The following is a 55,067-nucleotide window of genomic DNA, read 5'->3' on the forward strand; positions in this document are numbered from 1 at the left end:
GCACCTCGACCGACGCTCGCTTGCCCTCGCCGGTCGCCCTGCGGACCGCAAGACCCGCGGCAGGTCCGTCCGCAGGCGTCATTGTCCACAGTGGACGAACTTTGCGCCCTTAGCGGGATTCCGCTGCTCCGAACGACTTCACCACCCTTGCGGCGTCGCGGGCCTTTGGTAGCGTCACCGAAGGCGTCCTGCGAACCAGTGACGTCGGGGGAGAGGGGAAGGATGGCTGACGAGCCGGAGGGGGCAAGACTCGACGGGCACCACGCGATGCACCTCGCAACGGGGGTCGCGCTGATCAACGCCCTGACCGGGCAGCACGTCCACGGCAGGCTGAAGCCCGTGCTCGGCGGCCATGAACTGGTCCGCGCGGCCGCCGAGGCGCTCGGACCGGTGGACGGTCAGGTGGATCTCCCGGTGGCGGAAAGGCTCCGAACCGTGGCGTCGCGGCTGCGGGAGATCATCGAGTCGCTGTCCCGTCGGGAGCACGACAAGGCGGCCGGGTTGCTCAACCGGATGCTCGTCGACAGCAAGGCCCGTCCGTACCTGCACCGGCACGGAGAACAGTCGTGGCACTTGCATTTCCACAGTCCCGACGCCGATTTCGTGCAGCAGTGGGCGGCCGGGCTGGCGGTGTCGGTGGCCGCGGCGCTCGGTGATCACATCCCGCATCGCGTCGGGTTGTGCGCGGCGCCGCGCTGCGACCAGGTGTATCTCGACGCGAGCCAGGCGCAGATCAAGCGATTCTGTGGTCTGGCTTGCCAAAACCGCGTGAAGGCCGCCGCGTACCGGGCCCGCCGGTCAGGTTCGTGAGCCGCGCGGTGTCGCGTCGATGAACCACTCGCGGTTGAACACGAGACCGAAGAGAGGTGCGGGGAGCCTGGTCACGACGCGCATCAGTGGCGCGAGCCTGCCGTTTCCCTTCACCTGAGAGGAATGAGCGGCGATCGCGGCCTGCTTCTGGCGTGCGAAACGCCGGATGTCGAAGGCGTGGGTGATCTCGGCGCGGGCACTGTAGGCGCGGAGGAGCGCGTCGACGTCGTAGCGGAACGGGATCCGCGCGAGGCGCACGAGCCGCACCAGCCGCGCGACGGCGTCACGGGGGATGGTGGCTTCCAGCAGCCGGACGTCGCCGGCGAGTTCGGCCGCTCGCTTGCCGACTTCGTGCACTTTGACGTGGTCGCGGTGGCCGTACCCGCCGTTGCGGTCGTAGCTCAGCAGAACCGACGCCCGCTCCTCGCGCAGGATCGCGACGAGGCGCGCGGCCGCTTCGTCGGTGCTCGCGCGGACGAAGCGGACCCAGCCCGGCGGGTCCGGATAGAGGATCGCGCCGTGACCGCTGCCGGCGTATCCGAGGTGGACGACCCGCTCGACGCCCAGCACCTTCGCGCTCGCCTCCAGTTCGGCACAGCGCGACGGGTCCACGCCCTTCATGCCGATCGTGGCGGTCACCAGGACGACACGGTGCCCGTCCGCCGCGGCGCGGGCGAGGGTCCCGCCGGTGAGCAGCGCTTCGTCGTCGGGGTGCGCGTGGAAGGCCACGATCGTCGTCACGCCCCGAGCATGCACGAGGTGGCTGAAACAGTCGGTGGTCAAGTCTTGACCGTCCGTCGATCCCGTGGGTAATCTCTCCTTTACTTTCCAATAGTAAGGAAAGTTTCCTATTTAATCCCGCCGCCCTGACCGTCGGCGCGCCAACGCCGGTGCCGCCGACGCGAGAGGAGAAGCCGAATGCGTTGGGACAAGATCCGTCTCCGGGTGACGGCCGCACTGGCCGCCGGACTGCTGGCCCCGGTCGCCGCCGCGAGCACCTCGACGGCCGCCGAGACCGCGGCAGAACCCGCAACGCAGGCAGCCGCCGCGCTGCCGCCGGGCAGTCCGGCGGCGGTCAACGGACAGCTGAAGGTCTGCGGGCTCCAGCTCTGCAACTCCGCGGGCAAACCGATCCAGCTCCGTGGCATGAGCACCCACGGAATCCAGTGGTACAGCCAATGCGTGAAGACCGCTTCGCTCGACGCGCTGGCCAACGACTGGAAGGCCGATGTCCTCCGGATCTCGATGTACATCCAGGAAGGGGGCTACGAGACCAACCCGCGCAAGTTCACCGACATGGTGCACGGGTACATCGAGGAAGCCACCAAACGCGGGATGTACGCGCTGGTCGACTGGCACCAGCTGACCCCGGGCGACCCGAACGCGAACCTCAGCCGCGCCAAGACGTTCTTCACCGAGATCGCCCAGCGGCACAAGGACAAGACCAACATCATCTACGACATCGCCAACGAGCCCAACAACGTCAGCTGGGACCGCGTCCGCAGCTACGCGGAGCAGATGATCCCGGTCATCCGCGCCCAGGACTCCGACGGCGTCGTGCTCGTCGGCACCCACGGCTGGGGCTCGCTCGGCATCTCCGACGGCCGCAACGAGACCGACATCATCAACAACCCGGTGCGTGCCACCAACTTCATGTACACGTTCCACTTCTACGCGGCGTCGCACAAAACCGAGTACTTCAACGCGCTGACCCGGGCCGCGAGCAAGATCCCGCTGTTCGTGACCGAGTTCGGCACCCAGACCGCCAGCGGTGACGGCGGAAACGACTTCACCAACTCCCAGAAGTACCTGGACTTCTTGGCGTCGAAGAAGATCAGCTGGACCAACTGGAACTTCTCCGACGACAACCGTTCGGGTGCGGTGTTCAAGCCGGGCACCTGCGCGGGCAGTTCGTTCACCGGTACAGGGCCGCTGAAGCCCGCCGGTGTCTGGATCCGGGACCGCATCCGCACCGCGGACAACTTCCCGACCTCCTGATCCCGGCAGCGCGCATGTCATGAAAGGGCCTTTCAGGACGAAAAACGTCCTGAAAGGCCCTTTCATGACACTTCAGCCGAGGGCTTCGAAATCGAGAGCGGCGAGCCGGTCCGGGTCCGCCAGGATCTCGATGGCGGCGATCTTCCCGTCCACCACGGTGAAGGCGAAGACCGTCGTCGGGACGCCGTCGTGGGTGACGACCATCCCCGCCGCGCCGTTGACCAGCGCGGGACGCGGCACCCCGCCGGTACCCGCCGACCGGAACATGAGCGCCTGGCTCGCGACAGCGGCCGCTCCGCGCACGAAGCGCGAAGTCCCGGCCGGAGCCACGCCGCCCTCGGAGCGGAGGATGACGTCCGGATCGAGCACCGAGACCAGCGCGTCGAAGTCGCCGTCCCTCGCGGCGGCGAAGAACGCGTCGACGACCTCTCGCTGACGGCTCAGGTCCGCGTCCGGGACGGTCGGCGAGCCCTGCAGACGACGGCGGGCGCGGCTGGCGAGCTGCCGGGTCGCCGCGGAGGACCGGCCCACGATCGGCGCGATCTCGTCGAACGGCAGGGCGAACATGTCGTGCAGCACGAACGCGAGCCGCTCGGCGGGGTCCAGCGTGTCGAGCACGACCAGGAGCGCCAGTCCGACCGAATCCGCGAGCAGCGCCTGGTGCTCCGGGTCGATTCCGTCCTCGCGGCCGATGATCGGGTCGGGGAGCTGCGCGCCGACCGGATCCTCTCGCCTCGACTTGCGCGAGCGCAGCATGTCGAGGCAGATCCGGCCGACGACGGTGGTCAGCCAGCCGCCGAGATTGTCCACGTCGTCGGCGTCCGACCGGCTCAGCCGCAGCCAAGTCTCCTGCACGGCGTCGTCCGCCTCGCTGAGCGAACCGAGCATCCGGTACGCCACCGCCCTCAGGTGCGTCCGGTGCCCTTCGAAGCGCCGCGCCAGCCAGTCGTGTTCGTCCACGGTCCCCATCCTTCATCGATCAGTCGTATCCCTGACGTGTGGGGGAGCGAAGATGTGACAGGCCTTCAGCCGCGGGTGCCCGCTTGGATGGCCGGGGTGCGCAGGGCCTTCGCCGCCGCGCCCAGATGTGAACCGAGGGTCAGCGCCACCGCGACGCCAACGACGGCGAGGTGGAACCCGAGCGCCTGCTCCGGCACGATCTCGCCGGTCCTGGCGACGCTGTAGGGGATGACGGTGACGGCCGCCGCGAGCGAGCCGAACACGACGCCGACCGCCACCAGGACGGTGCCTTCGGTGCCGACCAGCCGCAAGACCTGCGAGGGTGTCGCCCCGACGAGTCGCTGCTGGCCGAATTCCCGGCGGCGTTCGACGATCGCGGCCACGACGGTGTTGACCAGCATCACCGCGGCGAACAACGCGATCATCCCGACGACGACGTAATTGAGCGTTTCGAGGCTGCTCGCGATCTCCGCCGGCGCGGTACCGGCCGCGTTCTCGATGGCCTGCATGGACAGCGTGCCGGTCGCGATCCCGGTGAAGAGGATGACCGGCACGAGCACGCCGGCGAGCTGACGGCTCCGGACGCGAAGGTGCGCCGCGGTGAGGTGGCCGCTGACGCCCGCTCGTCGCAGCGGGGCGGCCAGCACGGCGGCGATCGGGCCGAGCGATACGGGGGAGAGGAGCGCGAAACCGATCGCGGCGAGGATCGCGCCCTGTCCGCCGATCGCCATCAGCGCGGGCTCGGTCCCGGTGAACACGGTCATCGTCACCACGCCGCAGCCGAGGCCGGACGCCAGCACGATCACCGCGCCGATCACCCGGATCCGGCCGGTCGGCGTGGTGTCCACACTCGCCTCGCGTATCGCCTCCACCACCCCGCGCCTGGTCACCCGGCGTGCGGCGACGGCCGCGGCGATCACCGCCGCCAGCAGCGTGATGCCGGTGCCCAGCGAGACCGCGATCGGGCCGAACCGCGCTTCCAACCCGGCCGGAACGCGCCCCGTGTCGCCGAGCAGCCCGACGAGCCACCGGCCGGCGAAGACCGACGGCGCGACAGCAGCCGCCGAGGCGACGACGGCTACAGCCGTCGCCTCGCCGACGATCATCCGGCCGATCTGCGACGGCGTCGCGCCGGCACTCTTGAGCAGTGCCAGTTCCGGAGCGCGCTGCCGGATCAGCAGGGACAGCGTCGAAAGTGTCGCGAACAGGACGATCACCAGACCCCAGCCGCCGACGACGCACGCCATGATCAGCAGGGTCTTCGCGGCTTCCGGCCCCGCGCCCGCGCGGGTGTCCAAAAGGGACGCGAACGTCATCAGGATGGTGGCACCGAAGAACAACGCCACGAAACTCGCGATGAACCCTGTCGTACGACGGCGAAGCGACGAGAACACCAGCTTGGTCGCGATCATGCGGACGGCCCTCCCCAGGGGTTTGCCGCCAGGTTAGGGAGATGGGGAGGCGCTCCGACATGGGACAGGCCCCCGGGCTCACGGTAGGGCTGCCCCTACCGCTTCGGGTACCCGCCGTCGACCTCCTTCACCGGCTTGTGGGGAAACCGGCGTTCGGCGTAGGCCTTCGCCGCCGAACCTGGCCGCACGTACAGGGTCTCCACCTTGTCCTGCAACGGTTTCACCACGTTCCCGAGAAAGCCTCGACGGTCGTCGAGGTAGGGCCCGAGCACGTCTTCGCCCGCCGGGCAGACGGCCATGCAGTACGCGGCCTTGTAGTTCGGCTTGAACGCGAGGCTCTGCCACATCGACACGTTCTCCGAATCGGTCACCCTGGACCGGAAGTCCGCGGCGTCCTCGCTGTCGGCCACGGTCTGCGCCCAGTCGGTGAAGCCGCTCATGAACTCGCGGTAGTTGTGCGTCGAGCAGGCGAGGAAGTCGAATTCGCCGGTCTTCGAGATCGCCCCGATCGGACAGGCCGCGACGCACAACTTGCACTCCAGGCATGGGTTGTAGTCGAGGGCTTCGCCGTGTTCGGACACCTCCGCGTCGACCAGCAACGTCGCCAAGAGCACGAAGTTGCCGAACTTCGGGTGGATCACGTTGCGGTGCAGTCCCATGGCACCGAGCCCGGCGGCGACGGCGACCGTCTTGTGCGCGACCACCCAGATCCGGCCGGGGTAGTGCTCCATCTCCATCGGGAACGTCGCCGACGGGTTGATCGCGCGATAGCCGGCGTCCTGCAGGGCACGGACGATCGTGTGGCCCGCCTCGTTGATGATCTCGCCGCTACGGTGGAACTCCTGGTTGGCCACGCTGCGGGCGGGGGAGCGGACGTCGTCGCGGTTCATCCGCACCACGAGCGAGACCAGGGTCTTGGTGCCGGGCAGCGCGCGCAGGACGTGCTCACGTTCGCCTGCCAGATCCGGATGGTCGAGCGACACGGCGGCCGCGTCGTCGGCGCCCGCGGCGAGGCAGATCTCCTTGAGCCAGGTCGCGTCGATCACCGGCGACGGTTTGTCACGCGGGTTGGCGAGCACCGCCTGAACCGACGGATGGCCCGCGAGCTTCTTGGGGAGCCGGTCGGTCACAACGCCTCCAGGATGGTCGCGTTGGCCTGGCCGCCGCCTTCGCACATCGCCTGGAGGCCGTACCGGGCGCCGTGGTGGTGCAACGCGTTGACCAGGGTGCCCATCAGCCGGGTTCCGCTCGCGCCGAGCGGATGGCCGAGCGCGATCGCGCCGCCGTGGACGTTGATCTTCGCCGGATCGGCGCCCGTCTCCTGCTGCCATGCCAGCACGACGCTGGCGAACGCCTCGTTGATCTCGAACAGGTCGATGTCCGACAGGCGCAGGCCCGCGCGTCGCAGCACCTTCTCCGTCGCCGGGATGACGCCGGTGAGCATGAGGAGCGGGTCGGAGCCGGTGACGGCGAAACTGTGCAGGCGGGCGCGAGGACGGAGGCCCAGCCGGGCCGCGGTCTCGCTGGAAGTGATCAGCACGGCCGAAGCGCCGTCGTTGATCGGGCTGCTGTTGCCCGCGGTCACCGACCAGTCGATGTGCGGGAACCGCGCGGAGATCGCGGGATCCTGGAACGCCGGACGCAGTTTCGCCAGTGTCTCCAGGTTTGTACCCGGGCGAACGGACTCGTCGGTGGACACCAGGCCCGAGGGCGTCTCGATCGGCACGATCTGGCTCGCGAACCGGCCGAGTTCGTGCGCTCGCGCCGCCTTCCGGTGCGAGGAGACGGCGAACTCGTCCATCGCCTCGCGGCCGAGTGACCACTTCGCGGCGATGAGCTCGGCGCTGATCCCTTGCGGCACCAGGCCTTCCGGATAGCGCTCCGCGACGCCGGGGCCGAGGGGATCGGTACCGGGCAGCACGTTGGACCACATCGGGACGCGGCTCATCGACTCGACGCCGCAGGCGATGACGACGTCGTACGCGCCCGCCATCACGCCCTGCGCGGCGAAGTGGACGGCCTGCTGACTGCTCCCGCACTGCCGGTCGACGGTGGTGGCGGGCACGGTTTCCGGCAGCCCGGCCGCGAGCGCCGCCCATCGCGTGACGTTCTGGGCCTGGTCGCCGACCTGGTCGACCGCGCCGCCGATGACGTCGTCGATCAGGGCCGGGTCGAGTCCGTTGCGCTGGACGAGCGCCCGCAACGTGTGGGCGAGTAGCTGGACCGGGTGGACCTCGTGCAGGGCTCCGCCGGGCTTGCCCTTCCCGATTGGGGTACGGACGGCGTCGACGATGACCGCGTCGTGCACGGCTGCCTCCAGTGGTGAGTTGGGATTTCCAACTCACTGTGTCAGCCGAGTGGGTTGGAAATCAAGACTCACTGGGTTTACGCTGGTCGCATGACCGAAGGGCCGAGGGACTGCTCGATCGCCAACGCGATGGAGGTGATCGGGGAGCGCTGGAGCCTGCTCGCGCTGCGCGAGGTGTTCTTCGGGGCGCGGCGGTTCGACCAGATCGTCCGCAACACCGGGGCGAGCCGCGACATCCTGACCGCGCGGCTGCGCAAGCTCGTCGAAACGGGAATCCTCGAAAAACGGCTCTATGAGGAGCATCCGCCGCGCTACGAGTACGTGCTCACCGAGGCCGGACGCGCGCTCAACCACGTGCTGCTGAACCTCATGGCGTGGGGCGACCGGTACGTCACGGAGGGGGCGCCGCCGACCGTGTGGCGCCACGCGTGCGGCGAGGAACTCGCGCCGGAGACGGTATGCGCGCACTGTCGCGAATCGGTGCGGGAGAAGGACATGACGCTGGTGCGGAGCAGTCGGCGCGCTCGCGGCTCGTGAGTGGTTAAGGACGGGTCTGGCGACCGGAATCTTCCTCGCTCGGCCGCGCCGGCGTCCAGCACATGCTCCACCCCAGCGAGGGAACTCGACCTTCATGTCCTGCCAAGTACATGAAGGCCCCCTTCCTTGCGCCTATCTCAAGGAAGGGGGCCTTGATGTACAGCGAGACAGGCGCCCAGCGCTCCGCTTTCTCGTGAGTGGCGAGGACGGTTAGAGCGGACTTGCATTTACCTAGCCACGCCTGACCTGCGCGAGGGTCGCCCGGTCTCGGACCTTGATCAACGGAGGATCGGGGACACTCAACGTCCCCGATCCTCCGTTGATCAAGGCCGTACCGGTCGTGACCGGTGGCAGACGAGATGACAGGGGAAGATTCCGGACGTTCAACGTCCCCAATCCTCCACACTCGACCGCCAGCCACACCAGTGGGTAGGTAAATACGAGTCCGTTAGAACCAGCCTCACCACTCACGAAGGCTTCAGCTGGTCTTCCACTCCCGCGCGATCATCCGCATGAGTGCGGGGTAGACGAACAAGTACCGGAACGGCTTGATGAAGCCCATGTATGCCCGGCCGAACACGCCGTTGGGTTTGACCAGTACCGCCATCTGACCGCGATACCGGCCTGGCTCGTCTTCGATCCACGCGATGTGCATGACGCCGTGCATGGTCCGGTTCGCCATCTCGGCGGCGAACTCGTCGTCGAGCCGGTAAAGCGGCGTGAACGGGAGCCAGTCCTCGTTCGGGCCCGTCGGGGTGTCGCGCAGGTCTTCGGGCAGCCGGTTCCGCAGCGACCCGACCCGGGAATCGAGACCGGAGTCGCGGTCGTCCAGCCGGAACAGCGCGCCGAGTTTCCAGCGCAGCGCCCACAGGGCGCGGACGATCACCGGTGCCCCGTCCGGAAAGGCGCCCGACGAGAACTGCTTCACCAGCTTGGCGAAATCGTCAGGTCCCCCGGGTGTGTCCAAGGCCCAGACGTCTTCGAGGTCGAAATCCCCGGCGATTTCGTGGATCCGCCAGGAACGCGCGGTGTGGGCCGTGTTCGCGAGTTTCATGCCGACACCAGCTGGACGATCTCGCGCGGGCGGACCTCGCGGTCGTCGAAGGCGACGTCGATGTCCGCGGAGCCCAGGGCCTGCATCGAAGCCGCCTGAGCCGCCGCGGATTCCCAGCGCACGATCGACACGACGGCGTCCCCGGCGGCCGTCACCCAGCATTCGGCGGCGAGACAGCCCGGAGTGGAGCGCAGGACGCCGGCGACCCGCCGGACCCGCTCGACGAACGCATCGTGATGGTCGGTGTGCGGGTAGTGCGTGGCCACGAATCCGACAGTCATGTCGTTGTTCCTCCCAGTGAACTCCGCCATCTATACGGTAGCGTATATATCGACGTCGTGGTGCGGGAGTGACGGGAGATACGGTGATCACATGGCCGCCGAAACCCGCACCCCGCCGAGCGCCTGGATCGACGCGGGGCTGCTCGCCCTCGCCGCCGGAGGCCCCGGCGCGGTCCGTGTCGAGGCGCTCGCGAAAGCGCTGGGTGTCACCAAAGGCAGCTTCTACGGCCATTTCCCCGATCGGAACGCATTGCTGGAGGAAATGCTCTCCGCCTGGGAGCGGCGGAGTACCGATCTGCTTTTCGAGACCGTCGACCGCGAAGGCGGCGACGCCAGGGCGAAGATCCGGCGCGCGGGTCTGCTCAGCAGTGAGCGCCTGCTGCCGATCGACCTCGCGATCCGGGACTGGGCCCGGCGCGAGCCGGCGGTGGCCGAAAGGCTCCGGCGGGTCGACAACCAGCGGATGGACTACCTGCGTTCGCTCATGCGCGAGATCTTCGCCGACGAGGACGAGGTCGAAGCCCGCTGCCTGCTCGCGTTCTCGCTCCTGATCGGCAAGCACTTCATGGCCGCCGACCACGGCGGACGCAGCCGGGACGAAGTCACCGAACTGGCCGGGAGCCTGATCCTTGGTGGGATGCCTGGTCATGACAGCTGACGCGGGCCACGGTCTCCTTGCCTTCCTGCGCGAGCTTCAGGAGACCACCACGTGGAAGGTGGAGGTCGCTGGGCCGAGATGGCAGCTGAGCGGATCGATCTGGCTGGCCGTCGTGGGCGTCGAACCGCGGCGCCGGCTCGGTTTGGCTTTCGAGGCGCTGGATCCCGTGACCGGCAAACGCGCCACCTACGACATCGACACCGATCTGTACGACCTGTCGCAGGACGAGCAGCGTGAGTTCGCGGAGGAGATCGAACGCGACATCATCGAATTCCTCGACAATCTGAGGAAGGGAGCCATGCTGCGCGGGAACGACAAGGCGAAGTTCGTGCTCGTCTTTCCCCTGGATGGTTCCTACGTGCGGGTCGTCCAGGGACGCTTCATGGGTAGCGCGTCCATGCACCCGGGTCTGGCCGCGGCCCGGACCGGCGACGACTTCGTCCCGGTGGGATGACGGGCTAGTCCTCGTCCTCTTCGGGCGTCGTCGGGACCTGTTTGCGCGCGACGTAGATGAGCAGCCCGATGATCACCACGGGACCGACGAAGATGAGGATCTCGTCCCAGCCACCCTGGTGCATCATCATCACCCGCGCCGCGATGGTCATGAGCCGGAGACCAGCGCGATCCCGAGCGCGGTGTAGCCGATCATCAGCGCCAGCATGGGGTACTGACCCACCTTGACGTAGTTCGCGCGCAGCACGCCGACGGACCGATCATGTGCCGAGGTTACGGCCAGCACGTGCCCTGCGACGATCCCGGCGATCTGTACCAGCGCGATCATGCCGGTCGAGACCACCGTGTAGTCGATCGTGCGGCCGAAGCCCTGCTGTCCGGAGAACACGGCGAACGAGAAGTAATGCGCGACGGTGTAGCCGACCATGATCGGGATCAGCGACGGCGCGAACGCGGGATACGGGTCGAACCCGCGTCGCAGATACGGCCTGGTCAGGCTGATGGCGCCCGCGTAGGCGCCGTACGTGAGCGCGATACAGGCCGCGAGCCCCGCGGTGCCGCCGAGGACACCGGCGTCCAGTGACGTCCAGAAGGGGAGCCGGGTGAGGCCGTCGAACGCCGTCGAGCCGAGCACCACCAGGACCAGCGCGGTCAGCCACGGCGCGGGGGAGATGGTGAGCAGCCCGTCCAGCGGATTCCGGACCACGAGACGCCCGTCGTCGCGCCTGCCGAAGGGGGAGAGGGCAGCGACCAAGCGTGCGTAGACCTCGAAAGCGTCACCGCGGTCGAACCAGCGCGGACCGAAGGCCGCGCCAAATGCAATGTGTATAACGGCATATACGGTGCAGAACGAAGCGATCGCTCGCGGCGAGTCCGAATGCGGGAACACCAGTTCCAGCCACAGAAACGCCAGGAGGCCGGCGATCGCGGGCAGATAGCCCAGCCGGTCCGGGAGTTCGCGGTGCCGGGAGGGGATCAAGGACGCGACCGTCCTCAGTGGATTCAGCCGTCGCCAGACCGGGCCGAACAGGAGCGAAAGCGGCACCAGGCCGACCCAGAACCAGACGTAGAACCACGCCGGAGCCGGGTTGTCGGCCGAACTGCCGGGGCCGGCCCAGGCCATCGCGAGGAAGCCCACGAACAGCGCCACGCCGACCACGTGCGACGCGACCTGAGAGAACGTGCTGTCGACGAACCGTTGCAGGCCCAAGGGAAGCGCGCGGCCGGCGGCGGCGCCACGGAGTCTTGGCTTCTTCCAGAACACGGTGAGTGCGAAGAAGGACACCACGACGGCCGCCGCTCCGGCGTAGAGCGCGAGCCACAGCGGGACCGGCAGATCGGACCGGCCGCCGAGACCGTGCGCCAGGATCATCCGCTCACCCGGAGCTTGGTCACCGCCGCGCCACTCTTGTGCAGTTCCACCTCGAAGATCCCGTCGATGTTCGCGGTGAAGGAGACCGTTCCCGGAACGCCGGGAGCCAGCTGGGCGGCCTTGTCGTAGCCGTGGACGTGCAGTTCGTCCGCCTGGTCGGAGGTGACCTCGAGCGCGACGTTCTCGCCGGTCCGCACCGCGACCTCTTCCGGGCCCGCCGTGCGCTTGCCCTCGGTGATCGAGAACTTCACGGTCTTGGTGCCGGTGGTCGGCGCGGGCTCGGACCCGCTCGATCCCGAACAGCCGGTCACAGCCAGCAGTGCGGCCACGGTGATCCCGCAGATCCCGCTGATCCTCCGCATCGAGGTCCTCCAAGTCGTACGCCCCGGCTTGCCTGTCCGGGACCGTGCCCCTATCGTGTTACCCAAAGGTAACAGTTACTTAGGTTAGCAGGAAGGCGAACAACGGTGTTCTTGGCTCAGGAGAGCCCGCCTGCCGGCGGTGCGCAATTCGGGCAGATCGTCATCGCGGGTCTGATGTTCACCGCGGTCTTCCTGCCCTTGGCCGTCTTCGTCCTCCGCGAGCGCGCGGGGAAGCGGACCGTCTTCGGTCGCGTCGCCGACTGGATGGGCGACTTCAGCGGTCTCCCGCGCTGGGCGGCGCTGCCGATGTTCGTCGCCTTCCTGTCCGGGATGTCGGCGCTGATCGGCGTCTACTGGGACGTGCCGATCCACATGGAGCTCGGCCGCGACGAAGGCCCGCTCGCGAACCCGTCGCACTACCCGATCTACTTCGGACTGATGGGCATCTTCGCCAGTGGCGTGCTCAGCGCGACCCTCGCGACGAAGGACCTTCCCCGGCGCACGTTCAAGATCGGCCCGCACTGGAAGGCGCCGATGGGCTCCATCCAGATGATGGCGACCGGCCTGGTCGGCATAGCCGGGTTCCCGCTCGACGACGTCTGGCACCGGCTGTTCGGCCAGGACGTCACCGAATGGGGGCCGACCCACGTCCTGATGATCGGTGGCGGCGTCTGTGTCGTGCTCGGGCTCCAGTTGCTGCTCGGCGAGGCTCGCCAGGTCGGCGCGACCGGACCGGTCGTGCGCCTGCTCGGCCCGGTGCTCGCCGGTGCCTGGATGATGGGCGCTTCGGCGTTCCTGATGGAGTTCGACCTCGGCGTCCCGCAGTTCCCGATGCTGTCCCAGGTCGTGCTCGTGGGCCTGATCGGCGCCTGGACGCTCACCTATGGACGGCTGTCCTGGGGTCCGGGCGGTGCGCTGATCGTCGTCGCGGTCTTCCTCGCCGCCCGCGCGTCTTTCACCGTCATCCCGCTGTTCGCCGACCTGCACGTGGCGTCGCTGCTTCCGTACATCGCCGAAGCGGTGATCATCGAGGTCGTCGCCTTCGCGATGCGCAACCGGCAGGGCTACACCTTCGCCGCCGTCGCGGGCCTGCTCGTGGGGACGGCCGGGATGCTCGCCGAGGCGGCGTTCACTCAGTGGCTGATGCCGAATCCCTGGCCGACGGCCCATCTGCCGTTGTTCGTCCTGTTCGGGACCGGCGCGGCCCTCGCGGGCGCGTTCATCGGCGTCTGGCAGTACCAGCGAGTGGAGGAGACGGCGACCCTGGTGCCCGCGACCGGTCCCCGGCACGTGGTCGGGCTCGTCGGTGCGCTGGGCGCGGTCGTCCTGATGTCTGCCGTCGCCGTCCCGGCGGATCCCGACGCGGACTTCACCGCCGACGTCCGGCTGACGGAGGCGGCGGCCGGGCAGCCGATCTCGAACCCGCACGGCGGCGGCACGCCCCGGTGGGTCGACGCGACCGTCACGATCTCGCGGCCCGATCTGGCCGACGACGCCGTCTGGCTGAACGGTTTCGCCTGGCAGGGCGGCGACTTCTTCACCGCTCCGCTGGAGAAGATCGGCGACGGCGTGTACCGCACTGTCGAGCCGTTGCCGGTGTTCGGTCAGTGGAAGACCGGGATCCGCGTGCACGTCCCGAACCGGATGATGGGGCTCGCCCCGATCTACGCGCCCGCCGACCCCGCCGCGAACGCCCCGGCGATCGACGCGTCGTCCGGTTCGCGCCCGTTCATGTCCGAGATCGAGTTCCTGCAGCGGGAACGGAAGTCGGAGACACCCGCGGTGCTGTGGACGGTCGCGTACGTCACCGTCGGGCTGATCTTCGCCGGCATGTGGGCGCTCTTCGCGTGGCTCTACGCGGGCGCCGCCACCGCGCGACGGCGTGAGGTCTCCGTCGGCTGACGTCCCGCGTTTCGTCCTCTGGATGCGGTAGTTGCGCGTGCAAGTACCGCATCCAGAGGACGAAACGCTTTGCTCGCACTTCGTCGCACGTATCGATTGAGCATCATCGCGCGCAAGCCTTTTGCAAGCACGCTTCCCTTGAATGCCCAGGACACTGCACGTGTTCCCACCTCACGCGCCGAAACGGTGACTCACCGCTACCTCACTGGAACGTAAAGTAGCTGTCGACCACGCGAAGACATCCGCCGTGCACGATCGGTATTGGCGAGTCATTGCGCGGTTACCGCGACATGTGGTTACTTTTCCGCTTCGGGGGTTGGGACACAGCGAATTTCGATGGGGTGGTCTTCGTGCGCACAGAGCGTTTTCCCAGGCGACGACGTGGTCTTCACGTGGTCGCCGTCCTCGCCGCTTCGGCGGTCGCGACGGTGCCTTTCGTGCCCGCCGCGGCGGCGCAGCAACAGGGCAAGGTCCTCCGGGTGGCGCTCACGACCGGGATCGACCACCTGAACCCGTTCACCGCCCAGCTGTCGGCGGCGACGCAGGTGGGCCGGTTCAACTACGAGTTCCTGACCCTGCCCTCGGCCGAGGACACGCAGCCCACGGGCGGCGTCGCCGAGTCGTGGAAGACGTCCGACGACAAGCTCACCTGGACCTTCACCATCCGCCAGGGGATGAAGTGGTCCGACGGCAAGCCGGTCACCGCGCAGGACCCCGCGTACACCTTCCAGCGGATGCTCGACGACGAGAACGCCCGCACCGCGAACGGCAGCTACGTCAGCAACTTCGCGTCGGTGTCGGCGCCGGACGACAAGACGCTCGTCATCAAGACCAAGGCCCCGCAGGCGAGCATGACCTCGCTCGACGTCCCGATCGTGCCCAAGCACATCTGGGAGCCGATCAAGGACCTCAACGCCCCCTCGACCGACGAGATGGCCGTCGTCGGCGTCGGCAGCGGGCCGTACCTGCTGACCGAGTACAAGAAGAACGAGTTCGTGAAGTTCAAGGCGAACAAGGACTACTGGCGCGGCGCGCCCAAGGTGGACGAACTGCAGCTGCTGCAGTTCAAAGACGCCGAGGCGGCGGTGAACGCCCTGAAGCAGGGCGAGGTCGACGTCATCAACCGGCTCACGCCGACGCAGTTCGACGCGCTCAAGGGCGAGCAGAACATCACCACGAACAAGGCACCCGGCCGCCGGTACAACGAGCTCATCATCAACTTCGGCGTCAAGAACGTGGTCGACCAGCCGATCGGTGACGGCAACCCGATCCTGAAGGACGTGCGCGTCCGCAAGGCGATCGCGCAGGCCATCGACACCAAGTCCATCGTCGAGAAGGTGATGAACGGCTACGGCCAGCCCGGGACCGGCGTCGTCCCCGCGATCTACAAGTCCTACACCTGGACCCCGTCCGACGCGGAGAAGACCAAGTTCGACATCGCGGCCGCGAACGCCACCCTCGACCAGGCGGGCTACGCCAAGGGAGCGGACGGCATCCGCGTCGCCCCCGGCGGCGCGAAGCTGGAGTTCCGTCTCGCCGGCCACGCGAACCGGCCGTTCGACCAGCGCACCGCCCAGTTCGTCGGCGGCTGGCTCAAGGACGTCGGCATCGGCGTCAAGCAGGAACTCGTCTCCGACGACGAACTCGACGACCGCACCACCGCGGGCAACTACGACCTCGCGATCTCCGGCTACGGCACCTCGCCCGACCCGGACTACGCGCTGAGCCTGAACACCTGCGCCGGCCGTCCGAACGCCCAGGGCAACGGCGGCAGCTCCGCGACGTTCTTCTGCGACCCGCGCTACGAAGACCTGTACAAGAAGCAGCTGACCGAGTTCGACCCGGCCAAGCGCGCCGAGATCGTCAAGCAGGCGCAGGCCATCCTGGCGGGCGAGTACGTCGACGTCGTCCTGGACTACGACAACGTGCTCGAGGCCTACCGCTCGGACAAGTTCTCCTCGTTCACCAAGCAGCCGCAGCCCGACGGCGCGATCCTCGAGCAGTCCGGCTACTGGGGCGTCTACGGCGCCACCCCGGCCGACGCGGCCGCGGCGGGCTCGGAGGACGGTGGAAGCAACACCGGACTGTGGATCGGCATCGGCGCGGTCGTGCTCGTGGTGCTCGTCGGCGGCGGCGTGCTGCTCGGGCGGCGCGGCAAGTCGGCCGACGACCGGGAGTAAAGGACAGCGTTGACCGAAGCACTCAGTTCCCTCGATCAGCCCCCGGCGCTCGTCGATCCCGACGAGCGCCGGGGCGGGACCGGCACCGCCCGGTTCGTCCTCACCAAGATCGGTGAGGCGTTTGCCAGCCTCGTCCTGGTCGTCGTCCTCGGCTTCTTCCTGTTCCGGATGCTGCCCGGCGACCCGGTCCGGACGATGGTCCGCGACCGGCCGACCGACGCGAAGATGATGGCGGAGCTGCGCGAGCAGATGGGCGTCGACAAGCCCCTGCTGCAGCAGTTCTGGGACTACGTCACCGGTTTGCTGACCGGTGACATGGGCCAGTCCTACATCCTGCGGCAGCCGGTCGCCGCGCTGATCGGTGAACGCCTGTGGCCGACCGTCCTTCTCGTCGGCAGCGCCACCGTGCTCGCCATCGCGCTCGGGCTCTGGCTCGGCATCCGCGCGGCTTGGCGTCGCAACAGCTCCTTCGACCGCGTCCAGACCGGGATCGCGCTCACGCTGTGGTCGGTCCCGCAGTTCTGGCTGGGGCTCATCCTGCTGGTCGCCACGAACGGGCTCTTCCCCAGCCGCGGCATGCATTCCGCGGACGTCGAGCCCGGATTCTTCTCCGAAGGCCTCGACGTCCTGCACCACCTGGTGCTGCCCTGCCTCACGCTGCTCGTGGTCTTCTACGCCCAGTACATGCTCGTGATGCGGTCGTCCCTCATCGGGGAGATGAACTCCGACTACCTCACCACCGCGCGGGCGAAGGGCTTGCGGGACGACTTGGTGCGGCGCAAGCACGCGGTGCCCAACGCCCTCCTGCCGACCGTCACGCTCATCTTCATCCAGTTCGGCATGGTCGTGTCGGGTGCGGTCTCCGTGGAAGCCGTGTTCAGCTGGCCCGGCCTCGGCCAGCTGCTCTACACGTCCCTCCAGGGGCCTGATCTCCCTCTCCTGCAAGGAGTGTTCGTGGTTCTGGCCGGTGCGGTCGTGGTGATGAACCTGTTCGCGGAACTGCTCTACCGCGTACTCGACCCGAGGGTGCGGACGGCATGACGACCACGGAGAAACCGGGCACGATCGCCTGGCGCCGTCGCCGGGCGGCGGTGGCGAAACACTGGCGCGAGTTCGCGACCAACAAGGCCGGACTGACCGGGTTGATCTTCCTCGGTGTCATCACCGTGCTGGCGATCCTGGCGCCGGTCCTGACCGACGAGTCGGGGCTCGACGTCACCAAGGTCACCGGTGGCCCGCTGGAGTCCCCGAGCGGGGAGTTCTGGCTCGGTACCGACATCGACGGCCGGTCCGTCCTCCTGATGACCTACTGGGGCGCGAGGATCTCCCTGCTCGTGGGGTTCTCCGCCGCGTTCCTCTCGGTGCTGATCGGCACCATCATCGGGATCGCGGCCGCGCATTTCGGTGGCTGGCTTTCGAGCCTGCTGCTGCGGTTCACCGACTTCTTCCTGGTGCTGCCGTCGCTGGTGCTGGCCGTGGTCCTGGCCGCCGTCCTCGACCGGAACACGGCGACCGTCATCATCGCCATCGGCGTCACCGCCTGGCCGAGTACCGCGCGGCTGGTCCGGGCGCAGACCCTGACCATCGAGAGCAGGCCGTACATCGAGCGCTCGAAGGCACTCGGCGGCGGCCACCTGCACATCGTCGGCAAACACGTGCTGCCCGGTGTGATGCCGCTCGTGCTCGCCAACACCACGCTCGTCGTCGGCAACGCCGTCATCGCCGACGCCACCCTCGCCTTCCTGGGTGTCGGCGACCCGAACGCCGTTTCCTGGGGCGCGATGTTGCAGACCGCCCTGAACAACGGAGCCATCACCCGGGGCGCCTGGTGGAATCTGCTGCCGCCGGGCATCGCGATCGTCGTGATCGTCCTCGCCTTCACCCTCGTCGGACGCGCGCTGGAGACCGTGCTGAACCCGCGCCTGAAGGGACAGCACTCATGAGCCCCTTGCTGGAACTGAAGAACCTCGGCGTCACCTACGCCACCGGGAGCGGTGAGGTCGCCGCCGTCCGGGGCGTCGACCTGGTGCTCGAACCCGGCGACACGCTCGGCGTGGCGGGGGAGTCGGGGTCGGGGAAGTCGACCGTCGCGATGAGCGTGCTGCGGCTGCTCCCGCGTTCGGCCAAGGTCAGCGGGGAGATCCTGCTGGACGGCGAAGACGTCACGGACATGAAGTGGGGCAGGCTGCGCGCGGTGCGCTGGGCCGAGGCCTCGGTCGTGTTCCAGGGCGCGATGCACGCGCTCAACCCGGTCCGCAAGATCGGCGAGCAGGTCGCCGAACCGATCCGCCTGCACCCGCCCGGTGGCAAGGCGCTGTCGGAGGGTGAGGTCAAGGCCAAGGTCTCGGAGCTGCTCGAACAGGTCGACCTGCCGCCGGGCCGCGCCGGGGCGTACCCGCACGAGCTGTCCGGTGGGCAGAAGCAGCGGGTCATGATCGCGATGGCGCTGGCCTGCTCGCCGCGGCTGATCATCGCGGACGAGCCGACCACCGCGCTCGACGTCGTCGTCCAGGCCCAGGTGCTCGATCTGCTGGGCAGGCTGGTCGCCGAGCAGGGGATCGGGCTGATCATGATCAGCCATGACCTGTCGGTGCTCGCCGCGACCTGCCGCCGGATCGCGGTGATGTACGACGGCGAGATCGTCGAGGAACGGCCGAGCGCGGAGCTGATGAGCGCGCCGTGCCACGAGCACAGCAAGGCGCTGGCGGCCGCGTTCCCGACCGTCGGCGATCCGGTGTCCCGGTTCGCACCCGCCACCAGCACACCGCTGCCGCCGGAACCGGAACGCGACGGTGACCGGCCCGCGCTGCTGGAGGCCGAGGACCTGCGGGTCAGCTTCCGGGACCGCACCGGCAAGCGCATCGACGCGGTCGCTGGGGTGAGCCTCCAGGTACGGAAGGACGAGATCGTCGCGCTCGTCGGCCAGTCCGGCTCGGGTAAGACGACGCTGGCCCGAACGCTGCTCGGCCTGCAGAAACCCGACTCCGGCGCGGTCCGGTACGACGGTAAGCCGGTCCCGCTCCGCGGCGCCGGGCTCAAGGCGTACCGGCGGCAGGTCCAGCTGGTCCTGCAGGATCCGACCAGCGCGCTGAACCCGAACCACACGGTGTACGAGGCCGTCGCGGAAGGCCCCCGCATCCACGGGATGGGCGCCACCGAGCACGAGATCGTCACCAAGGCCCTCGAAGCGGCCGAACTGCGGCCCGCGGAGAAGTTCCTCGACCGGCTTCCGCACGAGCTGTCCGGCGGGCAGCGGCAACGGGTGGTCATCGCGGGCGCGCTCGCGCTGGACCCCGGTGTTCTCGTGGCCGACGAGCCGGTGGCGTCGCTCGACGCGTCGGTACGAGGGGAGATCCTGGCGCTGCTGCTGCGCCTGCGGCGTGAGCTGGGTCTCGCCGGGCTCGTGATCACCCACGACCTCGGACTGGCCTGGAACATCGCCGACCGGGTCGCCGTGATGTACCGCGGTGAGCTGATGGAGGTCGGCACCGTCGAAGAAGTCCTGCTGGACCCGAAGCACGATTACACGAAGTCGCTGCTCGCCGCGTTGCCCGGTGGTACCGCTCAGCGAGAGACGGCCGACCGCTGAGCGAGGGGATTCCCGTGTCCGACGCGGGAAACACCCATTGCCGCGCACTCGCACAGGCGCGGTGTGTAACCTCCAATCTCGAAATGGCGACCACGACAGACTCCCCGCAGACGCCCTCGTCCGGCTCGCTCGGCGATCGGCTCCGGGTGCCTTCCCGGTTCCCGTACCGCACGATCGCGATGGGGACGATAGGCAGCACGCTGCTGATGCTGGCGGCGCTCGGCGCCGGCGGCATCCTGATCCGTGACCCGATCCTGGGGCACGGACCGTTGTCGTGGATCCGCTACGGCCACGGTCGCATCCTGGCCAACACGATGCTGTACACAGGCTTCGCGCTGATCATCTGGGCCTGGGTCCGGCTCGGCCGGTACGCGCTGGCCGGGCGGATCGGCAGCCGTCCGATCGTGATCGCGGCCGCGTGCTGGATGGCGCCGCTGCTGGTCTCGCCGCCGCTGTTCACCCGCGACGTCTTCTCCTACCTCGCGCAGGGCGCTCAGCTGCTCAACGGCCTCGACCCGTACGCCAACGGCCCGGCCGAGCTGGTCGTGCTGCCGGACGTCGTGCAGAACGTCCACCCGCTGTGGCAGACGACGCCCGCGCCGTACGGTCCGCTGTTCCTGCTGGTCGCGAAGTGGATCGTCGGGATCACCGGCAACGACATGATCGCCGGCGTCATCGCGACCCGCCTGGTGCTGATGATCGGCCTGGTCGGGATGCTGTGGTCCCTGCCGCGGCTGGTCAAGCACCTCGGCGGCAAGCTGCCCATCACCCTGTGGCTCGCCATCGCCAGCCCGATGACGGTGATCCACCTCGTCGGCGGTCCGCACAACGACCTGCTGATGCTGGGCTTCCTCACCATCGGCGTCCTCGCCGCGCTGGAGCGCAAGCACGTCCTCGCGATCGTCCTGGTCACGATCGGCATGCTGATCAAACCCACCGCGGCCTGGGCACTGCCGTTCCTGGTCTGGGTGTGGGCGAACCACCTGCCCGGTGACCGGAAGGTGGTCAACTTCTTCCGCGCGGGCGCGGCGTCGGTCGGGATCTTCCTGCCGGTGTTCGTCGCGGGCACGTGGGTCTCGCTCGGTTCGTTCAACCTCGGCTGGCTGACCGGCCTCAAGGCGCCGACGCTGATCGCGAACTGGATGAACTTCCCGACCGGGATCGGCGAGATCTTCTACTCGCTGGTGAACCTGGTGATCGACGTCGAGGTCTCGCCGTTCGTCACGGTGTTCCGGGCGATCGCGATGGTCGGCCTGTTCGTCTTCGCCGGCTGGCAGTGGTGGCTGGCCCGCGACGGGGGATACCCGGCGATCCACCGGATGGCGATCGTCCTGCTGGCCGGCGCGATCGTCCCGCCGCCCTCGCTGCCGTGGTACCTGACCTGGGGTTTCGTCGTCCTGTCGGCCTTCGAGTGGCGTCGCCGGAACCTGGCTGTCGTCGTCGCGGTCTCGGTGTTCGTGACGCTGGTGTACTACCCGACGGGGGAGCAGGCGCTCTACGACTGGTGGTTCATGGCGGGCGTCGTCGCCGCGAGCGTGTACGCGGCCGCTTCGCTGCTGCGGCCGGATCCGCTGGGGATCATCGCCGCCTGGCGGGGGAAGCCGATGGAGCAGTTCCTGCCCGCCGAGGCCCCTCGCTCCTGACGCTCCTTCGTCCCTTCATGTAGTTGGGGGAGAGGTGTGTGCGTGTGTCATGAAAGGGCCTCGCGAGTGGTGAGGCGAAGGTGGCTCCGCGCCCCACGTGGACTGCCAGAAGCGGGATGAAGGGGACTTTCCCCTTATCTCAAGCGCGGAAGGTCCCCTTCATCCCACTCCTCACCGCATGCACCGGCGCTAAAGGAGCTCGCTCATCAAGGTGTATAACGACCTATACGGCACGGCGAAGGCGCTGTTGCCGCTAAACGGCAACAGCGCCAAAAAAGCTCAGGAAGAACCCCGCCAGCCGCTCCACGCGTGAACCAGCGTGCTCACGACGGCATGGGGCGGCGGCTGGTCCTCGTACTGCGGATACTTCTCCCGCAGCAGCCGCACGGGGAGGGCCTGCTCCTCGGGATCGGTCAGCACCCGGGCGACGCCGTCGGCACGGGCCCACCACAGGCCGGCCCAGTCTTCGTCGTAGCGGTCGGTCAAAAAGCTGACCACGGGGTTCTCGGCGATGTTCTTCAGCCGTCGCAACGCCGTCGTGCTCTTGGGTTTGTGATCGATCGCGAACGCCACCGAATCGCCTTCGACGACGAATGTCACCGGCACCAGGTGAGGCACGCCGTCGATACCGGCCGTCGCCAGCCTCGCGATCCGCTCGCCTTCGAACCGGGACCTGGCTTCCGCAGGCGTCAACCGCATGCCCGCAACGGTACCTAAGTGGCTAGCCGGAACGGCGCACGCGGAGCACGTTGTCCGACCGCGTTCCCTGCTGCCCCTCGGGCCCCGGGAAGTCGCGCGTGATGACGTCCTGCCGGTCCACGGTCCAGTCGCCGTCGGCCAGTTCCAGCGCATCGAGTACCTCGGCGGGCGTCGGGAAGTGGACGTCCTTGTGCGGTGGCTCTTCCATCCAGGTCGGCCAGCCCGCGTGGCCGGCGACGATCAGCGTTCCGCCCGGCGCCACGGCTTCGGTGGCCCGGCGGAGTGCCTTGTCCTGTTCGCCGTCCTCCGCGACGGGGGAGTGGAAGAACTGGGCGGAGACGAGGTCGAAACGTCCCTCCGGGAACGATTTCGCCAGGTCGTGGCGTTCCCAGACGATGCCCTCGGCACCGGCTTCGGCCGCGTGCCCGGCGGCACGCTTCAGCGCGACGTCCGAGATGTCGACGGCGGTGACCTGCCATCCCTGCTGGGTGAGCCAGATCGCGTCGCCGCCTTCGCCGCAGCCGAGATCGAGTGCCCTGCCCGGCGTCAGCGAGTCGACCTCCGCCACCAGGATCGGGTTCGCCTTCCCGCTCCAGACCTGGTCTTTGTCCCGGTAGAAGTCTTCCCAGAACTGCTGTGTGGAATCCATGTCCGAAAGATGCATCGAGGCGGGCAAACCTCGCAAGTTCCGTTGCCGTTATGGCAAAACCTGGAGGGTGCCCGCGTCGGCGTCGAAAGTGGCCCGCGCGCCGAGGGGAATGGTCGGCGACGCCGGGACGTGCCCGAAGCCGAAGTCCCAGGCCATGGGCACCCCGAGCGGGCCGAGCCGGTCGAGCATCAGGGACCGGATCGCCTCCGGATCGCCACAGGAGTCCCACGAACCCAGCACGAATCCCCGGACGCCGTCGAGCCAGCCGGACCGCAGCAACTGGGTCAGCATGCGGTCGATCCGGTACGCGTTCTCAGTGACGTCCTCCAGCAGCACGATCGCGTCGCGCGCCGAACCCTGTTCCGGAGCGCCGAGGCCCGAGGCCAGAAGCGCGAGGTTGCCACCGATGAGCGTGCCGGTCGCGGTGCCCGGGACCAGCGGGGACGACGTCGAGGAGGTGATCGTCCGAACCGCGTCCGGCTCGAACAACGACAGCCGCAGGTGTTCGGCGGCGACCGCGTCGAACAGCGTGGTCGCGGGCAAGGGGGAGAACAGCGTCTCCAGTCCCAAGTGGACGTTCACCGCCCGGTGCAGCGCGGTCACGTCGCTGGACCCGGCGAACGTCTTGGGCCCGGCCGCTTCCAGCGCCGTCCAGTCGACCAGGTCGAGCATTCTCTGCGAGCCGTAACCGCCTCGGGCGGCGAGGACGCAGGTCACCTTCGGGTCCAGCCAGGCTCGCGTGAACTCGGCGGCCCGCGCCTCGTCTGGTGCCGAGAGATAGCCGACGGGAGTCGCACGGACGCACTCGCCGACGTGGACCTCGACGTCCCAGCCGTTCAACACGGACAGGGCCTTCTCGACGAGTTCCGCGGGGACCGGACCCGCCGGGGCGACCAGGGCGATCGTGTCGCCCGGCCGGGTCTTCGGTGGCCTCACCGGCTCAGCGGGAGCTTCGGCACGCCAGGCGTCTCGAAGCCGAGGACCTGGCCGTAGAACGACAACTCCGCTTCGAGGGCGGCGATGATCGTCTCCGCCTTCCGGAAGCCGTGCTGCTCGCCCTCGAACCTCAGATAGGCGTGTTCGATGCCGCGTCCGGCCAGCCCGGCCACGAACCGGTCCGCCTGTTCGGGCGGGCAGATCTCGTCTTCGAGGCCCTGCAGGAACAGCAACGGGCCGGCGAGGGTGTCGGCGTTGTTGATCGGCGACCGATCGCGGTAGCGCTGCGCGGTGTCCGGGAGCGGTCCGATCAGCCCGTCGAGGTAGCGGGACTCGAAGTCGTGCGTCTCGCCGCCGTCGCCGGTCCACTGGCCGAGGTCGAGGATCGGGTACATCACGGTGCCCGCGCGGTAGGTCGTGGTGGTGGTCACCGACGCGGCGGAGGTGTAGCCGCCCGCGCTGCCGCCGCGGATCGCGAGCCTGTCGCCGTCGACGGTGCCTTCGGCGGCGAGCGCTTCGGCGACGGTGACGCAGTCGGCGACGTCGACGACGCCCCACTGCTCCCGCAGCCGTTCACGGTAAGCGCGTCCGTAGCCGGTCGAGCCGCCGTAGTTCACCGTGACGACGGCGATCCCGCGGCTGGTGAAGTAGGCGATCTCGAAATCGAGCACCGCGCTGTCCCGGCCGGTCGGCCCGCCGTGCGGGTACACGAGCAGCGGCGGCCGTTCCCCGTCCGGCGCGGTGAAGCCGGCATTCGCGGGGAGATAGACGAAGGCCGGGATCCGGTCGCCCTCGTCGCTTTTGAAGATCCGCTCCACGGGCGTTGACAGGTAGGCGTGTGACGGTGGCTCGGGCGCTGTCGCCAGTTCGGTCACTGTCCCGTCTTCGAGGCCGACCTTCACGACGGCGCCCTCACGTGCCGGGCCTGCCGCGACGCCGACGACGCCGCCTTCGTGGATGGCGAAACCGTTGGTGGACCAGGTGGTCAGGTCGTCGGCGGCGGCTACCGGCGTCACTTCGCGGGTCGCCTCGTCGAGGACGGCGAGCCTGCCTGACGCGATGACGGCGTATCGGCCGTCTCCGAGAGGGGTGAACCAGCGCGTGCCGAGTTTCCACTGCGGGCCGCCGATCTCCCGCTCGCACGGCGCCAGGTTCGTGACGCCGCCGTCGAGCCCGACGCGATGGAGGTTCCACCAGCCGTCCGGGTCGAGCAGCGCGAGCAGGCTGTCCGCCGACTCCCATTCGACCTGGCAGACGGAGACGTCCACTGCGCCGGCGAGCACGTGGTGGGGTCCGAAGGTGCCGTCCTCGCGGAGCTCGGCGACGCACAGTTCCGTGCCGTCCCACGGCATCGCGGGGTGGTTCCAGCCGATCCACGCCGCCCGCGTGCCGTCGGGGGACAGCTGCGGCGCGGTGAGGAAGTGATGGCTGGCCGTCAGGACCCGTTCCGGGCCGCCGTCGAGGGGGACGGCGATGAGGTCGCGGGCGATGTCGACGCGCCGGGGGCCGGTGCTGCGTTCGCGTACCAGCCACACTTCGCCGGGCTTGCCGGGCCGGAGGTCGCTGTAGCGGATCCCGTGCAGGGTCGCGGGTTCCGGGGTCAGGGGGGTGGTCTCGCCGGTGGTCAGGTCGCGGCGGTAGACGCGCTGATCCGCCCAGTGCGTGAAGACGAGGTCGTCGCCGAGCACGAGCCAGGGGCGGCCGCCGTACTCGTGGACGCGGTTCCGGACGTTCCAAGGGGCGGGAAGGACGTCTTCGGTCGTGCCGTCGGCGCGTGACCGCACGAGGGTGACGCGGCCGCCTTCACCTGTTCTCGCTTCGGCCCACCAAACCTCGTCTCCCGCTGTCGCTAGCCATTGCGCGCTGACTCCCGAGGCCGCGACGTCGGCGGCCGACAGGGGAGACGTCCAGGTGCCGTAAGGGGCGATCTCAACCACAGCTGAAGACTAGGAGTGCCTCTTTGCCCGCGGTGGCGCGGGGCACAGCTGGGAGGAGCGGTTTTGTCGAGCGGTTTCGCCCTCGGCGGAACCGTGGGGCGGCGGATGCCGATCATGGGGTCGTGGCCTAGGGTCAAAGGTGCCATGTCTCGCGTAATCCACGTCTTCCGCCAGCCCGACCGGTTCGTCGCAGGAACCGTCGGTGAGCCCGGCGACCGCACGTTCTACCTCCAGGCGTCCGAGGACGTCCGCACGATCAGTGTGACCATCGAAAAACAGCAGGTCGTGGTCTTGGCCGAAAGGCTCAGCTCGCTGCTGGAAGAGGTCGCCAGCCGGTTCGGCGCGGACGTACCGGACGACGCGCCCGACGAGCTCCTCGACGTCGACCCCTTGACCGTGCCGGTCGAGGAGGAGTTCCGCGTCGGCACGATGGGGCTCGGGTGGGATGCCGACAGCAGCGCCGTCGTCATCGAGCTGCTCGCGATGACGGAAGGCGAGGTGGACGAAACGGTCGTTCTGGACGACACGGAAGAGGGGCCGGACGCCGTCCGTGTCTTCCTGACCCCCGGCGCGGCGCGTGCGTTCGCCGAACGCGCCGATCGGGTGGTCAACGCCGGTCGCAAACCGTGCCCGCTGTGCGCGGAGCCGCTCGACCCGGCGGGCCACATCTGCCCGCGCCAGAACGGGTACCGGCGCGACGTCGACGTCCTCGAGGACTGACGGGGTGTCGGAGACTTCGCGGGAGCTGGTGACGCGCGGCAAGATCGACGTCGAAGGCCGGCTCGTCGACGCCTCCAACGTGACGCTCTTCTGTGCGATCGAACTCGACGGCGTGAGCGGCAACGTCGTGTACAAGCCGGTGTCGGGTGAGCGGCCGCTGTGGGACTTCCCGGACGGGACCCTGGCCGGTCGTGAGGTCGCGACGGCCATGGTCGCCGAGGCTTCCGGGCTCGGCGCGATCCCGCCGACGGTGCTGCGCGACGGGCCGTTCGGGCCCGGCATGGTGCAGCTGTGGATCGAGACGACCGACGAGGAACTGGTCGACGTCCGTTCCCCGGAGAGCCTGCCGGACGACTGGCGTGTCGTGCTGCACGCGCACGATCGCGACGGTGAGCCCGCGGTGCTCGCACACGCGAATCGCCAGGGCATGCGGGAACTGGCCGTGCTCGACATCGTGGTCAACAACACCGACCGCAAGGGCGGCCATGTGCTCGCCGGTGCCGACGGCCGGGTTTACGGAGTGGACCACGGGATCTGCCTGCACACCGATCCGAAGCTGCGGACGGTGCTCTGGGGCTGGATCGGCGAGCGGCTGACCGAGGACGAGGTCGGCAAGCTGCGCGGTCTGCGCGAGCGGCTGGACGGTGAGCTCGGCGATGCGCTGGGCGAGCATCTCACCGGTTTCGAGATCCGGGCGCTGGCCGAACGCACCGAGTCGCTGCTGGCGGAGGGTGTCTTCCCGGAGCCCGGCGACGACTGGCGCGCGATTCCTTGGCCGCTGTTCTGAACGTCATGGACGATCAGGCCCGCGCACGCCTGATCGCTCGCTTCGGTGAGGACGTCGCGACGTGGTGCGACGCCCTGCCCACGCTGGTGGCGCGGCTGGCGGAGCGCTGGGGTCTGACCGTCGTCGACGCGAAGCCGGGCAACACCGGCCGCACTCTGATCTGCGATGGGGACGACGGCGTCAAGAAGGTCCTCAAGCTGACACCGGATCACGCGATCGCCGAGTCCGAGGCGTCCGCGCTGCGGGCGTGGGACGGTTGCTCGCGGGTCGTGCAGGTCTTGGAGACCGAGTTCGCCGACGGAGCGATCCTGCTGGAGGGCATCGATCCCGGCACGCAGCTGATGGAGGCGGGGGCGAACGTCCCCTGGGCCGAGGTCGGCGATCTGCTGACCCAGATCCACGCGGTGACTCCGCCGTCGGGTTTCCCGACCTTGGAAGACCGCGTCGTCTTCATGTACGGGCTCGCCGAGAGTGGTCTGCGTGGCTCGGTGGCCGAGGCGACGTTGTCGTTGGAGATGCTCGATCGCGCGCGCCTGCGTGCGCTCGCCCTCGCGACCGACGGGGGAGGGAACGCGATCGTGCACGGTGACCTGCACCCGGGCAACGTCCTCGACGGCGGGCCGGGCAGGGGAGCGGTCGCCATCGACCCTCGGCCGAGCGTCGGCGACCCGTCGTTCGATCTGGCCGACTGGGTCACGCTGCCGATGCGCGACGGCGGCACGCTCGAAGACGGCTTCGACGCGATCGCCCCGCATCTGCCGGGTTTCGACGCCGAGCGGGTGCGGGCGTGGTGCGTCGCGCTCTCCCCGCTGTTCGTGATGCGCCCGCTCGACCGCGGCGAGCGGACCCCGTTCGTCGAAGCGATGCTGTCGTTCTGTTGGTGAGCCTGAGTCGGCGATCGACGTCGGCAGGGCGGCGGATGGCCGCCTGACCGGCGTGGCGGGCAGACGCCGACCCCGGGCACCGCTAGCGTCGTCGGCCGTGCGCTCTCATTCCTACGACGACGTGCTGTCCGGTCCACGCAAGCGGAAGATCCCCGAGGTTCCCGCCGAACCGGGGCTCGTGGTCGAAGACCCGGCCAGCGGGTACTGCGGAGCCGTGGTGAAGATCGAGTACGGCAACGTGGTCCTCGAGGACCGGCACGGCAAGCACCGCGTTTTCCCGCTGAACCCCGCGGGCTTCCTGCTCGAAGGCAAACCGGTCACGTTGGTGCCTGCCAAGGTCGCTCCGAAGACCCCGGCCCGGCGGATCTCCGCGTCCGGGTCGGTCCAGGTCCAGGGACTCAAGGCCCGGGTCGCGCGCGATTCGCGTATCTGGGTGGAAGGCAAGCATGACGCCGAGCTCGTCGAGCGGGTCTGGGGTCATGACCTGCGGGTCGAGGGTGTGGTGGTGGAACCACTCGATGGGGTGGACGTGCTTTCCGACCGCATCGACGAGTTCGGCACCGGCCCCGGCCGTCGTCTCGGGGTGCTGGTCGACCATCTGGTCGCGGGCAGCAAGGAGTCCCGGATCGTCGACGGGATCCGCGACGAGAACGTGCTGGTCACCGGGCATCCGTACATCGACATCTGGGAGGCCGTGAAGCCGTCGGTCGTCGGCATCCGCGCGTGGCCGAAGATCCCGCGCGGTACGGAATGGAAAGAGGGCGTCTGCGACGCGCTCGGCTGGGGCGAGCCGTGGGAGGGCTGGCAGCGGGTCCTGGCGGCCGTCGGCAGTTACCGGGATCTGGAAACGCCGCTGATCGGAGCGGTGGAGCGGCTCATCGACTTCGTCTCCGACCCGGGCGATGAGTCCTGAATGACCGGTTTGCGCGAGGTCACTCAAGGTCACGCGTCGGTCACGTCGGTTTCGCTTCTTCGGTATGAATCGGCGCGATCTGGGAGCATGAGCGCATGACAGGCGCTCTCATCTGGCTGATCGCCGGCATCCTCTTGATCATCGCCGAGCTGCTCTCGGGTGACCTGTTCCTGCTCATGGTCGGTGCCGGGGCCCTGTTCGGGGCAGGTTCCGCCGCGTTGACCGGGAACCCGTTCATCGACGTCGCGGTGTTCGCCGTCGCGTCCGTCGGGATGCTCGCCCTTGTCCGGCCGACCCTCAAGCGACGGTTCCTCGCGGGACCGGACATCAAGACCAACACCGACGCGCTGATCGGCGCGCGAGCGGTAGTAGTGTCCACAGTGGACGTCGAAGCCGGTCAGGTGAAGCTGGCGGGCGATGTGTGGTCGGCACGGTGCATGACCGCGGGGGAACCGATCGCCCCGGGGACATCGGTGACGGTCGTCGAGATCTCGGGCGCCACCGCGGTCGTTTCGGCCGAGCTGTGAGCCGGATGGCCGCACAGCAACAGGTTTCTACGTAAGGGGAAGGTAGTTGTCAGAGACAGTGGTGTTCATCGTCGTCGGACTGCTCGCGTTGTTCGTGGTCGTCGTGGTGGTCAAGGCGATCATGGTCGTGCCGCAGGCGCAGTCGGCCGTGATCGAACGGCTGGGCCGGTTCCGGACGGTGGCTTCTCCCGGCCTGACGTTTCTGGTGCCCTTCCTGGACAAGGTTCGGGCGCGGATCGACCTCCGCGAGCAGGTCGTCTCGTTCCCGCCCCAGCCCGTGATCACCGAGGACAACCTGACGGTGTCCATCGACACGGTCGTGTACTTCCAGGTCACCGACTCGCGGGCGGCCGTCTACGAGATCTCGAACTACATCGTCGGTGTCGAGCAGCTGACCACCACGACGCTGCGTAACGTCGTCGGTGGCATGAGCCTTGAGCAGACCCTGACCTCGCGTGACTCGATCAACAGCCAGCTGCGCGGCGTGCTCGACGAGGCTACCGGCCGCTGGGGCATCCGCGTCGCCCGTGTCGAGCTGAAGGCGATCGACCCGCCGCCCTCCATCCAGGACTCGATGGAGAAGCAGATGCGCGCCGACCGTGAGAAGCGCGCGATGATCCTGACCGCCGAAGGTCAGCGGGAATCGGCGATCAAGACCGCGGAAGGTCAGAAGCAGAGCCAGATCCTCGCGGCCGAAGGTGCCAAGCAGGCCGCGATCCTGAGCGCGGAGGCCGAGCGGCAGTCGCGGATCCTGCGGGCGCAGGGTGAACGAGCCGCCCGGTACCTGCAGGCGCAGGGCCAGGCGAAGGCGATCGAGAAGGTCTTCGCGGCGATCAAGGCCGGACGTCCCACGCCCGAAGTCCTCGCGTACCAGTACCTGCAGACCCTGCCGCAGATGGCACAGGGCGACGCGAACAAGGTCTGGATGATCCCGAGCGACTACGGCAAGGCCCTGGAAGGCTTCGCCCGCGCGCTCGGCGCCCCCGGCGACGACGGCGTGTTCCGCTACGAGCCGCCGAAGGAAGACCCTGTCGAGAAGCCGGACCTGGAGGACGAAGAGGTCCAGGGCTGGTTCGACACCTCCAGCGACCCGAAGGTCGCCGAGGCCGTCGCGGCCGCGGAAGCCGTGGCGCGCAAGGAGGTTCCGGCGCTCGGTGTCGCGACTCCCCGGCAGGAGCCGCCCGCTCCGCGCAAGGTCCCCAATGTCGCTCCCGAGCCGGAAGCCGCCCCGGAGCCCACGCAGCAGCAGGCCCCGCCGCCTCCGCCCCGGTTGCCGCAGGCCCAGCCGCCCGCCACGCCGCCGGGAGGCCCGTACCAGGGTCCGCCGTCGCAGGGGCCGGGCAGCGGCCCGTTCCCGCAGCAGGGCCCGTTCGGCGGTCCGCAGGGTGGTCCGCCGCCGCAGCGCTGATCCGTCTTGTAAGTACATGAAGGCCCCCTTCCTTGCGCCTATCGCAAGGAAGGGGGCCTTCATGTACTTCGGCAAGGCGTGAAGGCCGAGTTTCCTCGGCTGAGCCGCGCGAAGGGGGCCTTCACGCGGCGCCGCTGTGGCTTAGGCACCAAGACAACCTCGGCCCTAACCCGAATCGCCACTCACGACGCCGAGTATCTCCAGGAACGCCTTCGCCGCCGGAGTGACCGTGAAGCGGTTCCAGACGAGATGCTCGATCCGCGCGGGCGCGTCCGTCACCGGCACGGTGACCACCCCGGTCAGATTCGGCACGTACTTCGACGGCAGCAACGCGACGCCCAGGCTCTGGTGGATGAGCCGCGCCATGAAGTCGGCGGCCGTCACCTCGAAGGCCACCTCACGCGCCACCTTCGCCGCGGCGAAGGCCTGATCCGTCTGGGCCCGCCCCGCCGACCCCGACGGGAAGTCGACGAAAACCTCCGAAGAAAGCCGCTTCAAGTCCACTTCGGACTCTCCGGCGAGTGGATGACCGGGCGCCACCACGGCGATCAGATCGTCACGCCCCAGTTCGCGGGTGCTCACGCCGTCCGGCCGGTCGGACACCGGCAGGCCGAGGAACGCGACTTCGATCGCGCCGTCCTTGACCTGCTCCACCAGCTGCCCGCTCGCCCCGACCCGCAGTCCGATCCGGACGTGCGGGTACCGGTGGCGGAACATCTGCAGCGCGGCCGGGACGTCGACCGCCGCCACGGTCGGGATGACGCCGACCGTGAGCCGTCCGCGGATCTCCCCGACGGCGGCCGCGACCTCCGAGCCCGCCCGCTCGGCGGCGTCGAGACATTGGCGGGCTGCCGGGAGGAACGCCTCGCCCGCGGCGGTGAGCCGAACCCGCCTGCTCGTGCGCTCGAACAGCCGGGCGCCGAGTTCTCGTTCCAGCCGCGCGATCTGGTGGCTCAGCGCCGACTGTACGACAAGGCATCGTTCCGCGGCGCGCGTGAAGCTGTTCGTCTCCGCCACCGCCACGACGTACCGCATCTGCTGAAGCTCCATGAATCCATCTTGAATCACGATGGATCAAGTGACAAACATGTGTTGGACTCATCGATCGTCCGCGGCGAAGCTGAGAAGCGTGAAAACGCTGACGACCACACCACTCGCCGCCGGGCTCGCCGGCACCTCGCTGACCGCGTTCGCTCCTGTGGTCTGGGGAACGACCTACGTGGTCACCACCGAGCTCCTCCCGCCGGGGCATCCGCTGTTCGCCGGGCTCATGCGTGCCCTGCCCGCAGGCCTGATCGCGCTGGCCATCACCCGCACCCTCCCGCGCGGCACCTGGTGGCTGAAAGCGGCCGCGCTCGGCGTTCTCAACATCGGGATGTTCTTCCCCCTGCTGTTCGCCGCGGCCGAACGGCTGCCCGGCGGAGTCGCCGCCACCCTCGGCGCCGCCCAGCCGCTGCTCGTCGCGGTCCTCGCCGTGGCCGTGCTGAGGCAGAGCCCGTCCGCGTGGCGGTTCGCCTGGGGGATCGTCGGGATCGTGGGCGTCGGGCTGGTCGTGATCGGCCCGGCGGCGGGTTTCGACCTCGTCGGGATCCTCGCCGGACTCGGCGGCGCCGCGACCATGGCGCTCGGCGTCACCCTCACCAAACGGTGGGGACGCCCGGCGGAGGTCGGTCCGACGGCGTTCGCCTCGTGGCAGCTCACCGCGGGCGGGTTGTTCCTGGTGCCGGTGACCTTCCTGGTCGAGGGCGCGCCGCCCGCCATCGACCTCGACGCGGCTCTCGGTTACCTCTGGCTCGGCTTGATCGGCGGTCTGCTCGCGTACGTCCTGTGGTTCCGCGGCATCACGTCCCTGCCCGTCACCTCGGTCGCCGTCCTCGGCCTGCTCTCGCCGATGGTCGCCGCGGTGCTCGGTGCCGCGCTGCTCGGCCAGTCGCTCGGCCCGATCCAGCTCGCCGGTTTCGCGCTCGCGCTGGCCTCGATCGTCGCGGGCCAGATCACCCCGAAGACCAAGAAGGAAGGCGTCGTCCGATGAAGATCGCCGTCGTCGGAGCGTCGGGCATGGCAGGCTCCCGTGTCGTCGCCGAAGCCCTTTCCCGCGGGCACCACGTCACCGCCGTCATCCGCCGCACTCCGCCGGCATCACCGCATCCGGCCGTCGACGTCGTGCGCGGCGACGTCACCGACGTCGGTCACATGAGCACGGTCTTCGGGGGAGTCGAAGCCGTCGTGGGCGCGACAAGACCGGCGCCCGGCGCGGAAGACACTGTCGCCGCCACCGTCAGGGCCCTGCTCGACGCCTCAGCGGGCAAGCGAGTCCTGGTCGTCGGCGGCGCCGGGCCGTTGCGCTCGCCGTCCGGCGGGCTCGTCATCGACGACCCGGCGTTCGTGCCGCCGGAGTGGCGGAGCATCGCCTCGGCCAGCACGACACAGCTCCAAGCGTGCGAAGCGCACTCAGGGGATTGGGTCTACCTCAGCCCACCCGCGATGCTCGAACCCGGTGTCCGGACCGGCGCCTACCGCCGGGGGACGACGACCATCCTCACCGCGGCGGACGGATCGTCCCGGATCTCGGCGGAGGATCTCGCCGTCGCCGTCGTGGACGAACTGGAGAATCCGGGCCGGGATCGGCATTTCACCGTTGGGTACTGAACCGCCATTTCAGCTCGGGCGGATCGCCGGGGGAGGGCGTCTCCGGACTGCGTTCGGCCTCGATCTGGATCTCGATGTTGGTCTTGTGCGAGATCGGGTCCCAGATCTCCTCGATCGGCGCCAGCAGGGATTGGCTCACCCCGCGGCTCCGGGCTCGCACGGCGTACCACGCGAACCCGGCCAGGAAGAGGGGAAGGCTGAGGAACGCCGCCACGGGGGCCAGGAACTCCATGGACCGGACGATACAGTAACGTCGTGTTTCCAGAAACGTACTGTTACTGAATTGGCGGGCGATGACCAGGCTGACGCGGGCCGAACAGCAGCGGCGCACCCACGAGCACCTGCTGGACGCCGGGCGCCAGGTCTTCCTGCGGCGCGGTTTCCTGGCGGCGACGGTCGAGGAGATCGCGGCCGACGCCGGGTACACGCGAGGCGCCGTCTACAAGCACTTCGGCGGCAAGGAAGGACTATGGCTCGCGATCATCGGGTCCGACGCGGACGGTCATCTCCAGGGGCTGCGTGAAGCGCTCGCCCGTGCCGCCACGCGTGAAGAGGTGATCGCGGCGCTGAATCCCGTCGACGTGGCGGACAAGGACGCGGCGAAATGGGCCGCGGCGGCGGCCGAGGTGCTCGCCGCGACGGCGCAGCAGCCCGAGACGGCCACCCTGGTCGCCGCCATCCAGCGACGTCACGACGACGAAGTGGCGGCTCTGCTCTCCGAGCATTCCCGGCGTTTGGGTCTCGAACCCGCGTTGCCCCTGGATCAGGTCGTCGTCATGCTCGGGGCCCTGGGGATCGGGCTCGCTCTGCGGCAGACGGTCGCCCCCGCGGCGGATCCCGCCGCCATCCTCACCCACGTGCTGGAAACCGTGTTCCCGCCCGAGGCAACGTAAAGAACGGAGCGGACGTACTCCCGGTGAAGATCAGGGGAGGGTTCGATGCACACGTATCCGTTGAAAGAGGGCGAAGAAGTGCTGTGGACCGGAGCGCCGCAACGCCCGCGGAAGTGGTTTCCGGAGTACGCGCAGATGATCGAGTTGGTCGGGGTGGTCGTCGTCCTCTCCGTCTTGTGGGGCGGAGGGCCGATCTGGGCCCCGTTCGTCGGTCTGTTCAGCGGCTTCCTTGTCTTTCTCTATCAGCGCATGACCGACCGGCGGTCGCGGGAGAACGCCCTCTCGTACCTGGTCACCACCCAGCGGATCATTTTCGTCGCGAACTGGCACAGCGGCACGGAGTTCCGTTGGATCTGGTTCCAGTACATCCGGTTCCGGCCCTCGGTCAAGGCTGACGAGACGGGCGTCGGCACGATCAAATACGGAAAAGCGTGGCATCGCTTCCGGTTCAGGAACGAGGAACTTCGCGGTGCCTGGGCGCCGCCGGCGCTGGAGCTGCGGGCGATCAAGGACGCCCGGCGTGTGGCGGATCTCATCGAGCAGGGGCGAAACAGACTGATCGGCACCTACACTCAGGCGCCGTGATCGATTCCTTCACCACCGCCGACCTCGTCGACGAACACGGCGACAAGCTGCGCGTCTGCGACACCCAGTTCCGTCAGTTCGGCGGGCACCGGAAGTTCTCGGGTCCGATCCGGACGGTCTCCTGTCACGAGGACAACGGCCTGGTCAAGAAGCTGCTGGCCACTCCTGGTGAAGGTGCGGTCCTGGTGGTCGACGGCGGCGGCTCGCTGCACAGCGCGCTCACCGGCGACATGATCGCGAAATCCGCCGTCGCCAACGGCTGGGCGGGCGTGGTCGTCCACGGCGCCGTGCGCGACAGCGCCGAGCTCGCCGGACTCCCGCTCGGCGTGAAGGCGCTCGGCACCAACCCGCGCAAGAGTTCCAAGGCGGGCGTCGGCGCTGTCGACGTCCCGGTCGGTTTCGGGGGAGTGACCTTCACTCCCGGCGACACTCTCTACTCCGATGACGACGGCGTCGTGATCCTTCCCGCCGCCACCGCCTGAGCCCGATCAGACGACGATGACCCGCCGCCCGCGGGTGTGCCCGGCGTGGCTGTCGACGTGCGCTGCGGCCGCGTCGGTGAGCGAATAGGACTTCTCGACCGGGATGTGCAGCTTCCCCCGCGAGATGAGGGCGACGGCCTCGGCCAGTGCGTCCGGCACGCTCCCGGCGACGCCGGAGAAGCGGACGCCGAACTCGGGGGCGCCGAGATCGGCGATGGTGAGTACCTTCGCCGGATCCCCGGTCAGCTCGACGAGCTCTCCGATCACGCCTGACCCCGCCAGGTCGAGAGCCGCGTCGATCTGGCCGAGCCGCCGGACCCGCTCCACCCAGCCTTCGCCATAGGTCGTGGCGATGGCGCCCAGGCCGCGCAGGTAGTCCTGGTTCGCGGCGCCGGCCGTGCCGATCACCGTGATGCCGCGTTCGCGGGCGATCTGCAGCACGGCCGATCCGACCCCGCCGGACGCGCCGCTGACCAGCAGTGTCTGGCCGGGCCGCACGCCGACTTCGCGGATGACGCGCAGCGCGGTCTCGACCACGGACGGGTATCCGGCCGCCTCTTCGAACGACAGGCCCTCGGGCATCTTGGCCCAGGCCGACAGCACGGCGAACTCGGCGTAAGTACTAGAACCCTCACCGAAAACCGAGTCCCCGACCTCGACGCCGGTGACGCCCTCGCCGACCTCGTCCACCATCCCGGCGGCGTCCAGGCCCACCCCGGACGGCAACACGGTCGGATGAGCACCCAGGACCTGACCCTCGCGGACCCGCCAGTCGACCGGGTTCACGCCTGCCGCTCGTACCGAGATGCGCACCTGTCCCGGTCCCGCGTGGGGATCTTCGGCGTCGACCAGCTGGAGGACTTCCGGACCGCCGAACTCGGTAAAGATCACTTTCTTCATGCGACCGACCGTAGCACTAACGGTTAGTGTTTTGAAACCGTTGTTGTTTTGGATCTGATAGCGTCGCCGCATGACCGCACCGCCCGGACGTCGCGAGCGCAAGAAGGCCGCGACGCGCCAGAAGATCGCCGACACCGCACTGCGGCTCTTCCTGGAGCGCGGATACGACGAGGTGGGTATCCGAGAGGTGGCCGCGGAAGCAGACGTCGCCGTCACCACGCTGTTCTCCCACTTCGCCTCGAAAGAGGCCTTGGTGTTCGAGCAGGACGCGGACTTCGAGCAAGGTCTCACGCGGGCGGTCACCGAAAGGGCTCCGCACGAGCCGCTCATCCCGGCGCTGCGTAGTGAGATCCACGCGATGGTGCGGCACTGCACCGCGGACGGCGCGGCCCCGATCTTCCGCATGATCGACGAATCGCCCGCGCTGCGGGACTACGAGGACTCGATGAGGCTGCGCCACGCGGAATCGCTGGCGACGGCCATCGCCGCCGATCCCGATCTGGCGCGGTCCGCGACGGCCTGCCGCACGATCGCGAGGTTCGTCATCGACGCCTATTCGCTGGGCCGCGAGGCGGCCGATCCGGCGGCCGCGGTGGACGAGATCTTCCGGATGATCGAGGCGGCCTGGGAAGCCGCCTGACACCGATCACTTGCGGGCGACGAGCCGTTCCACCAGCCCGAGTTTGAACCGCTCCCGGCGTTCCACGATCAGGCCGAGGCCGTCGATCTTGTCGAGCGGGCGCCGGAGGAAGTGTTCGCCGGCCATCGGCACGGTGATCTTCTCGGCGAGCCATTGCAGGCCGCGGACCACGCGAGACGAACTCGCGATGTGGTCGAGCAGGATGAGCGTGCCGCCGGGCCGGAGGACCCGCGCCATTTCGCGCAACGCCTTGCCGTCGTCGGGGATGGCGCAGAGTCCGAGGGTGCAGACCACGGTGTCGAACGAGTCGGCGTCGAAGGGCAGGTCGTGCGCGTCGGCCTGTTTCAGTGTCACCGGATGACCGAGGCGTTCGGCGCGACCGCGGGCGATGGTGAGCATGCCCTCGCTGAGGTCGATGCCGGTGAGCGCGACGCCGTCGGGATAGAGCGGCAGGTTCAGGCCGGTCCCGACGGCGACCTCGAGGACGTCACCGGTGGCCTGACCGCACGCCCACGCCCGGGAATCCCCGAAGAGTTTCCGGTCGAGGAACTGCATCTCCCGGTCGTAGTTCGGGGATTTGCCGTCCCAGTAACGGTTCCAGCGCACTGTCCGGTTCATGGTGCTCCCTTCAGCAGCAGTGCTCACCGCGCCAGGCCTCGCGGCCTTCCTTGATCGCGACGGCGGCGATGACGAGCGCGACCAGTGGATCCGCCCAGTACCAGCCGAAGAGGCTGTTGAGCAGCAACCCGACGAGCAGCACACCGGAAAGATAGGTGCAGAGCAAGGTCTGCTTCGAATCGGCGACCGCGCTCGCGGAGCCGAGCTCGCGTCCGGCGCGACGCTGGGCCTGTGACAGGAAAGGCATCACGAGCAGCGAGACCGCCGCCAGCACGATGCCGATGGTCGAATGCTCGGCCGGATCGGCGCCGAAGAGGGTCCGCACCGACTCGACGGTGACATAGGCGGCCAGCGCGAAGAAGGACACCGCGATCACCTTGAGCGCGGTGCGCTCGCGGGCTTCCGGGTCCTTTCCGGAGAACTGCCAGGCGACGGCCGCGGCGGACGCGACCTCGATGACCGAGTCCAGGCCGAAGCCGATCAGGGCGGTCGAGGAGGCGACGGTGCCCGCGGAAATGGCGATGACCGCTTCGATGACGTTGTAGGTGATCGTCGCGGCGACCAGGAGCCGGACCCGGCGTGACAGCACGGCGCGGCGATCTGAGTCCACAGTGGACTCCGCGGGCTTCGCGGTGCAGCAACCGTCCGTGCAGGAACCACTCTCGACGCTCATCGGCGCACCTCGATCCCGGCATCGTCCACACAGGGCTCGGCGGTATCGACCGCGAGTACGACCTGGACCAGTTCCCGTAGCGCGCGGGCCAGATGCGCGTCCGCCAGCGCGTAGTGGACCTGCCTGCCTTCGTAAGTGGCCACGACCAGCCCGCAGCCGCGCAGACAGGCCAGGTGGTTGGACACGTTGGAGCGACTCAAGCCGAGTTGCTCCGCCACCTGGCCGGGATAGCTCACTCCGTCGAGCAGGGCGACCAGGATGCGGCACCGGTTCGGGTCCGCGAGCGCGCGGCCCAGCCGGGCGAGAGCGGCACCCTGGGTCTCACATGTCAGCACCGACAGAACAGTACAGCTGTCAGTGAACAATACGCAAGGTGCCAGTTCCGCGGGACAGAACATGCCTGGCGGAGGCAGGACACCGTCGAGCAGGTACGCGTTCCCGAGGCCGCGCAGACACGAGTTGCCCAGCAGGTAGGCGGCGTGGCCGTCGCCATGCCGAACCGACCGCCCCCGCGGGAACTGCCGGGCGACATGTTCGGCCCCGAGGTGGCCGGTGTTGTTGTCCAGTTCTCCGATCTTCACCCGGTTCCGGCGACTCGACGTGGTGCTCACCGACATCCGTATGCCCGGAATGGACGGGATCGGCGCCATCCGGCGGCTGCGCGAGCCCGCCGTGGTCGCGATGACCACGTTCGTCGAAGCGGTGCGACTCGCCCACGCCGGCCAGGGCCTGATCGACCCTTTGGTCACCCGGCGCCTCGTGACCAGGTTCGCCAACGTGTCACCGCGCCGGTGCAGGCGGTGATCCGGGCGCACAAGTACGGACTGGTCACCTGGGACGACTGACACGACGGAGTGTCCGGACGCGACCCTCTGTTTCGTCGCTGTCTGTCAAGCCGCTGTCGAACACGGATGCCGCGGTGACCCGAACGAGTCCGATCTGCCCACTCCAACGGCCGCATCGCGCGCACGGCGAGGAATACCGGCGCGGTCCGGCGTAACACCTCAGAACAATCGCTGGACCGATTGTGTGCGGGTATCAAGGCGTCGGGTAATGGTGGCGAATACGGTCCCAGGTAATGGAAAAACCGGCATTCGGGTGGCCTTTTCGCATTACCTGATAGTGCGCTTGTGTGGGCAAAACAGCTTGCTATGTTGATCCCCGTGGGGCCGCACATCGGGGCATGACCGGCACGCCATGGTTTGTGGATCCTGTTTGTTCACGTGACTATCGAAGGGTGGACCTTGCTGTGACCGTGACCGAGTCGGACACTTCCGCCGAAGGTGTCCAGGGGCCGGAAAATCCGCAGCTGAGCCTGGGCCGGGCCGCCGCGCGCAACCTGGCGACCACGACCAAATCCGTCCCGCAGATGCAGGGCATTTCGTCCCGTTGGCTGCTGAAGATGCTCGATTGGGTTCAGGTCAATGGTGGCGCCTATCGAGTCAACCGGCGGCTCAATTACGCGGTCGGCGACGGACGGGTGACGTTCTCGAAGGCGGGCACCGAAGTGAGTGTGATCCCGGCGGAACTGGGGGAACTGAAACCGCTCAAGGGTTACGACGACGAAGAGGTACTCGCCGAACTCGCCCGCCGCTTCGAACAGCAGGAAGTGGCGGCAGGCGACGTACTCGTCGAATTCGGGCACCGGGCCGATCGGGTCTTCCTCATCGCACACGGCAAGATCACCAAGACCGGCCCCGGTCATTACGGTGACGAGACCGCGCTGGGCGTGGTCAAGGACGGCGACTACTTCGGCGCGCAGGCCCTCGTCGACGACGACGGGATCTGGGAGTTCACCGCCAAGGCGGCCACCGCCGGCACCGTGCTCACCCTGACCCGCCAGGCCTTCGAACACGTACTGGAACAGTCCGAGTCGCTCCAGGAGCAGATCGCGCAGGCGTCGCAGGACACCGGACGGTCCAACGATTTCGGCGAGGCCGAGATCGACATCTCCTCCGGTCACGACGGCGAGCCGCTGCTGCCGGGCACCTTCGTCGACTACGAGACCTCGCCGCGGGAATACGAACTGAGCGTCGCCCAGACCGTGCTGCGGATCCACAGTCGCGTGTCCGACCTCTACAACCAGCCGATGGACCAGACCGAGCAGCAGCTCCGCCTGACCATCGAAGCGCTGCGCGAGCGGCAAGAGCACGAAATGATCAACAACTCGGACTTCGGCCTGCTCCACAACGCCGACTTCACCCAGCGCATCGCGACGCGCACCGGCCCGCCCACCCCGGACGACTTCGACGACCTGCTCGCCTTGGTGTGGAAGGATCCCGGCTTCTTCCTCGCGCATCCGCGTACGATCGCCGCGTTCAGCCGCGAGTGCAGCAAACGCGGCATCTACCCGACCGGTACCGACCTCGGCGGGCACAAGGTGCCGTCCTGGCGCGGGGTCCCGATCCTGCCGTGCAACAAGATCCCGGTGAGCCAGACGAGCACGAGTTCCGTGTTGCTGATGCGCACCGGCGAGAAGAACCAGGGCGTGGTCGGCCTCCGCCAGATCGGCCTGCCCGACGAGTACGAGCCAGGCCTGAACGTCCGGTTCATGGGAATCTCTGAGCAGGCCATCATCTCCTACCTCGTCAGCACGTATTACTCCGCCGCCGTGCTCGTGCCGGACGCGCTGGCCGTGCTCGAAGCCGCTGAACTCGGTCGCGAAGGATGACCGCCACGATGCCGGAGGCCGACCGGCGGCTCAGTCTCGGCCCCGCCGCCGCGCGGAACCTGGCGACGACCACCAAGACGCGGCCACAGATGCAGAGCATCACGCCGCGCTGGCTGCTGAAGATGCTGCCCTGGGTTGAGGCGACCGGTGGCACCTACCGGGTCAACCGGCGCCTGACCTACGCCATCGGCGACGGCCGGGTGAGCTTCACCAACGTCGGCAGCGAGGTCCGGGTCGTCCCGCAGGAACTCGCGGAACTGGCGCTGCTGCGCGGTTTCGACGACGAGGACACGCTCACCGCGCTGGCCGACAGGTTCGTGCAGCACGAGTACCAGCCCGGCGAGACGATCGTCAGCCACGGGTCACCGCTCGACGAGGTCGTGCTGGTGGCCCATGGCAAGGTCGCCAAGGTGGCGCCGGGTGAGTACGGCGCCGAAGCCGCCATCGGCGGCATGGCCGACGGTGATCACTTCGGTGACGAGATGCTCGCCGGCATCGACCGGAACTGGCCGTTCACCGTCAAGGCCGTCACCCCGGTCATCGTGCTGACCCTGCGCTCGGAGGATTTCGCCGACCTCAACGGCCGGTCGGAGGCGATGCGCCGTCACGTGCAGGAAATGCTGTCGCACAAGGGAAAGCCGCAGAACGCCAAGGGCGAGGCCGAGATCGGGATGTCGTCCGGTCACGACGGCGAGCCGCTGCTGCCGGGCACGTTCGTCGATTACGAGATCTCGCCGCGCGAGTACGACCTGGCCGTGGCGCAGACGGCGCTTCGGGTGCACACGCGGGTGACCGATCTCTACAACGGGCCGATGGACCAGTTCGACGAGCAGCTCAGGCTGACCGTGGCCGCGTTGCGGGAGCGGCAGGAGTACGACCTGATCAACAACCGCGAGTTCGGCCTGCTGCACAACGCCGATCTCAAATCGCGGTTCCAGACCCGGTCGGGCCCGCCGACGCCCGACGACATGGACGAACTCGTCAGCCGTCGCCGCAAGACGAAGTTCTTCCTCGCCCATCCGCGCGCGATCGCGGCGTTCGGCAGGGAATGCACGCGCCGCAGCCTGTATCCGGAAGGGACCACGGTCGACGGCAAGGTGGTGTCCGCATGGCGCGGGGTCCCGATTCTGCCCTGCGACAAGATCCCGATCACCGAAAGCGGCACGTCCTCGATCCTCGCCATGCGGACCGGCGTGGAGGACAACGGCGTGGTCGGGCTGCACCAGACCGGCCTGCCCGACGAGTACGAACCCGGCTTGAACGTGCGCTTCGACGGCATCACCGACCAGGCCGTCGCCACCTACCTGGTCAGTACCTACTACTCCGCCGCCGTGCTCGTGCCCGACGCGCTCGGCGTGCTGGAAAACGTCGAGGTCGCGCGTTGACCCGTCGTCCCGCAACGACAACGAACACCAAGGCTCCAGAAAGGACCACGCACGTGACGATCGCCCGTACTCCCGCTCCCGCCAAGGTTCTGCGCACCGAATACCAGAAGTCGGTGGCGTCGTACTGGAACAAGGAGAAGGATCCGGTCAACCTGCGACTGGGCGATGTGGACGGGCTCTATCACCACCACTACGGGGTCGGCGAGGTCGACTGGTCGGTGCTGGAAGGCCCTGAAGAAACCCGCGACGAGCGGATCATCGCGGAAATGCACCGGCTGGAGACAGCGCAGGCGGACGTCCTGCTCGATCACCTCGGCGACGTGAAACCGGACGACTGGCTTCTCGACGCCGGCTGCGGCCGCGGCGGGTCCAGCATCATGGCCAACGCGCGGTTCGGCTGCCACGTCGACGGGATCTCGATCTCGGAGAAGCAGGTCGAGTTCGCCAACCACCAGGCGGACATCCGGGGCGTCAGCGACAAGGTGCGGTACCACTTCCGCAACATGCTCGACACGGGCTTCGAAACCGGCTTGCGCAAGGCGATCTGGAACAACGAAAGCACCATGTACGTGGACCTCCACGAGCTTTTCGCCGAGCACGCGCGGCAGCTGGAGTTCGGCGGCCGCTACGTCACCATCACCGGGTGCTACAACGACGTGACCGGAGGCCGGTCCAAGGCCGTCGCGCAGATCGATCAGCACTACACCTGCAACATCCATCCGCGTAGCCAGTACTTCAAGGCGATGACGGCGAACGACCTGGTGCCGATCTCGGTGGTGGACCTGACGGCGGACACGATCCCGTACTGGGAGCTGCGGGCGAAGTCGTCGGTGGCGACCGGGATCGAGGGGCCGTTCCTCGACGCCTATCGCGAAGGCAGCTTCCACTACCTGCTCATCGCCGCGGACCGCGTCTGATCCCGCGAGACCCCCATCGGAGTGAGTGATGACGGAACTGGGTGCGCTGGCCACGCTGCTGGCCGGGCCGCGCGGACTGGGCACGTCCGCCGCCCGGCTGGCGGCACGGCTGACCGCTGTTCCTCCGGCGGTGGAGGAAACTCCGCCGCCGGAGGCGCCCGCTCTCGACCCGGCGTACGCGTACCGGCCGTGGGGTGACGGGTCGGCGCCGCCGCTGTACTGCCCGGTAACCGAACGGATCAACGAACCGCTCGCGGTCGAGGTCGACCGGCGGCTGGCGCTGTGGGCGGGGGAGTGCGGGTTCGACGACGAGGAGTGTGAGCAGATCGGGAAGGCGGGCTTCGGCAGGCTGGTCATGCTCGCCCACCCGGACTGCGACGATCCCGACAAGCTGCTGATCTCCGCGCGGCTCAACGCCGCCTGGTGGGCGGCCGACGATCTCTACGCCGACGACACGTCGCTCGGGGCGGTGCCCGCGGAACTGCCGCCGAAACTCGCGCTGGGGATGGCCGCCATGGACCCGGTGCCGTCCTTGGGCGAGTTCAGCCGTGACCTCGACGAAACGCTGCGGAACGATCGGGTTCTGGTGGCGTTGAACTCCGGGACGGAGTTCTTGCGGCAGAACGGGACCGCCGCGCAGGTTCAGCGCGTCTGCTATTCGACCTTCGCGATGTTCGTGAGCTGGACCGCCTACGCGGCATGGCGCCACAGCGGGAAGTATCCGCCGGCGTGGGAGTACCTCGCGGCCCGGCAGCACGACAGCTTCTACACCTCGATGACGTTGATCGACGTCCTCGGCGGCTACGAACTGACGTCGAACCTCTACTACGACCCGCGTGTCCGGGAGGCCGCGATCCAAGCGGGCACGGCGGCCGTGCTCGTCAACGACGTGCACTCGGTCGCCAAGGATCTGGAAGACGAGTCGCCGCCCTGCAACGCGGTACTGCTGATCGCAGACGACCGGAAGTGCTCGATCGAAGAGGCCACGGCGATCACCGTCGAGCTGCACAACGACGTCGTCCGGGACTTCCAGGCGGCGCACGAGAAACTGAGCGCGGTGCCTTCCCTCGAACTGCACCGGTTCATGCGCGGGTTGCGGGGCTGGATGGGCGGTGGGTTCGAATGGCATTCGACGAGCCCGCGCTACCAGACGAAGCCCAGCAATTAGTCCTCTGAATGCGATTGTTCGCGAAGGGAGGCTAGACGACACCGGCCTCGATCAGCTGCTGCCAGATCACGCCTTGGTCCACGACCTCGACTTCGAGCTTCTCGGCCTTCGTGAGTTTGCTGGCCCCGACGTCGGCACCGGTGATCAGCAGGTCGGTGTTCGCCGAGACGGAAGACGCGATGGTCGCGCCCGCCCTTTCGCACAACCGCTGGAAGGTCGGGCGCGGCACCTTCTCGCCGGAGCGCGGGTCGCTGATCGATCCGGTCACGACGACCGTCTTGCCCTCCAGCGGCGCACCGGCCGCGACGACCGGCGGGAAGTCCTCTTCGCGCACGTCCAGGGAGACACCGACTTCCCGCAGCCGTTCGAGTTCGGGACGCAGCCGGGTGAGGTGCTCGATCAGGGACGCGGCGACCTTCGGGCCGATGTCCTCCACGGCGACGAGACCTTCTTCGCCTGCGTCGGCGACGTCCTCCAGCGAACCGAATCCCGCCCGGCACAGCCGCGCGGCGGTGCCCTCGGAGGCCATCGGGATCGCCAGGCCGATCAGCGCCCGGCGCAGGCCGACGCCGCGGCTCGCGTCGATCGACTCGATCATGCGCGTGGCTGAGACGTCGCCGATGCGGTCGAACTCCAGCAACGTTTCCTTGGTGAGCCGGTAGAAGTCCGACGGGTGCTCGAGAATCCCGGTCTCGGCGAGCCTTTCGATCCAGACCCCGCCGATCGCGTCGATGTCCGCCGCCGCACGCGAAGCCCAATGGATCAGCCGCCGGACGGTCTGGGCGGGACAGGCGACGTTGGTGCAGAACAGTTCTCGGCTGTTGCCCTGTTCGGTCAACGGTTCTTCGCACGACGGGCACACCGAGGGCGGCACGATCTCGCGCTCCTCGCCGGTGCGCTTCGCCGCGTCGAGGACGCCGGCCACGAACGGGATCACGTCACCGGCTCGGCGTACCAGCACGGTGTCGCCGATCTTGATGCCGCGGGCCTTGATGACCTCCTGATTGGCCAGCGTCGCACGGGTGACGGTGGTGCCGCCGACGAACACCGGCTCCAGCCACGCGACGGGAGCGATCTTGCCGGTCTTGCCGACATCCCAGACCACGTCGGCGAGCACGGTGGTCTTCTCCTCGGCGGCGAACTTGAACGCCAGGGCGCCGCGCGGTGAGCTGGACCGTGTTCCGGCGGCGGCGTAGGCGTCGCGATCCGCCAGGCGCAGCACGGCGCCGTCGAGGTCGTAATCGAGGTCGTTGCGCTGCTGCTCGATGGTGGTGATGACGGCCTGGGCCGCTTCGGCGTCGTGACAGTGACGCATGTCGGCGGCGGCGAACCCGAGCGTCCGCAGCGCGCCGTCGAGATCGGTGTCCGCGCTGTCGGGCTCGGTGGAGAGATCGAAGGCGAAGAACTGGAGACGCCGCTCGGCGACCGTGGCCGGATCCTTGGCGCGCAGGGTCCCCGCGGCGGCGTTGCGCGGGTTGATCAGCGGCTTGTCCGGGTGGACCTTGTTGTACGCGGCGAAGGTGGACCGGAGCATGACGGCCTCGCCGCGGACCTCGACCCGGCCGGGCGCGTCGACCTTGTCCGGGACGCCGTCGGTCAGCGCCCGCACCAGCATGGTCACGTCGTCGCCGGTGGTCCCGTCGCCGCGGGTGACCGCCCTGGCGAGCCGCCCGTTCTCGTAGACCAGGGCCAGCGACAGGCCGTCCAGCTTCGGCATGACGACCACCGGCTGCCCGGGGAAGCGGGTGAAGAAGGCCTCGACCTGCTCGGGTTTGGTCGCCTTCTCCAGCGACAGCATCGGGCGCGAGTGCCGGATGGGGGCGTGCAGGACGGCGGGAGCGCCGACCTGGTCGAGCGGGTTCGGATCCGGGGTCAGCTCGGGGTTGGCCTCGATGAGCCCACGCAACTCGTCCTCGATCGCGTCGTAGTCGGCATCGGCCACTTTCGGCGAGCCCCGGTAGTAGGCGTCGCGAAGGACGACGATCTGATCGGCGAGTTCTTGGATGCGGTCCCGAGCGTTCACGGGGCAGAGATTACCCGTGACCACCGACAGAACCGTGTCCGAAGAGGACTCGTGTCACGGGTTGACGGCGAGCACGAGGAACGAGGCCAGCAGGACCAGATGCACGCCGCCCTGCAGCCGGGTCGCGCGGCCGGGAACGACGGTCAGCACGCTGACCGCGATCGTCAGCGCGAGCAGCACGATGTGGGTCGCGCCGAGCCCGAGCAGCAGCGGGCCGTCCAGCCAGATCGACGCCAGCGCGATGGTCGGGATGGTGAGCCCGATGCTCGCGATCGCCGAACCGTAGGCGAGGTTGAGGCTGGTCTGCATCCGGTCGCGCCGCGCGGCCCGCGTCGCGGCCAGGGTTTCCGGCAGCAGCACCAGCATCGCGATCACGACGCCGACGAACGACTGCGGGAAGCCCGCCGCGCTGACCCCCGCTTCGATCGCGGGCGATTCGACCTTGGCCAGGCCGACCACGGCGACCAACGCCACCAGCAGCAGCCCGAGGCTGGTGAGCGCGGCCTTGTTGCTCGGCGGTTCGGCGTGGTCGTCCTCCTTGACCGAGCCCTCGCTGTCGACAGGCAGGAAGAAGTCGCGATGGCGGACGGTCTGTGTGAGCACGAAAAGGCCGTACAGCAGCAGCGAGGCGACGGCGGCGAAGGTGAGCTGTGTGCCGTTGAAGGCCGGGCCGGGGGTGCTGGTGGTGAAGGTCGGCAGCACGAGGGTGACGGTGGCGAGCGTCGCCACGGTGGCGAGTGCGCCGCCGCTGCCTTCCGAGTTGAAATGCGTTTCGCCGTAGCGGCGCGCGCCGACCATGAGCGAAATACCCGCGATGCCGTTCATGGTGATCATCACCGCGGCGAACACCGTGTCCCGGGCCAGCGTCCCGGCTTCGGGGCCGCCGGAGGACATCATCGTGACGATCAGCGCGACCTCGATGACCGTGACCGCGATCGCCAGTACGAGCGAGCCGAAGGGTTCCCCGACACGATGGGCGACGACTTCGGCGTGGTGCACCGCGGCGAGCACGGTCCCGGCGAGGGCGATGGCGACGACGGCGACCGGGATGGGGCCCAGGTCACGGCCCCAGCTCAGCACGAGGACGACGATGGCGAGCACCGGCATGACGGTGGTCCAGGACACGGGGAATCGTCTGCGCGAAGCTGCCATGACGTCACCTTCGCACACCCTGCGTGACCTTGCCCCTCCACGAGGGGCGCGGGGTGACGAAGTTCTTAGCGGGCGCCGACGCCGTTCAGGAAGGTGCCGACGAGCAGGTCGGCGGCGCGCGGAGCGTCCATGTCCTCGTGCGAGGCGAGATGGAGGAGCTGGATCAGGAGACGGCTCGCCCAGCCGTCCGGAAGGTCCGCGCGGAGGAAGCCCTCGTCCGTCGCACGCCGGAGGAAGGCGTCCACTTCGGTGGTGAGCCGGCTCCGGCGGTCCTGGATGGACGGTTCGGTGCGCATCCGGGTGAGCTCGACCGGCCAGGCGCGGTTGACCTCGATGATCCCTTCGACGTAACGGTGCAGCGCCACGGGGACCGCGGTCTCGGTGAGCCGGGCGGCCCGGACGACCTCTTCGACCGCTGTCAGCCGGGAGTCGTAAATGGCCGCCAAGAGGTCTTCGCGGGAGTCGAAGCGTCGATAGACGGTGCGCCTGTCGACACCCGCTTCGGCGGCGATCGCGCTGATGCTCGCCGACGGGTCGCGCGCCAGCATCCGCGCGCCCGTGGTCAGGACGGCTTCGAGATTGCGCGCCGCGTCAGCTCTCATGACCGGGAATGTATCACGTCACTGTGTCGTTAACCGTCATAAGTGCTACGTTGATGTGACAGTTAGAGAGGCGGAACGATGATCATGAACGACAGGCTCTTCATCGGAGGCGAATGGACGACGCCGAGCGATCCGGCACCACTGGACATCGTGTCCCCGCACGACCAGTCGGTTCTGGGCCGCGTCGTCCAGGCTCTCCCCGCGGACATCGACCGCGCCGTCGCCGCGGCCAGGACCGCCTTCGACGAAGGGCCGTGGCCGCGGACCTCGCCGGAGGAGCGGATCGCGGTGCTCCGGCGCCTGAACGCGCTGAGGGAGGCCCGTGCGGACGAGGTCGCCGAGGTGATCTCGGCCGAGAACGGCTCGTCCCTCTGGTTCACCCGGGCCGGGCAACCCGGGGTGGGACGGCAGGCCGTCTCGTATCTGAAGGCGGCCGAGGAATTCGGCTGGGAGGAGACGCTCACGCCCTCGGATCCGAGCGCGCCGTTCCGGTCGATCGTGCGCCGCGAACCGATCGGCGTGGTCGCCGCGATCATCCCGTGGAACTCGCCGTTCTCGGCGTCGATGGCCAAGATCGTCCCGGCACTGCTCGCGGGGAACACGGTCGTCCTCAAGGTCTCGCCGGAGAACTCGCTCAGCATGAGCCTGCTCGCGGACATGCTGGCGGAGGCCGGTTTGCCGTCCGGGGTGATCAGCGTGCTGCCCGCGGACCGGGAGACCAGCGAGTACCTGGTGAAGCACCCCGGCGTCGACAAGATCGCGTTCACCGGCTCGACCGCCGCCGGCCGCCGGATCGCCTCGCTGGCGGGGGAGCAGCTGAAGCGGGTCAGCCTCGAACTGGGCGGCAAATCCGCGGCCGTGATCCTGCCCGACGCCGTGCTGACCGACGTCATCGCCGGCCTGAAGTTCGGCTCCCTGCTCAACAACGGCGAGGCGTGCATCGCGCAGACGCGGATCCTGGCGCCGAGGAGCCGGTACGACGAGGTCGTCGCCGGACTCAAGGACATGATGGAGTCCCTCGTCGTCGGGGATCCGGCCGACGAGAAGACCTTCATCGGCCCGATGGTGCGGCCCGGCCAGCAGCAGCGCGTGCGTGACTACATCGAACTCGGGATCGCCGAAGGCGCGCGTCTGGTCACCGGAGGTTCCGAGATCCCGGCCGGTCTGGACAAGGGCAACTACGTCACCCCGACGTTGTTCGCCGACGTCGACAGCACGATGCGCATCGCCCAGGAGGAGATCTTCGGTCCGGTGCTGGTCGTCATGCCTTACGACGACGAGGACGACGCCGTCCGCATCGCCAACGACTCGGAGTACGGGCTCTCCGGCGGCGTCTGGTCGGCCGACGAGGAACACGCGCTCACCGTCGCGCGGCGGATGCGCACCGGGACCGTCACCGTGAACGGGGCGCCGATCGGTTTCGACGGTCCCTTCGGCGGGTTCAAGGCCAGTGGAATCGGTCGCGAATACGGCGCGGCGGGCCTCGCTCAGTACGTGGAGCTGAAGACCGTCACCGTGCCGGCGCGGTGACGGTCGCGAGCCGTCACGACGGGCGGGCGCCGGGGATGCTGATCGTGATCCGCTGGTCCTCGGCCACGATGCGCTGAAGCCGGAACCGGCAGAGGGCGTGGAACATCTCGCCCAGCGCCTCGGGGTCGATGCGGCCTTCGAGGTCGCGCCTGCTCGCGTTGAGTACCCGGCTGATCACGGCGGCGGGCACCCGGCCGCCGAACTCACCCATCAGCCAAACACCGATCTCGCCGATCTCCTCGGTGATCGTGCGCTGCGCGGTCATCATCCTTACCCCTCTGAGTCGGAGTCCCGCCGGGCTTGCCCCGGTGAAATCGCGACGCGCGAGGGAAATCCCCATGACGGGAAACCCGCGAGATTGCTCTGCTCGGCCTAACCGCCCTCGGTTGCACGGAACCGTGCAGCGGGCGGAGTCGATCTCCGGGGAAACCCTGATGCGATCGATTCACCCGTGTGTCAGCCTCGAAATCGACCATTGTGGACAGTCAGGGAGGAGGGCGCACGCGTAGTGGCCCCACCAAGGGATGAAGAAACCGAGCAGTGGATTGCGGAGCTGACGGCGCTCAGTGACCTTTACCGGTCGGCGGAGACCGAGGGGTCGGCGGAGGCGGTGTCACACGCGGGGTGGCACACCGGGGCCCGGCTCTGGCCAGGCAGCGCGCACGGGCGGCTGCTGGCCTACAACGATTCGGGCGTCGAGGCGGAGTGCATCTTCCGTGAGGGAGAGAAGACGCTGTTCAACATCATGAGCACCGGGTACGGCAACGACACCACCGAGCGCGGGTTCGCGGTGTGGAGTGCGCGGCCGGGCGCGCTGGGCGCGATCGACCCCGGGGTGACCCGGCTGGAGGTGGCAGACGCGGAGGGCGTCGTCGTCCGGGCCGAAATCGTGGCCCACACCTTCGCCGTGGACGTGGACCTGGGGCCGGCACCTCAGACGATCGACGAGGTGTTCGCCCCCTGGGAGCCACCGGACCTGACGGTCCGGGTGTACGGCGAGAGCGACGCGTTGCGCTACGAAGGTCCGCTGCTGACCAGGTGACCGTGAAGGCCCCCTTCACCGCGTCGGACGCGGTGAAGGGGGCCTTCGGGTACTTACGAGATCAGCCGTTCGGAGTCGTGATCACCGCGAACTTGGATCCTTGACTGGCGATCCGTTCGCTGAGATCGGTGGTGATCGTCTCGATCGGCGCGTAGTTGTTCAGTTCGCCGGCCTGGCAGGGGCCCGACCGCGACTGCTGGTTGCCGATCAGGATGCCCAGGGCCGCGTGATCGGCCTGGCTGAACAACGGTCCGCCGCTGTCGCCCGGACGGGCGCACAGGTCGGTGTTGATGCCGACGTCCGTGGACAGGACCCGGCCGCAGCGGGTGCCGACGAGGTAACCCGCACCCGCGCCACTGTCGACCGAGTCCGGGTAGTTCACCGCGCTCGACGCCGTCCCGGAAGCACAGACGACATACCCGGCCTTGATGTCGGCGAGCTTGCGGGCGCCGGTGATGTACTCGTCGACCGAGGTGGCCTGCTGACCGCACGGGGTGTCGCCGTTGCTGTCCATGCCACCGTTGCGGCAGTACTTCAGCACCCGGTTGCGGCCGGTCTGGCCTTCGAGCCACTTCGTCGACGCCGCGTCGTTGACGTACGGCAGCGCCGCGTAGTCGTACGGGTAGGAACTCTTCTCGATGCCATGCTGCTGCAGCACGTCGTTGCCGTTGTGCTGGGTCGGCGTGTTGTTGGTCTTGGTCCGCATGCAGTGTCCCGCGGTCAGGACCCAGCCCTTGCCGGGGAAACCGCCGCCCGTGGAGCGCAGGTTGAAGGCGCTGGTGCAGCCGCCCCAAGTGCCGTCGTCCCGCTTCATGTCCAGCCGGAGGCCGCCGCGCATCGGGCCGTAGTTCGTGCAGTAGAGCGGATGACAGAAACCCAGGTCCACGTTCGGCGTGGACAGCGCGTTCGGGTTCTTCAGCACGCGGGAGACGACGATGCCGGGTTCCGCCGCCGCGGCTTCCCGGGCGGTGTTCACCTCGGCGGTCACGACGTCGCCTGCGGCGCGAACAGCCGCCTTCTCCTGTGCCACCCAGTCGCGTTCCCACAGCACGACGCGGTTCTCGGACTCACTCACTGCGGGCAGGTAGACCGCTTCCCGTCCCGCGCCGACCTTGGCCGCGACGCGTTCCTTCGCCGCCGTGAGCTGCCGCAACGAATGCTGGACCTGGTGCGTGCGAACGCCGGAACGGTCCGGCATCGCCCGCAGATACGGCTCGGCCGCGGCCGGCCTGGTCATGGCCACGACCAACTGGCCCTTGTCCTGGTCGAGCCACATGCCGCCGTACTCGGCGCCACGATCGCGGCGCAGCAGCTCGTCCAGCTTGTCGCCGTCGGTCTGCAACTCCAGACGGCGTAACGCTTCCTGCTCGTTCACCCGGTAGTTCTCGACCAGGTAGCGCACCGACTCCTGCACCGAAGCGGGGTCGAGCGAGGTGTGGAACGACTGTACGGTGTCGGCCGACGCCGAGCCGCTCAGTGCCGCTGTCGCCGCCAGCACCGAAACGGCAAGGGCCCCCAGTCTTCTAGCTCTCCGCACAAGATCTCCTCACATGTCGGGGACTTCGCGATCATTTAACCGGAGGACGCCGAGCAGGTGTGGGGAGTTTTCGATCCGGCCTGGGCCCCGTGCCGGCCGAGCGGCGGGCACGGGGCGAAGTCCGGGCTACAGGCTCGGCTCCCGCCGCTGCTTTCCTCGGCGGGCCTTGACGATCCAGGCGCCGAAGAGAGTCAGCAGGCCGACGCAGGTCCCGGCCGACACACCGACTTCCGGTGTGCTGATCTTGACGACGCCGACGACGATCCCGCCGCCGATCGTCAGCAGCAGGCACATCCGCAGGGTCGGGGCCCAGCCGGCCAGCACCGTCATCGCCAGGCAAAGCCAGCTGTCGCGGGTCTGCACTTTGCGATGGCGCCCCGGGGTCCTCAGAAGCGGCCGCGCCGAGCGGATCATCTCCGCGGAACTGGCGACCCGGCGAGGTGGCTCCTCGACGTGCTCGATGACGACTTTGACCCGTCGTGGAGGGCTGCTGTCTGGTGTCTTCGCATTATCAGGCTGTATGGTCACGGCGTCCTGTCCTTGTTCTAGCGAGCGGGCGAATGGACATCCGCGTGGCCTCCTGTTACCGCAGGGGGCCACGCGCGCGTTACCGGTTCTTGACCCGGTGCGGCTGAGAACATCTTGGCGAAAGCAGACTGTGACCGTTCAGTAGTACTGCGTGTGTCGCGCTGAACGGTATGCCTGCGTCGCTCAACGGTCTGGGTGATCCCGAGAACTACTAAAAGTAGTCATTGGCGCCGAACGGACCAATGCCGCCAGGCGGCTCCGATAGGCCGGCTGCTTGCTTCCCCCGTGTCGATCGAGGTCAGCGCGAGAGTCACTGTCGCCCTGATCTCCGCAGGTAGATGACCAAGTCGTGCATGCCGTGCTCGTTGTCTTCGCGGTATGAAAAATGCTGATCGCAACCGCCGGATACGGTCAGCTTTCGCCAAAACCGAGCATCGACGCTCACGGTGAGTTCACTCGATCAGGCGGCCGGATGCCCGTTGTCGCCCCGCTCGGCTCACGAACAGCGAGTGACTGCGCCGATCGGGCGGTCACACTCCGGACATGTCGTCGCGGGTCACGCGTCGGCCGTGCGCGTCGCGTGAAGACTGCTCAGCAACGCGAGTGCGTGAGCGCTCGGTGTGGCGGGTTCGGCGTGGTAGATGATCAGTTGCTGTCCAGGGGCACCGCGCACGTCGAACGCCTGATACGTGAGGGTGAGCGGGCCGACGTCGGGATGCACGAGGTGTTTGGGATCGCGGGTCTTGCCGCGCACCTGATGGGTCTCCCACAGTTCACGGAATCGCGCACTGCCCGCACTGAGTTCCGCCACCAAGGCACGCAGCCCGGATTCGTGCGAAGCGAGGCTCGCCGCGACCCGCAGGTTCGCCACGGTCGCCTGTGCCGTCCAGTCCCAGCGTGCGAAGAATCGTTGTCCCGCCGGGTCGAGGAAAGTCATGCGCGCGAGGTTGTCTGCCACCTGAAACGGTGAGAACAGCGCGTCGGCGAGGGCGTTGGTGGCCAGTATGTCCAGGACGGGATCGAGCACGAAGGCGGGAGTGTGCGGGTAGCCGTCCATGAGCAGGCGCAACTCGGGGCTCACTGTCCGGGACGTCGGCGCGGGTGCGTCATCCGCTGTCGCCCTGGCCAGCCGGTACAGATGCTCGCGTGCGTCGGGGTCGAGATCCAAGGCACGGCAGAGCGCGTCGAGCACTTGCGGCGAAGGCCGGGTTTCGCGGCCCTGCTCCAGGCGGGTGTAGTAGTCGGCGTTCACCCCGGCGAGGACGGCGACTTCTTCACGGCGCAGCCCGGGTACCTTGCGGCGCCCGGAATAGAGGACGCCCGCGTCTTCGGGGGTCCGCCCCGCGCGGCGTGCGCGCAGAAACGCTCCCAGCTCACCGTTGCCCATGACGCCAGCGTAGGTCGCCACCCGCCGGGTTGGCTGGGTGTGGCACACCCAGCCACCGCTCGTCCTCCCATCGGCTCCCGTGGTCGCCGACGCTGATCGGTATGACAAGCGATATCGACTTGGTCGGCATGCGGGGCACCGCCGACCGTGAGCTGGCGGGCAAGGTCGCGTTGATCACGGGCGCAACCGGCGGCATCGGACGAGCCACCGCGGAACTGTTCGCCCGCGAAGGCGCCAGTGTCGTCGTCACCGACATCGCCGATGGTGCGATGGAGGAGCTGGCCTCCCGGCTGGAGGCGTTCGGCGCCGAAGTACTGGCTGCCCGCTTGGACGTCTCCTCTGCTGAGAACTGGAGCGAGGTCGTCGAGCTGACCCGGCACCGGTTCGGCAGGCTCGACATCCTGGTCAACCTCGCCGGCGTCGTGGACTGGCCCGGTATCGAGGACACCACCCAGGACGCCTGGGAACGGGTGATCGCGGTCAACCAGACCGGTACCTGGCTCGGGATGAAGACCGCCATGCCCCTGCTGCGCGCTTCCGGCAAGGCCTCGATCATCAACACCTCCTCGGTGCTCGGCCTGGTCGGCAGCGGGGCGGCGGCCGCCTACCAGGCGTCCAAGGGTGCGGTGCGGCTGCTGACCAAGACCGCGGCTGTCGAGTACGCGACCCGCGGCGTCCGGGTCAATTCGGTGCATCCCGGCGTCAT

General features: G+C 68.5%; 58 protein-coding genes and 1 pseudogene (1 of these 59 cut by a window edge). 31 read left to right on the forward strand and 28 right to left on the reverse strand.

Going from position 1 to position 55,067, the window contains the following annotated elements; all coding sequences use genetic code 11:
• Window positions 1–222 precede the first annotated feature (222 nt).
• Entirely contained in the window at window positions 223–810 is a 588-nt protein-coding gene (locus IE302_RS03530) for a CGNR zinc finger domain-containing protein (RefSeq protein WP_191251639.1), read from the forward strand.
• Here IE302_RS03530 and IE302_RS03535 read toward each other — a convergent pair.
• A complete protein-coding gene (locus IE302_RS03535) occupies window positions 799–1,551 on the reverse strand; it encodes a PIG-L deacetylase family protein (protein WP_308436836.1) in 753 nt (250 codons plus the stop codon). The two genes, IE302_RS03530 and IE302_RS03535, sit on opposite strands and share 12 nt — an antisense overlap.
• A gap of 177 nt (window positions 1,552–1,728) precedes the next feature.
• Between IE302_RS03535 and IE302_RS03540 the strand changes: the two genes are divergently transcribed.
• Window positions 1,729–2,808 carry a glycoside hydrolase family 5 protein gene (locus tag IE302_RS03540; RefSeq protein WP_191251643.1) on the forward strand — a complete coding sequence of 360 codons (1,080 nt, stop codon included), beginning with the start codon at window positions 1,729–1,731 and terminating at the stop codon, window positions 2,806–2,808.
• A 72-nt stretch (window positions 2,809–2,880) separates the two neighbouring features.
• Here IE302_RS03540 and sigJ read toward each other — a convergent pair whose 3' ends face one another.
• The 4 genes from sigJ to IE302_RS03560 all read right to left on the reverse strand — a co-directional run bounded on the left by sigJ (window position 2,881) and on the right by IE302_RS03560 (window position 7,488).
• Window positions 2,881–3,768, reverse strand: coding sequence for an RNA polymerase sigma factor SigJ (gene sigJ, locus IE302_RS03545; RefSeq protein ID WP_191251645.1), 888 nt, complete (start codon window positions 3,766–3,768; stop codon window positions 2,881–2,883).
• 65 nt (window positions 3,769–3,833) lie between these two features.
• Window positions 3,834–5,180: an FtsX-like permease family protein gene (locus IE302_RS03550; RefSeq protein WP_191251647.1), complete on the reverse strand. Its 1,347-nt coding sequence runs from the start codon at window positions 5,178–5,180 to the stop codon at window positions 3,834–3,836.
• Between the two features lie 95 nt (window positions 5,181–5,275).
• Window positions 5,276–6,310 (reverse strand): (4Fe-4S)-binding protein, encoded by a 1,035-nt coding sequence (locus IE302_RS03555; protein WP_191251649.1) that lies wholly within the window; start codon window positions 6,308–6,310, stop codon window positions 5,276–5,278.
• On the reverse strand, window positions 6,307–7,488 hold the full coding sequence (locus IE302_RS03560; RefSeq protein ID WP_191251651.1) for a thiolase family protein: 1,182 nt from the start codon (window positions 7,486–7,488) through the stop codon (window positions 6,307–6,309). The genes IE302_RS03555 and IE302_RS03560 overlap by 4 nt, the downstream gene beginning before the upstream one ends.
• 90 nt (window positions 7,489–7,578) lie before the next feature.
• On the opposite strand from IE302_RS03560, the gene IE302_RS03565 reads away from it, so the two are divergent.
• The gene (locus tag IE302_RS03565; RefSeq protein WP_191251652.1) at window positions 7,579–8,025 is read left to right on the forward strand and encodes a winged helix-turn-helix transcriptional regulator; all 447 of its coding nucleotides are present in this window, start codon (window positions 7,579–7,581) and stop codon (window positions 8,023–8,025) included.
• Between the two features lie 478 nt (window positions 8,026–8,503).
• Here IE302_RS03565 and IE302_RS03570 read toward each other — a convergent pair whose 3' ends face one another.
• Window positions 8,504–9,079, reverse strand: coding sequence for a DUF2867 domain-containing protein (locus IE302_RS03570; protein ID WP_191251654.1), 576 nt, complete (start codon window positions 9,077–9,079; stop codon window positions 8,504–8,506).
• Window positions 9,076–9,360 carry an antibiotic biosynthesis monooxygenase gene (locus IE302_RS03575; RefSeq protein WP_191251657.1) on the reverse strand — a complete coding sequence of 95 codons (285 nt, stop codon included), beginning with the start codon at window positions 9,358–9,360 and terminating at the stop codon, window positions 9,076–9,078. Before IE302_RS03575 ends, IE302_RS03570 begins: the two co-directional genes overlap by 4 nt.
• Before the next feature lie 91 nt (window positions 9,361–9,451).
• On the opposite strand from IE302_RS03575, the gene IE302_RS03580 reads away from it, so the two are divergent.
• Both IE302_RS03580 and IE302_RS03585 read left to right on the forward strand, forming a co-directional pair.
• The gene (locus IE302_RS03580; protein WP_191251659.1) at window positions 9,452–10,018 is read left to right on the forward strand and encodes a TetR/AcrR family transcriptional regulator; all 567 of its coding nucleotides are present in this window, start codon (window positions 9,452–9,454) and stop codon (window positions 10,016–10,018) included.
• On the forward strand, window positions 10,008–10,472 hold the full coding sequence (locus IE302_RS03585) for a hypothetical protein (protein WP_229907569.1): 465 nt from the start codon (window positions 10,008–10,010) through the stop codon (window positions 10,470–10,472). Before IE302_RS03580 ends, IE302_RS03585 begins: the two co-directional genes overlap by 11 nt.
• A gap of 4 nt (window positions 10,473–10,476) precedes the next feature.
• Here the strand turns inward: IE302_RS03585 and IE302_RS03590 are convergent, their stop codons facing one another.
• From IE302_RS03590 to IE302_RS03600, 3 genes are read right to left on the reverse strand one after another with little or no spacing between them, the layout of a single operon-like run.
• A complete protein-coding gene (locus tag IE302_RS03590; protein ID WP_191251661.1) occupies window positions 10,477–10,623 on the reverse strand; it encodes a hypothetical protein in 147 nt (48 codons plus the stop codon).
• Window positions 10,620–11,843, reverse strand: coding sequence for a hypothetical protein (locus IE302_RS03595; protein ID WP_191251662.1), 1,224 nt, complete (start codon window positions 11,841–11,843; stop codon window positions 10,620–10,622). The genes IE302_RS03590 and IE302_RS03595 overlap by 4 nt, the downstream gene beginning before the upstream one ends.
• Window positions 11,840–12,205, reverse strand: a complete 366-nt coding sequence (locus IE302_RS03600; RefSeq protein WP_191251664.1) for a cupredoxin domain-containing protein — start codon at window positions 12,203–12,205, stop codon at window positions 11,840–11,842. Before IE302_RS03600 ends, IE302_RS03595 begins: the two co-directional genes overlap by 4 nt.
• 105 nt (window positions 12,206–12,310) lie before the next feature.
• Between IE302_RS03600 and IE302_RS03605 the strand changes: the two genes are divergently transcribed.
• The 6 genes from IE302_RS03605 to mptB all read left to right on the forward strand — a co-directional run bounded on the left by IE302_RS03605 (window position 12,311) and on the right by mptB (window position 21,519).
• Window positions 12,311–14,107: a hypothetical protein gene (locus tag IE302_RS03605; RefSeq protein ID WP_191251666.1), complete on the forward strand. Its 1,797-nt coding sequence runs from the start codon at window positions 12,311–12,313 to the stop codon at window positions 14,105–14,107.
• Between the two features lie 392 nt (window positions 14,108–14,499).
• On the forward strand, window positions 14,500–16,287 hold the full coding sequence (locus IE302_RS03610) for an ABC transporter substrate-binding protein (RefSeq protein ID WP_191251668.1): 1,788 nt from the start codon (window positions 14,500–14,502) through the stop codon (window positions 16,285–16,287).
• A 9-nt stretch (window positions 16,288–16,296) separates the two neighbouring features.
• On the forward strand, window positions 16,297–17,328 hold the full coding sequence (locus IE302_RS03615; protein WP_191251670.1) for an ABC transporter permease: 1,032 nt from the start codon (window positions 16,297–16,299) through the stop codon (window positions 17,326–17,328).
• On the forward strand, window positions 17,325–18,230 hold the full coding sequence (locus IE302_RS03620; protein ID WP_191251672.1) for an ABC transporter permease: 906 nt from the start codon (window positions 17,325–17,327) through the stop codon (window positions 18,228–18,230). Before IE302_RS03615 ends, IE302_RS03620 begins: the two co-directional genes overlap by 4 nt.
• Window positions 18,227–19,876, forward strand: coding sequence for a nickel ABC transporter ATP-binding protein NikE (gene nikE, locus IE302_RS03625; protein ID WP_191251674.1), 1,650 nt, complete (start codon window positions 18,227–18,229; stop codon window positions 19,874–19,876). Before IE302_RS03620 ends, nikE begins: the two co-directional genes overlap by 4 nt.
• Window positions 19,877–19,959: 83 nt before the next feature.
• Window positions 19,960–21,519 (forward strand): polyprenol phosphomannose-dependent alpha 1,6 mannosyltransferase MptB, encoded by a 1,560-nt coding sequence (mptB, locus tag IE302_RS03630; protein ID WP_191251676.1) that lies wholly within the window; start codon window positions 19,960–19,962, stop codon window positions 21,517–21,519.
• Window positions 21,520–21,798: 279 nt separating this feature from the next.
• Here mptB and IE302_RS03635 read toward each other — a convergent pair whose 3' ends face one another.
• The 4 genes from IE302_RS03635 to IE302_RS03650 are packed head-to-tail and all read right to left on the reverse strand — an operon-like array spanning window position 21,799 to window position 25,740.
• Window positions 21,799–22,218: a TIGR03668 family PPOX class F420-dependent oxidoreductase gene (locus IE302_RS03635; RefSeq protein ID WP_191251678.1), complete on the reverse strand. Its 420-nt coding sequence runs from the start codon at window positions 22,216–22,218 to the stop codon at window positions 21,799–21,801.
• 22 nt (window positions 22,219–22,240) lie between these two features.
• A complete protein-coding gene (locus tag IE302_RS03640) occupies window positions 22,241–22,867 on the reverse strand; it encodes a class I SAM-dependent methyltransferase (RefSeq protein WP_191251681.1) in 627 nt (208 codons plus the stop codon).
• A 48-nt stretch (window positions 22,868–22,915) separates the two neighbouring features.
• On the reverse strand, window positions 22,916–23,803 hold the full coding sequence (locus tag IE302_RS03645) for a S66 peptidase family protein (RefSeq protein WP_191251683.1): 888 nt from the start codon (window positions 23,801–23,803) through the stop codon (window positions 22,916–22,918).
• On the reverse strand, window positions 23,800–25,740 hold the full coding sequence (locus tag IE302_RS03650; RefSeq protein ID WP_191251685.1) for a S9 family peptidase: 1,941 nt from the start codon (window positions 25,738–25,740) through the stop codon (window positions 23,800–23,802). Before IE302_RS03650 ends, IE302_RS03645 begins: the two co-directional genes overlap by 4 nt.
• A gap of 144 nt (window positions 25,741–25,884) precedes the next feature.
• On the opposite strand from IE302_RS03650, the gene IE302_RS03655 reads away from it, so the two are divergent.
• The 6 genes from IE302_RS03655 (at window position 25,885) to IE302_RS03680 (ending at window position 30,979) form a co-directional block, all read left to right on the forward strand.
• A complete protein-coding gene (locus tag IE302_RS03655; protein WP_016334235.1) occupies window positions 25,885–26,460 on the forward strand; it encodes a DUF3090 domain-containing protein in 576 nt (191 codons plus the stop codon).
• A gap of 4 nt (window positions 26,461–26,464) precedes the next feature.
• The gene (locus IE302_RS03660; protein WP_191251686.1) at window positions 26,465–27,247 is read left to right on the forward strand and encodes an SCO1664 family protein; all 783 of its coding nucleotides are present in this window, start codon (window positions 26,465–26,467) and stop codon (window positions 27,245–27,247) included.
• Window positions 27,232–28,131, forward strand: a complete 900-nt coding sequence (locus tag IE302_RS03665) for an aminoglycoside phosphotransferase family protein (protein WP_191251688.1) — start codon at window positions 27,232–27,234, stop codon at window positions 28,129–28,131. Before IE302_RS03660 ends, IE302_RS03665 begins: the two co-directional genes overlap by 16 nt.
• Window positions 28,132–28,228: 97 nt before the next feature.
• Complete coding sequence (locus IE302_RS03670; protein ID WP_191251690.1) at window positions 28,229–29,044, forward strand: DUF3097 domain-containing protein; 816 nt, start codon at window positions 28,229–28,231, stop codon at window positions 29,042–29,044.
• 95 nt (window positions 29,045–29,139) lie between these two features.
• On the forward strand, window positions 29,140–29,571 hold the full coding sequence (locus IE302_RS03675; RefSeq protein WP_005151060.1) for an NfeD family protein: 432 nt from the start codon (window positions 29,140–29,142) through the stop codon (window positions 29,569–29,571).
• A 58-nt stretch (window positions 29,572–29,629) separates the two neighbouring features.
• Window positions 29,630–30,979 carry an SPFH domain-containing protein gene (locus IE302_RS03680; protein ID WP_191253072.1) on the forward strand — a complete coding sequence of 450 codons (1,350 nt, stop codon included), beginning with the start codon at window positions 29,630–29,632 and terminating at the stop codon, window positions 30,977–30,979.
• Window positions 30,980–31,144: 165 nt separating this feature from the next.
• Here the strand turns inward: IE302_RS03680 and IE302_RS03685 are convergent, their stop codons facing one another.
• Window positions 31,145–32,029, reverse strand: a complete 885-nt coding sequence (locus IE302_RS03685) for a LysR family transcriptional regulator (RefSeq protein ID WP_191251692.1) — start codon at window positions 32,027–32,029, stop codon at window positions 31,145–31,147.
• A gap of 79 nt (window positions 32,030–32,108) precedes the next feature.
• On the opposite strand from IE302_RS03685, the gene IE302_RS03690 reads away from it, so the two are divergent.
• Both IE302_RS03690 and IE302_RS03695 read left to right on the forward strand, forming a co-directional pair.
• The gene (locus tag IE302_RS03690; protein ID WP_191251694.1) at window positions 32,109–33,011 is read left to right on the forward strand and encodes an EamA family transporter; all 903 of its coding nucleotides are present in this window, start codon (window positions 32,109–32,111) and stop codon (window positions 33,009–33,011) included.
• Window positions 33,008–33,628 carry an NAD(P)-dependent oxidoreductase gene (locus tag IE302_RS03695; protein ID WP_191251696.1) on the forward strand — a complete coding sequence of 207 codons (621 nt, stop codon included), beginning with the start codon at window positions 33,008–33,010 and terminating at the stop codon, window positions 33,626–33,628. The genes IE302_RS03690 and IE302_RS03695 overlap by 4 nt, the downstream gene beginning before the upstream one ends.
• Here IE302_RS03695 and IE302_RS03700 read toward each other — a convergent pair.
• Window positions 33,612–33,860, reverse strand: coding sequence for a hypothetical protein (locus IE302_RS03700; protein ID WP_191253178.1), 249 nt, complete (start codon window positions 33,858–33,860; stop codon window positions 33,612–33,614). The two genes, IE302_RS03695 and IE302_RS03700, sit on opposite strands and share 17 nt — an antisense overlap.
• Before the next feature lie 61 nt (window positions 33,861–33,921).
• Here IE302_RS03700 and IE302_RS03705 point away from each other — a divergent pair, with 61 nt between their 5' ends.
• From IE302_RS03705 to rraA, 3 genes are all read left to right on the forward strand, one after another.
• On the forward strand, window positions 33,922–34,521 hold the full coding sequence (locus IE302_RS03705) for a TetR/AcrR family transcriptional regulator (RefSeq protein ID WP_191251698.1): 600 nt from the start codon (window positions 33,922–33,924) through the stop codon (window positions 34,519–34,521).
• 153 nt (window positions 34,522–34,674) lie between these two features.
• Complete coding sequence (locus IE302_RS03710) at window positions 34,675–35,106, forward strand: hypothetical protein (protein ID WP_229907570.1); 432 nt, start codon at window positions 34,675–34,677, stop codon at window positions 35,104–35,106.
• Window positions 35,103–35,588, forward strand: coding sequence for a ribonuclease E activity regulator RraA (gene rraA, locus IE302_RS03715; protein WP_191251700.1), 486 nt, complete (start codon window positions 35,103–35,105; stop codon window positions 35,586–35,588). Before IE302_RS03710 ends, rraA begins: the two co-directional genes overlap by 4 nt.
• A 6-nt stretch (window positions 35,589–35,594) precedes the next feature.
• Here rraA and IE302_RS03720 read toward each other — a convergent pair whose 3' ends face one another.
• A complete protein-coding gene (locus tag IE302_RS03720; protein ID WP_191251702.1) occupies window positions 35,595–36,488 on the reverse strand; it encodes an NADP-dependent oxidoreductase in 894 nt (297 codons plus the stop codon).
• A gap of 70 nt (window positions 36,489–36,558) precedes the next feature.
• Here IE302_RS03720 and IE302_RS03725 point away from each other — a divergent pair, with 70 nt between their 5' ends.
• Window positions 36,559–37,128 carry a TetR/AcrR family transcriptional regulator gene (locus IE302_RS03725; RefSeq protein WP_191251703.1) on the forward strand — a complete coding sequence of 190 codons (570 nt, stop codon included), beginning with the start codon at window positions 36,559–36,561 and terminating at the stop codon, window positions 37,126–37,128.
• Window positions 37,129–37,134: 6 nt separating this feature from the next.
• Here the strand turns inward: IE302_RS03725 and IE302_RS03730 are convergent, their stop codons facing one another.
• From IE302_RS03730 to IE302_RS43225, 4 genes and pseudogenes are all read right to left on the reverse strand, one after another.
• Window positions 37,135–37,746 (reverse strand): class I SAM-dependent methyltransferase, encoded by a 612-nt coding sequence (locus tag IE302_RS03730; RefSeq protein WP_191251705.1) that lies wholly within the window; start codon window positions 37,744–37,746, stop codon window positions 37,135–37,137.
• A gap of 10 nt (window positions 37,747–37,756) precedes the next feature.
• Window positions 37,757–38,419, reverse strand: a complete 663-nt coding sequence (locus IE302_RS03735) for a cation efflux transmembrane domain-containing protein (RefSeq protein ID WP_191251707.1) — start codon at window positions 38,417–38,419, stop codon at window positions 37,757–37,759.
• Window positions 38,416–38,754: a Cd(II)/Pb(II)-sensing metalloregulatory transcriptional regulator CmtR gene (cmtR, locus tag IE302_RS42635; RefSeq protein ID WP_229907571.1), complete on the reverse strand. Its 339-nt coding sequence runs from the start codon at window positions 38,752–38,754 to the stop codon at window positions 38,416–38,418. The genes IE302_RS03735 and cmtR overlap by 4 nt, the downstream gene beginning before the upstream one ends.
• A 114-nt stretch (window positions 38,755–38,868) precedes the next feature.
• Window positions 38,869–39,069 (reverse strand): annotated as a pseudogene (locus IE302_RS43225) (alpha/beta hydrolase family protein); the annotation flags it as partial.
• Between IE302_RS43225 and IE302_RS03745 the strand changes: the two are divergent.
• From IE302_RS03745 to IE302_RS03765, 5 genes are all read left to right on the forward strand, one after another.
• Window positions 38,978–39,223, forward strand: a complete 246-nt coding sequence (locus tag IE302_RS03745) for a response regulator (protein ID WP_191251711.1) — start codon at window positions 38,978–38,980, stop codon at window positions 39,221–39,223. The pseudogene IE302_RS43225 and the gene IE302_RS03745 overlap by 92 nt on opposite strands.
• A 445-nt stretch (window positions 39,224–39,668) precedes the next feature.
• Complete coding sequence (locus IE302_RS03750) at window positions 39,669–41,090, forward strand: family 2B encapsulin nanocompartment shell protein (protein ID WP_191251713.1); 1,422 nt, start codon at window positions 39,669–39,671, stop codon at window positions 41,088–41,090.
• The gene (locus IE302_RS03755) at window positions 41,087–42,475 is read left to right on the forward strand and encodes a family 2B encapsulin nanocompartment shell protein (RefSeq protein WP_191251715.1); all 1,389 of its coding nucleotides are present in this window, start codon (window positions 41,087–41,089) and stop codon (window positions 42,473–42,475) included. The genes IE302_RS03750 and IE302_RS03755 overlap by 4 nt, the downstream gene beginning before the upstream one ends.
• Before the next feature lie 53 nt (window positions 42,476–42,528).
• Entirely contained in the window at window positions 42,529–43,392 is an 864-nt protein-coding gene (locus IE302_RS03760; RefSeq protein WP_191251717.1) for a geranyl diphosphate 2-C-methyltransferase, read from the forward strand.
• Window positions 43,393–43,420: 28 nt separating this feature from the next.
• Window positions 43,421–44,560, forward strand: coding sequence for a family 2 encapsulin nanocompartment cargo protein terpene cyclase (locus tag IE302_RS03765; protein ID WP_191251719.1), 1,140 nt, complete (start codon window positions 43,421–43,423; stop codon window positions 44,558–44,560).
• A gap of 31 nt (window positions 44,561–44,591) precedes the next feature.
• Here the strand turns inward: IE302_RS03765 and ligA are convergent, their stop codons facing one another.
• From ligA to IE302_RS03780, 3 genes are all read right to left on the reverse strand, one after another.
• Window positions 44,592–46,583 carry an NAD-dependent DNA ligase LigA gene (gene ligA, locus IE302_RS03770; protein ID WP_191251721.1) on the reverse strand — a complete coding sequence of 664 codons (1,992 nt, stop codon included), beginning with the start codon at window positions 46,581–46,583 and terminating at the stop codon, window positions 44,592–44,594.
• A 54-nt stretch (window positions 46,584–46,637) separates the two neighbouring features.
• Entirely contained in the window at window positions 46,638–47,735 is a 1,098-nt protein-coding gene (locus IE302_RS03775; protein WP_191251723.1) for a calcium:cation antiporter, read from the reverse strand.
• Between the two features lie 65 nt (window positions 47,736–47,800).
• Window positions 47,801–48,337, reverse strand: coding sequence for a TetR/AcrR family transcriptional regulator (locus IE302_RS03780; RefSeq protein ID WP_191251725.1), 537 nt, complete (start codon window positions 48,335–48,337; stop codon window positions 47,801–47,803).
• A gap of 78 nt (window positions 48,338–48,415) precedes the next feature.
• Between IE302_RS03780 and IE302_RS03785 the strand changes: the two genes are divergently transcribed.
• Window positions 48,416–49,867 (forward strand): aldehyde dehydrogenase, encoded by a 1,452-nt coding sequence (locus tag IE302_RS03785; protein ID WP_191251727.1) that lies wholly within the window; start codon window positions 48,416–48,418, stop codon window positions 49,865–49,867.
• Between the two features lie 13 nt (window positions 49,868–49,880).
• Here IE302_RS03785 and IE302_RS03790 read toward each other — a convergent pair whose 3' ends face one another.
• Complete coding sequence (locus tag IE302_RS03790) at window positions 49,881–50,135, reverse strand: hypothetical protein (protein ID WP_229907572.1); 255 nt, start codon at window positions 50,133–50,135, stop codon at window positions 49,881–49,883.
• 342 nt (window positions 50,136–50,477) lie between these two features.
• Between IE302_RS03790 and IE302_RS03795 the strand changes: the two genes are divergently transcribed.
• Window positions 50,478–50,909: a hypothetical protein gene (locus IE302_RS03795; protein WP_229907573.1), complete on the forward strand. Its 432-nt coding sequence runs from the start codon at window positions 50,478–50,480 to the stop codon at window positions 50,907–50,909.
• Window positions 50,910–50,970: 61 nt separating this feature from the next.
• Here IE302_RS03795 and IE302_RS03800 read toward each other — a convergent pair whose 3' ends face one another.
• The 3 genes from IE302_RS03800 to IE302_RS03810 all read right to left on the reverse strand — a co-directional run bounded on the left by IE302_RS03800 (window position 50,971) and on the right by IE302_RS03810 (window position 54,361).
• Entirely contained in the window at window positions 50,971–52,446 is a 1,476-nt protein-coding gene (locus IE302_RS03800) for a trypsin-like serine protease (protein WP_229907574.1), read from the reverse strand.
• 126 nt (window positions 52,447–52,572) lie between these two features.
• Window positions 52,573–52,809, reverse strand: coding sequence for a hypothetical protein (locus tag IE302_RS03805; RefSeq protein ID WP_229907575.1), 237 nt, complete (start codon window positions 52,807–52,809; stop codon window positions 52,573–52,575).
• Window positions 52,810–53,530: 721 nt separating this feature from the next.
• The gene (locus tag IE302_RS03810) at window positions 53,531–54,361 is read right to left on the reverse strand and encodes a helix-turn-helix transcriptional regulator (RefSeq protein WP_191251731.1); all 831 of its coding nucleotides are present in this window, start codon (window positions 54,359–54,361) and stop codon (window positions 53,531–53,533) included.
• 101 nt (window positions 54,362–54,462) lie between these two features.
• Between IE302_RS03810 and IE302_RS03815 the strand changes: the two genes are divergently transcribed.
• Window positions 54,463–55,067, forward strand: partial view of an SDR family NAD(P)-dependent oxidoreductase gene (locus IE302_RS03815; protein WP_229907576.1) — the 5' portion only. Its footprint extends 190 nt past the window's final position; the window shows 605 of its 795 coding nt (coding positions 1–605); its start codon is at window positions 54,463–54,465; the stop codon falls past the right edge of the window.

The sequence above is a fragment of the Amycolatopsis oliviviridis genome (genome assembly GCF_014654365.1).
Classification (GTDB): Bacteria; Actinomycetota; Actinomycetes; order Mycobacteriales; family Pseudonocardiaceae; genus Amycolatopsis; species Amycolatopsis oliviviridis.

Excerpts from the sequence above, each read along its gene's own strand:
- IE302_RS03700 (WP_191253178.1), bottom strand. The coding sequence starts at position 33,860 with ATGGAGTTCCTGGCCCCCGTGGCGGCGTTCCTCAGCCTTCCCCTCTTC.
- IE302_RS03755 (WP_191251715.1), top strand. The coding sequence starts at position 41,087 with ATGACCGCCACGATGCCGGAGGCCGACCGGCGGCTCAGTCTCGGCCCC.
- IE302_RS03785 (WP_191251727.1), top strand. The coding sequence starts at position 48,416 with ATGATCATGAACGACAGGCTCTTCATCGGAGGCGAATGGACGACGCCG.
- IE302_RS03530 (WP_191251639.1), top strand. The coding sequence starts at position 223 with ATGGCTGACGAGCCGGAGGGGGCAAGACTCGACGGGCACCACGCGATG.
- IE302_RS03695 (WP_191251696.1), top strand. The coding sequence starts at position 33,008 with ATGAAGATCGCCGTCGTCGGAGCGTCGGGCATGGCAGGCTCCCGTGTC.
- IE302_RS03675 (WP_005151060.1), top strand. The coding sequence starts at position 29,140 with ATGACAGGCGCTCTCATCTGGCTGATCGCCGGCATCCTCTTGATCATC.
- IE302_RS03730 (WP_191251705.1), bottom strand. The coding sequence starts at position 37,746 with ATGAACCGGACAGTGCGCTGGAACCGTTACTGGGACGGCAAATCCCCG.
- IE302_RS03575 (WP_191251657.1), bottom strand. The coding sequence starts at position 9,360 with ATGACTGTCGGATTCGTGGCCACGCACTACCCGCACACCGACCATCAC.
- IE302_RS03725 (WP_191251703.1), top strand. The coding sequence starts at position 36,559 with ATGACCGCACCGCCCGGACGTCGCGAGCGCAAGAAGGCCGCGACGCGC.
- IE302_RS03550 (WP_191251647.1), bottom strand. The coding sequence starts at position 5,180 with ATGATCGCGACCAAGCTGGTGTTCTCGTCGCTTCGCCGTCGTACGACA.
- IE302_RS03810 (WP_191251731.1), bottom strand. The coding sequence starts at position 54,361 with ATGGGCAACGGTGAGCTGGGAGCGTTTCTGCGCGCACGCCGCGCGGGG.
- IE302_RS03540 (WP_191251643.1), top strand. The coding sequence starts at position 1,729 with ATGCGTTGGGACAAGATCCGTCTCCGGGTGACGGCCGCACTGGCCGCC.
- IE302_RS03655 (WP_016334235.1), top strand. The coding sequence starts at position 25,885 with ATGTCTCGCGTAATCCACGTCTTCCGCCAGCCCGACCGGTTCGTCGCA.
- IE302_RS03705 (WP_191251698.1), top strand. The coding sequence starts at position 33,922 with ATGACCAGGCTGACGCGGGCCGAACAGCAGCGGCGCACCCACGAGCAC.
- IE302_RS03775 (WP_191251723.1), bottom strand. The coding sequence starts at position 47,735 with ATGGCAGCTTCGCGCAGACGATTCCCCGTGTCCTGGACCACCGTCATG.
- IE302_RS03580 (WP_191251659.1), top strand. The coding sequence starts at position 9,452 with ATGGCCGCCGAAACCCGCACCCCGCCGAGCGCCTGGATCGACGCGGGG.
- IE302_RS03620 (WP_191251672.1), top strand. The coding sequence starts at position 17,325 with ATGACGACCACGGAGAAACCGGGCACGATCGCCTGGCGCCGTCGCCGG.
- IE302_RS03720 (WP_191251702.1), bottom strand. The coding sequence starts at position 36,488 with ATGAAGAAAGTGATCTTTACCGAGTTCGGCGGTCCGGAAGTCCTCCAG.
- IE302_RS03590 (WP_191251661.1), bottom strand. The coding sequence starts at position 10,623 with ATGACCATCGCGGCGCGGGTGATGATGATGCACCAGGGTGGCTGGGAC.
- IE302_RS03640 (WP_191251681.1), bottom strand. The coding sequence starts at position 22,867 with ATGGATTCCACACAGCAGTTCTGGGAAGACTTCTACCGGGACAAAGAC.
- nikE (WP_191251674.1), top strand. The coding sequence starts at position 18,227 with ATGAGCCCCTTGCTGGAACTGAAGAACCTCGGCGTCACCTACGCCACC.
- IE302_RS03595 (WP_191251662.1), bottom strand. The coding sequence starts at position 11,843 with ATGATCCTGGCGCACGGTCTCGGCGGCCGGTCCGATCTGCCGGTCCCG.
- IE302_RS03735 (WP_191251707.1), bottom strand. The coding sequence starts at position 38,419 with ATGAGCGTCGAGAGTGGTTCCTGCACGGACGGTTGCTGCACCGCGAAG.
- IE302_RS03600 (WP_191251664.1), bottom strand. The coding sequence starts at position 12,205 with ATGCGGAGGATCAGCGGGATCTGCGGGATCACCGTGGCCGCACTGCTG.
- IE302_RS03685 (WP_191251692.1), bottom strand. The coding sequence starts at position 32,029 with ATGGAGCTTCAGCAGATGCGGTACGTCGTGGCGGTGGCGGAGACGAAC.
- IE302_RS03585 (WP_229907569.1), top strand. The coding sequence starts at position 10,008 with ATGACAGCTGACGCGGGCCACGGTCTCCTTGCCTTCCTGCGCGAGCTT.
- mptB (WP_191251676.1), top strand. The coding sequence starts at position 19,960 with ATGGCGACCACGACAGACTCCCCGCAGACGCCCTCGTCCGGCTCGCTC.
- IE302_RS03780 (WP_191251725.1), bottom strand. The coding sequence starts at position 48,337 with ATGAGAGCTGACGCGGCGCGCAATCTCGAAGCCGTCCTGACCACGGGC.
- IE302_RS03570 (WP_191251654.1), bottom strand. The coding sequence starts at position 9,079 with ATGAAACTCGCGAACACGGCCCACACCGCGCGTTCCTGGCGGATCCAC.
- IE302_RS03790 (WP_229907572.1), bottom strand. The coding sequence starts at position 50,135 with ATGATGACCGCGCAGCGCACGATCACCGAGGAGATCGGCGAGATCGGT.
- IE302_RS03565 (WP_191251652.1), top strand. The coding sequence starts at position 7,579 with ATGACCGAAGGGCCGAGGGACTGCTCGATCGCCAACGCGATGGAGGTG.
- IE302_RS03635 (WP_191251678.1), bottom strand. The coding sequence starts at position 22,218 with ATGCGGTTGACGCCTGCGGAAGCCAGGTCCCGGTTCGAAGGCGAGCGG.
- IE302_RS03765 (WP_191251719.1), top strand. The coding sequence starts at position 43,421 with ATGACGGAACTGGGTGCGCTGGCCACGCTGCTGGCCGGGCCGCGCGGA.